Consider the following 56,924-nt stretch of genomic DNA (forward strand, 5'->3'; position numbering starts at 1 on the left):
CGCGATCGGGCCAGTGACTGCGTCATAGATCCGCCTAAGCGTCGCGCCGTAGCTTTTCACTTGTTGTTGCCTTTGCCGCTATTGCTGCCGTTTCCGTTATTGCCCTTGCCGCTGCTGTTGCCATTGCCTCCACCATTACCGTTGCTTTCATGGCCAGAGCTGCTGTCTTTACCGCCTCCGCTATTGGTCGAGCGATTGTGTTCCTTGCCGGACTTGCCCCCGCTGTCGTTGGCAGTGTTCTTGCTCGTATCCTGCGATCCCTTGCCCGATTTCTCTTTGTCTTCTGCTGAACCTTCGGTCTGGCCGGCGAAGGTGGTCGTTCCCACCGCAGGCACGACCGCGACGGACGGTGTAACGGCTATTATCGATGGGCGCGAGGCAGCACCATCGACTTTCATCCTCGTCTTTCGGTCGACAATGGCGCTCTGGCGCGGCCCGACATTGGCTTGCTGGCCGCTCGCGAAGGCGGTCACCTGCACGAGGCCTCGATCAACGGACACAGACGCTTTGGACCTTCCAACGCTCACATGGAAGATTGTGCTTTTTACAACAGCCGCTAGATAGGGCGTCTGCGCCGTCGTATGGGGCAGGCTTCGCCTTTCGATCTCCAGATCAAGCGCGCCCACCTGCTGAACGATTTCCGTTTTGCGCGGTGCAAAAAAGCCGGCTGGCTTGGTGGTGATTGCGGCCATCGTGTTAGGCTGAAAGGCGATGCTTTCCACGCCCCTTACCAGTCGCGCCTTTCCGCGAGGCCCCGTCGAGATCCAGGCGTGATTGGGAAGAATGTCGCCCGACTTTAAGTCCTTCCACGACATTTGATCCGTCGTATAACGTACCTGGCTCGTTGCCTTGTCGACTTTCCAGTCATCGCTGCCAGCGATCGCCGAGACCGGCAAGAGGAAAAGCAGGACGACAAAACGAAGAACAACGCGCATTTCCACCCCCGTGTTATCGGAGCATTTAGGCATGGCATCTTTAAGAATCGTTTTAAGTTCGCGCCGAAGCTGACCGCAAACACGCAGTATGTACGGTATCGTACGGAGCCCTCAAAGATTCGTGATCGTGCTCGAGAGCGATCGACCGACTGCCTGTACACCTGACCTTCGTGCGCCGATCCATGCATCCGTCACGCTGCCCGTTAGCCAACGCGCTAGACGAAATCCTTCGTCAAGTCGCGGTAATACCAGCTGTGCAAAGCGTGCCTTGGCGGAAGCGTTCAAAGGCAGGCACCGTCGGGATGTTGCATCGCATGTCCATATTTCCAAAGATCGGTTTAACATATGCTTCGGCGCTCATGCTGCAAGGTCCGTGCAGGACGGGCTCGGCTTGAAGCAAACAGTGCCTGGCGCACCGCATGCGATGATGATTATGCGCTTGGGTACTCTCGCCGCCGCCTTTAAGCGCCGACAGCGTGGATGCCTGGGTGTCGGGTGGCATGTGGCTAAGCTTGCACCACGTCCTCAACTGGGATCCTGATCGTACAGCGCACGCCGTCGGTCTCAAAATCGAGCGATGCGCCGCCATTGGCCGAGTATTGAAGGCTGCGTGTAATCACGGTGTTTCCAAAACCGCGTCGGGTTGGCATCGAGACGGCAGGCCCACCAATTTCCTTCCATGAAACCTCAAAATATGTGTCACGGGCAGCCACGGATACGGCGATCTTGCCGGTTTCGATTGCCAGGGCGCCATATTTTACCGCGTTGGTCGCGAGCTCATGCACGACAAGCCCAAACGCAATGGCGGCACGCGGCAGAATTTCGATGTCGTCGCCGATCATCTCAAGTCGCGAACCGAGCTCGTTAACGTAAGGTGCCAGCTCGGTGGAAAGGATATCGCGAAGAAAGATCGAGGCCCAGGAGCGGTCAGCCAGAACGTTGTGGGTTGCAGCCAGTGCGTGGATCCGGCCAGAAAATGCCTTGCGAAAACCATCGATCGTCTCCTCGGTCGAGGCTGTCCGGTTAGAAATGGATACGACCAGTGCCAGCGTGTTTTTAACGCGGTGATCGAGCTCGCCCATAAGCAGCAGCTGCTGCTTCTCAGCTGCCTTGCGGCGCGACAGATCGACGAGTGTGACGACCGTCCCAATGCTTCCCTCGCCGACCATCAGCGCGGACGCACTGACGAGAACGTCCTTTGCGCCACGGCTGCGCGGTGCTATTGCCTCGATGCCCTGAATTGGTTGGCCACTGGCGACGACGTCAAGAAAATCGCCGCCCTGCATCAAGCCGGTCGCTCCTCTAAAATCGAGTGCGAATGCCTCGTCGAACGTAGAGCCGATCGGATCGGCACCGGCAAGCGACGATGCGGAGGCGTTGGCGTGGGTGACGACACCGTTGAGGTCGCAAACCACGACGGCCTCGACGGCCGAAGCAAGGATCGCAAGAGCTGTCCGCTCAGCCTGGGCACGCTTTTCGGCGTTGATGCGCGCGGTAACATCGGTGAAGGTGACGGCAACACCGGAATTTGTGCCAAGCGTCATTTCGCCGGCTGCTATCAGCAGGTGTCTTGCGCCATCGCCGCTGCCAAGCGTGACCTCGACGGCCGACGTCGCGGGATGCGCTGCTGAAATCAAGTCTCTCAGCGCCTTTGCGCCGTTCGCTCCAAGCGCTGTGAACAACACCGGCCCGTCCAGGGCGTCGCGAGCAACATCGACAAGGTCCGTCAGGGCTCTATTGGCGTAAAGCAGATTGCCGAACCTGTCGAAAGCCGCAGCGCCGAGGTTCATCGCCTCCATGAAAGAGCGATAGGACTCTACGCCTCCTTCGAGGGTGAAGACTTCCTCGCCATTCGCTTCATTGCGGACGACCAGCGCGTCGATTTCCCCCTCGCGTATAGCGCGGATGACCTCTTCCGCCTCCTCGAGGCGCCGGCGAAGGTCGGCATTCAGGCTTTCGGCCTTTGAGACCGTAGTAGACGTCATTCGCCTTCCACCTGAAGGCTGACCAGGACCTTCTCCGTGTTCGAAAGGTCGCCGATGATCTTGCGGATAGGAACTGGTAGTTCGCGCACCAGCGTCGGAATGGCAACGATCCCATGCTCACGCGCAAGCTGCGGCGACTTTCGAAGATCAACGACTTCGATCACATACTTGCCTGGAAGGCTCTCGGCGCAGATTCGTTCGAGGTTCTGGAGCGCAGCCAGCGACTTCGGGGTCTGGCCCGCAACATAAAGCGTGAGTTTCTTCGGCGTTCCGGTAGGTTGGTCTTCCATATCTTCCATCGTCATTCCGCCACGCGGCGGCTTTTCTCCATATCAGACCTATCCGAAGCAGCTTGGTCGAGATAGACCCGCTCGGCCTCAGCATCGAAATTCAATTCGGCCTCGTCGGCGTCAAGTTCTGCCTGAAGAGCCTCAATCTGGGCAAGCGTCCTGCGGCGTTTCTGCTTCAGCCGATCGGCCCGACGGATGACGTCCGCCCGACGCTCAAGCTCCGCCTTCCGAAGCCGTGCCTCTTCTGCCTGTCTCTGGGATCCCGTCAACGCCCTTCCATCGCCGATATATGGCGCCACAAGCTGGATTCCATTGTCTGACATGACAAATTCACGGACCTGATTAGAATGGGCCGTCCCGCGGGCCTTGAGCAGATAGAGCTCGCGGTTGAATTCACCGCCGACCTCGCGATTGAGCAACAATATCCAAGCGTCCATCAGCGACGATAGGCCGGCGTCCGTCTCCGTGACCCCTTCCTGGGAATGCATGAGGTGCGTGAAGACAGCGGTCGTACCGCGCGACTTGAGGAAATCGACCATGCGCAACAGCATCGATTGGACCTCAAGCGGATCTCCGCTTCCAACAAAGGCGGAAATCGGATCGAGGACAACAAGAGAGGGATCGAACTTGTTGATCTCGCGCAGCATGATGGCAAGGTGCATTTCGAGACTATAAAAGGTCGGCCGCACAGCGATATAGTGCATTCTTCCAGCGTCAATCCATTTCGCGAGATCGGTGCCGATCGAGCGCATGTTACGGACGGTCTGGTCAACCGACTCCTCGAAGGAACAATAGAGGGCTTTCTCGCCGGCCATACAGGCGGCGTTACAAAATGCGGCCGACAATGAGCTCTTGCCCGAGCCTGCAACACCGCTAATGAGAATGCTTGTTGCCCGGTGAAACCCTCCTCCCGACAGCATTGCGTCGAGATCTGGTACGCCTGATGATATACGATCGTTCGATACCTTGTGGTTCAGGCCCAGTGTGCTAACCGGCAGGACACTGAAACCGTCTTCATCAATCAGGAAAGGGATTTCGTTGGTTCCGTGGGCGGTACCACGATATTTGACGATCCGAAGGCGGCGGGTGGATATCTGGTTATGAACGCGATGGTCTAGCAGGATGACGCAATCCGAAACATACTCCTCAAGGCCCTGCCTGGTAAGTGACCCGTCGCCGCGCTCCCCCGTAATGATCGTCGTCAAGCCTTTGTCCTTCAACCAGTCAAAGAGCCGGCGGATTTCCGCGCGCAAAATGGCGGGGTTGGTAAATGCGGAAAAAAGACTTTCAATCGTGTCGAGCACGATGCGTTTTGCGCCGACCTGGTCTATCGCTAGTTCCAAGCGCAGGAAGAGACCTTCAAGATCGTAGTCGCCGATTTCCTCAAGTTCGGATGGATCGACGACGATATGCTCGATGTAGAGCTTGTCGGCGTCGATCAAGCTCTGCACATCGAAGCCGAGCGACGCGACATTGTTAACGATATCAACCGGCCGTTCCTCGAAGGTGACGAAGACGCCAGGCTCGTCATAGTCGCGAGCTCCGTTGAGGAGAAAGGTTGAGGCAAACAAGGTTTTGCCACAGCCGGCTGTGCCGCACACGAGCGTCGGTCGCCCCGTCGGAAGGCCGCCGAGCGTCAGATCATCGAAGCCGGCGATGCCCGTAAGCGACTTTTTGATCCCGGCGATATCAGCCATGTATGCGACGTCCTGTGATGTTCTTCTGAAGCTGTCGTATCTGAATGGTTTTCCGTTAGCAAATCGTCACTCGCGCTCTTCCTGCCCCCACCATCAAACTGCCCGTATCCGCCCGCGTCAATCAACCAGAAAAACCTCTCTAATTGAATAGCATAATCCATTATCGGTCTATTTTGGAACAATTTCCGCCGCGGCTGAATCGCGCGCTTCACACGAGTGGCTGCTGATGCTTGGGAGACAGTGTGTAGGGTGAACCCGGCACCGGCCCGCGATCGCTTCAATCGCAAAGCTGCCCGGTCCGGTTAGCTTTTAGGTGCACTGCGCCGGTATCGAAGTGGCGGACTGCCTGATCGCTTCAGAGACGTTTCTGTGATGCTGACGATTTTCTGTCAAAATCAGGAACAAGCCCGATTGACGGTGGTTGAGTCCCTTTCCTTCACAAAGCTCAAGGAGAAAATCATGCTTATGAAGATCATCGCCGCATCAGTCTTGTCGCTCGGCCTTGCAACATCCGCAATGGCTCAGGCTTCGGGTGGCGCCGGCTCCGCTACTGGCGGCACCTCGGGTAGCGGTTCCATTGGCTCTGGCGCGAATAGCGGCACGGGCACCAGTGGCTCCAGCAACAACGGGACCGTCAACCCCGGCGCCAATGGCTCCAACGGGAACGCGCTCGACCCCAATGCCACCAATTCCACGACAAATTCAGGCGCATCGACGAATTCGGGGACGAATAACGGTTCGTCCGACAGCGACAATTGCGCTCACACGACAACAACGCCAAACCACGATCCGTCGACGATGACGCCGCAGGAGCAGGCAAACTGCAAGTAAGTAAAAGCCCCGCTTCGGCGGGGCGCTTTCATCTTCCGGTCGGCGGAGAACTTGAGGTCGAAATCTTCGTCTGATCCGCGGCACCGAGCTTCACGACAAAGGCGCCGATGTCATCAGCCCAACCGGACGATAAACAGGGCCGGCATCGCTAGGAATCTCGCCGCCCAAGGGTTGCTCTTGTGGTCAGCGAACTGAATGAATCCCCAGTTGAATCTCTAATGCGTCCGGTATTCGCGCCGCCCCTGTTTTATTGACGGTACTCGAAGCGCGTTGACGCGCTTGTCTTATGATTTCCTTGCTTCTTGGTGAGATAAAGAAGCGCCGGAGAGGGTCGCCGCCCTCATCCGGCGATGGGGGACGGATCGTGGACGCGCAGGCCGCCATTCTTGCGAATGCCGGGCCGAACTAAAGTACGATCGCCCCCATCTTTTCCAATCGTCCTGAACGGATACCCGAGCTTCGGGCTCGGATGACAAGCATGGGAGATCAGAAAAGATGACTGACATTACCATCGGCGCGGACATCTCGAAAGACCATATCGATCTGCACAGCCTGCCGGACGGCGAAACGCTGAAGGTTGCCAATGACCGCAAGGGATTTGCCGCCATTGTCCGGTGGATCGGCACAAAGGATGTAGAGCGGATCGTTTACGAACCAACCGGTGCCTACCATAAGGCATTCGAGCGTTTCATGATGGTGCAAGGAGTTGCTCTCTCCAAGGTCAATCCCCGGCTTGCCAGACGTTTTGCACACGTCACAGGCAGACTTGCCAAGACAGACAGGATCGATGCCGCACTGTTGGCTCGTTACGGCACGCTTCTTGAACCGCGTCTCCTGCAGGCAAGTGCGCAAATCCACAATGACCTGAAAGAGTTGCATATGGCGCGCCTTGCCCTGATCAAGGACAGGACTGCTGCAAAGAACAGGGCAAAGAATCTTTCCAACCCGCTCTTGAAGCGACACAACGGCGACAGGCTCCGGCAGGTCGAGCGGCAGATCAAGGCCGTGGACGACGCCATCATGGCCCTCATTGCCGAAGACGCGAACCTGAAGGCCAGGTTCGATATCCTCGTTTCAATTCCCGGCCTGTCGCAGGTCACGGCCTTCACACTCCTTATCGAAATGCCGGAACTCGGCGAGCTGGATGAGAAGGCCGCAGCAGCCCTTGCCGGTCTTGCCCCCATGAGCCGCCAATCCGGACGATGGACCGGACGCGCTTTCATCGCTGGCGGAAGGGCCATTGTCCGCCAGGCACTCTACATGCCGGCCCTCGCTGCCTGCCGCTTCAACCCGGATCTCAGCGTCAAATACGACCAACTCAAAACCGCAGGGAAAGCGCCAAAGGTCGCCATAACCGCGATCATGCGTAAGCTCATCGTATTGGCTAACGCACTGCTGCGAAAAAAACAGAAATGGGTCCCGAAGATGGCTTGATCAACACGGATACTTTAGTCGCGACTTGCCAACACTCTATCCGTCCTGCTGGTCCTTCGGTATTTTGACTGCGTCCCTGTCGTCCACCTTGAAGCTCGTCATGAAGCGCAATGTCGCGAAGGTCGCAATCGAGAGGACGACCGCAGTCTCATAGGCGCCCAGCCCAACTGCCGCGCCGATTGCACCCGTTGCCCACAGGCTGGCGGCTGTTGCAGTTCCCCTAATGCTGGCCTTGCCCACCAGAATTGCACCTCCGCCAATGAAACCCACGCCATTGATAATGCCCTCGACAATGCGCGCTGTCGCCTCCGCATTTTCGCGGGTGACCGTCTCAGCGGCCTGGATGAAGCCACAGGCCGCAAGTGCAACGAGAGGGAAGGTCCTAAGCCCGGCGCTTCGCTCGTTGCGTTCCCGATCCCATGCGATCGGAAGAGCTAGGGCGTATGCGACCACGAGGACACCGAGATTACGCAGAAGATCGATATGGACGCCAACACTGCCAAGCCAACTTTCCATCACTCACCCCCGTGCCTCACGCCGAAGATGGGAGCGTGGGGGCTTCCGACAAGAGGTGCCGTGACCTCGATGCCGCCCACGAACTAGCGATATCGGCACCAGCTTTGCCGACGGCATGGTGATCGAGCAGTGGATCTGCACCCTCGAAACGAACCGGACCAGAGGCGACAAGGTCTGAAGCTGCGCCGAAGGACGTGAATGGCGCGTTCCGGAAGTCCTGAGCTCTTCGGATTTTCAGGAACCGCAGTGGCTCGGAAGCTGTGGTTGCCTATTGTCTTACCTTGCCCCTACTGGCCTCAAAATCTGGGAACTAAAGGTCGGCGGCGTGCTTAGGTCAGCAGCGACGGCTATTGCTCTTCCAAGGCAGACCGCCGCTTCCCCAATCACCCAAGGGAAGACTCATGAGCAAGGAAAACGACAAGACGAGCGATGCTGAGCGAAGCGATCCCGCAGTTGCCGATCGGAACCGGGAGGAGCTTGCCAAGGAAGCGGCTCGTGGGCTGAAGAAAGCGTCCCAACAGGCATCGAAAGAAGGATCGAATGGCCCACGCTAGGATACGCCGCCCCCGTAGACGCGACATCCGGCGACATCACGATGCTGCTTCCTGGCGTCCTGGCAGCGGGCCTGAACGAAATTTCCATACGCCACGTCATTGCGGTGGCCGGTTCGCATGACCGGCCTTAGGGTCGCTAAGACCGGTCGTACCGCGCCAGCATTTGCCGGAGAAGCTGGTTCTCACGCCGAGCCTTGCGGCAAGCCTCTGCAACGGTTAGCGATGTCATCTCATGGTTGGAAGTCCCCGATGTTTCGGTTGCGGGAACTTCGACTCTCACGACCGATTCAGGCGCTGCCGCCGCGTTTCGCATCGGCGCTGTGTTTCCAGCCGAACTGGCCAAGGCGCTGTCGGCAGCGGTGGCCTCCCGCCCGAGCAGGTCCGCGATCCAGGCCACATACTTCGCACGTAACGGATCGTTGTGCGAGAGCGCACGCATTTTCGTCTCTGCCAGCCGTCTCTGATCTCGGTAAAGCGATATGGAGGATTTCAAACGCAGGCGCTCCGGAAACCCGAAACATAACGGGAACAAATACATCCTGCAACCCCTGGCCAATTTTACATGCGGCCTGATGGCCGGAAAACGAGCCCGTGGCAAGGCAGGGGCCGACCGCCGGCGGTATGTCGTCAGGCAATTAGTTTTTGAGAGGTCTATTTGACGCCGTGAAGACGGATGCGACCAGGTCAGTCTTGAAGATATTAATAACAACAATCCTCGACGCTCGGTTGCGGCTCAGCCGGGATCGGGTAACGCCTTCGAAGGGCGTTGCTCGCGGGGCTGGTATCCAGGTCAAAAAGCATCTCTGCCTTTGTTGTGGCCGAAAAGATTTCTATGGCGATGATCAGTTCTTCGCGGCCGCCGCGCTGATAAACTTCGGTCATTTTCGAAAGCTTCATGTCCGGTTCCAAAAACAGTGTGCTCACCACATCATGCTCAAAAGCGCGGCGGTGTCGCGTGACAACGGCGTGACATGGTCAAAGCATGGACTGGGTACGCGCTGTTCGAACAGCGTCGCCTCGGCGCGTCAACGCGCGGTACCGCAAGCCGCTGTTTTGATGGAACCACCCACGCTGTGCCGACATTGCTGAATGGAGGACGCTCTTTATCGTCAGCTTCCAAAAGACGGGACATTTGCATGGAAAATCATACCACAGAGGCCGTTACTTCTAATCCAACAGCGCTAGCGCAGATCGGAGCATTGCTCATTCACTACGGATTGGCTTTGGCAGGCGCAGTGGTCCTTCTGGTCGGCGGCTGGATTCTGTCCGGCTTTTTAAGCCGATGGGCCTATAAGGGTATATCTCGAATCCACGGGATTGATGAAACGCTCGCTCGTTTCTTTGAGAGCGTTCTTCACTACGGATTGCTGATCTTGGTGTTCGTCATGGTTCTCGGCCAGTTCGGGGTGCAGACAGCATCCATCGTCGCCGCTCTCGGCGCCGCAGGCTTGGCAATCGGACTGGCGCTCCAGGGTACGCTGCAAAACATTGCGGCCGGGATCATGCTGCTAGTACTACGGCCGTTCCGCGTAGGCGAATACATCGAGACGTCCAGTGTGAAGGGCCTGGTTCGAGAGATCGGCCTCTTTGCAACGGAGCTCAGAAACGCTGACGGCCTGTACCTGCTCGCTCCGAATTCGACGCTATGGAACACACCCATCATAAACCATAGCAGGGAAAAGGACAGACGCCAGGAGATGTCCGTCGCGATTGGGAATGACGCTGACGGCAACATGGTCAAGAGGCTGATTCTGGACATCATCTCGTCAGATAAGCGCGTGCGCTCCGATCCGCCACCTCGCGTTTTTGCGGACGATCTCAGTGCCGACAAGATCACTCTCAAGATCGAATACTGGGCATCCACGGGTGAATGGACGGAAACCAGGCACGCAATCATCGACGGTCTCAAGGCGGGGTTGGCCGCGAAAGGAATTGCTTTAAAGTGAAATGCTGGAGGGCGCTTGTTGCTCGAGACCTGCCAAGAATAGATCACCATTGAGGAGAGCTATCGGCCGAGCGGCCGCCTAGGCAAAGGGTGACTTGATTTCCGCCCCGCGGCAACGTCCTTCGTGAGTGGAACCTGTTCAAGGGTACATTCAGAGAGAAATTGCCGACCATCCTCATTAGCGACTTTGCGCAGGAGATAGGATGCCCAGCAACATGAGAATGTTGACCCAGGTCCGTCGCGTCGGCGTACGCGTCGGTAATGCATTTACTCTTCGTTTTGCGCACCGATTCATATGAGGAGGTCTTCGGCGAACGTTTACGACCCGGTGCCGACAGAACGCTCAAGTCAGGTTCCAACGGCCGAGATATGCTTGTTCCGGCCCCAACGAGCTGCCCATAGGATCGTACATCATCGATTTTACTACATAGTCCCTGCATGGCCAGAGCTTACCCGGAACGCGCAATCGCTGTTCCGGACCGGCCTTTTTTCCCCAAAAGGTTTCATACCTGAGCCGGCTGTTGTCGGGAGATAAGCATTTTTCGCGAGCAATTTGAGTGATACCCCTGCCGCATGCAGATGAATCGGTCTTGCCGCCAAGATCCCGCCAACGATTTCAAGAACTATGTTCATGTCGCCACGGATGCCGAAGCTAAACCGTTCCAGCGTAATCCGAAGCGTTAGGATGAGGGCGTATGGCCGGGTGACGGTGTTGCGACAGAGGCGAGAGCTACGCTTAACTCAGGGATGGCTTGCGGTTCAGACATCTGCGGTGGGCCTGGCAGGACTCGAACCTGCAACCAATCGGCTATGAGCCGACGGCACTAACCATTGAGCTACAGGCTCGCGCTCGCAGAAAGCGCGAATGGATTGGCATAGGCCCACAAATCGGCTTCCGGCAGTTGATAAAGCGGTCGGCGTCATCGCCGCACCAACGACTTGGCGATCTCGAAGATGTCGTCGCTGCAAGCGGTAGGGTTCTTTCGACTAGGCGATGCCGAGCCCGATCCTGCTGTCAGTGCACGGAGGACGGCCAGTTGCCCGCGAGCCGGTCGTAAAGGGATGGCCTGGATCTTCGGCGCTTTGCAACGGTCCAGTGCAAGCTGACGATCATCGTCATGCTGACGCATGCAAAGGCGGGTCAGCGGCATCATCGCGCCAAAGATCTGCATCATGACAGCGATGATCTTCGGGCCCACCGCTCCAATCGGTGGTAATATCAGTTTGAAATGTTGAGGGGCGTCACTATCGCGTATTTAGATACGCGATAGTGACAGTAATCTTGATCACCCGGCGGAATGGTGTAACTTTTCCGTATCTGTCATACGCGAAAGTTACATAGTGTGCCCCTGACGAAAAGCGCCGTATTGCGCTCGAGGACATGACATCCGTTCTGGGCGTTCGGGCGGAAGACAAAGCCACAGGCACCATGGAGCGGATTGCGGCAGCACTGCGTCCCCTCTCCACCGACGCCGACACCGATTTGCTGCTGGTCTTGCGTCGGACCCTATTTGCGTGGTTGATCGCGGGCGGCGATATGCACCTGAAGAACATGGCCGTCCTGAAAATTGCTGAACCAGAGGAGATTTTAGCTCGGTCCGTATGGCGCCGCTCTATGAAGCTGTAACAATGGGGGTGTTTCCGAACCTTCAGAATGACCTGAAAATCAGCGGCAAGGACGAACGGCTGAAAAGAGCGGATTTCCGGCGGTTTGCAGCGACGGCGGGTATTCCGGTGGCGGCGGCGGACACGGCCATGGATGAACTGGCGGCGACCCTTGCGCGCGGCGTGAGATGAGCTTGCTCTGCCGGACCCGCTGACAGACGGTTCAGTCGGCGCTGAACGGGCGGCGCAGATGCGGGCAATTGTCTGCCAGCGTTTGGCCGCATTTGATTAGCATGGAGCTAAATTCGACCTTGAGCGATGGGTCCCCCGGCAGGGCTCGAACCTGCAATCAATCGGTTATGAGCCGACGGCACTCACCATTGAGCTACAGGCCTGCCTTCCCTTCTTTATGCGCGTTCGCGCCAGCGATTGACGAACTCCGCAAGTTTCTCTCGCGGGCCGCTGTCAAAAGAACAGTGGGCAACTCTTGGAGGCCGCAGGTCGGCAATTCGTCCTCATCCCAGAACCGCTGCCATGCCTCTCGGACAACTCCGTATCCGATCCCAAGACGATCGGCCTCGCGCAGAAGCGCCTGTCCAAGGCCGGTTTCTTCAGAGATTGCTACGACTTGATCCATTGCAATAACTTTCATCAGGATTGAGAACGACTGCCGTCGTGTACTGCTCCCCCACTCTCTCAAATATCCGGAGAACCACGATCAGCCTCGTCCTCGGTCGATTTGACCCCGCTATCATCCGGCAAGCTGATGAGAATTAATCACGGGCGAGTTTCGTTGAATACTTGTAGCCGTCCGGAACCCCGAGCGCGAGGCCGCGTTTTTTAGCATCGGAGGACATGATGGAACATAGCCAATATAACTGGATCAGCATCAGAGCTCACGAGATATGGCAATCTGAAGGTTGTCCAAATGGGAAAGATCGCGAGCATTGGGCCAAAGCGGCCGAAGAATGGGAACACCGCAAAAGGCGGCTGGAGGTCCCCTACGAGGCGCTGCGGGAGCAAGTGAGGCGCGTTCTGGTGGTCGACGACGAGCCGCTGATACGGTTTGCTACCGTCGAGGCCCTGGAAGACGCCGGCTTCGAGGTCCTTGAGGCGGGCAACGCTGACGAGGCTCTCGTCCTTCTTCAACGGAATGATTTTGACGCTGTATTCACCGATGTGAATATGCCGGGAACGACGGATGGACTGGGGCTCACCTCCCTGGTGCGAGCCCGCTCGCCGCAGACTCGCGTCATCGTCACTTCTGGCCATGTTAGACTTGGTGCTTTTGACCTTGCGAGCGGCGTGTCATTTATTCCCAAGCCCTACACATATGACGCGATTGTCCGCATGCTGCAGGCACCAGGCTTCGGAACGCGATAGGCGACGTGAACCGGCGTCGCGACGACTGCTAGCGCGTGTTTTGACAGACAGGCAAGACCAACATTGCGACGACTTCGATCACGCCGGTTGAGTAGCAATGCATAGGGATCAAATAATCAAGGGGCAAGCCGCACCAAAAATCGACATGCTGGAGCGGGAGGCCTCAACTTTTACCAGCGGCACGTCGATGTCATCGAGTGTCACGATCGCTTTATGCGGGCAGATACCACTCCCGCGGTCGTGCGTTCCGCTTTCGACGAAAGTCCTGACCTTGCCTGCTACCCATTGCTCCCCGGCTAAACGATGCGGCGGGAGCAACGAATGCTCGCCGCCGCGGCTCTCCAAGGTCCGCCGCCTGCGCTCAGGAGCGCGGCGAACATAAAGCTATATGGCTCGGAACGGAAACTCATTTTCGCAGCTTTTTCGCGGCGTCGTCGTCCCTATCATATAGCTCTACGCACAGAAGCTCGGAGAAGCCCTTTGCCGTAGCCTTTCCAGAGGCTTGCGCTGTGGACAGGTTGTGGAGAACATGTGGAGGAACTGTGTGCAACGCCGCTTCCCGACGTTAAGGGAATGGGCATGGATCTTGCGTGGGACATCCGAATCCGCTCAGATGAAGTCCTCGGCCGATGGCTTCCGCCGCAACGTCGCCATCCCGATCAAGGGCGCTCCGACATGATGTCGAGAAGCGCCCTTTCCATTTGGAACTTTCGTAGAGAGCGAGTGCCAGGGTACCTCTACCCATTTGCGTAGCGCCGATCTTGGTCTGCAGCAGAAGCAAAAACTGCATCGGCTGAGGCAATTCTTATGGTCGTTCCCGCCGGACTACGTTTGACCTCTGTGCGGCGAGCGGGCAGCCCATCAGCAGGGCCGCCAAACCTCGTAAATCCAACTGACGCAGGACACTCCAGCGACCTGTAATGGAGTTCGATCGATCAGTATGTCACAGCAGGGGAAGACGACCGGTACGGTAGCGGACCAATCCTTGCCCTCCGGCCCGAGCGTGGTAGTGTGACTGTGCTGCCGTCGAAAAACGCTGCATCAGACCGCTCCCTTGAAGTTGCCCTACAACTGACCCAAAGGAGCGGTCTTTTAGCGCGTCTTAAGCGATCCTGTTCATCCAGTCTTATGTGTCTCGCCGTCCCTCTCTGGCTCGCGTGCTTTGCCGCAGCAGCCTTTCTCCAAAAGCGAATCTTACTCTCAGCGGGTTCCGTCATGCCGGGATTATGTCCGCGAATGCTGCCCTCGTCTCGGCTCTCCCATCTAAATCCACGAAAACAGAGGGTTGTTTCATCTTCGCGCCTCCTAAGGAACTAGGATCCTTGGCCCGGCGGCCCCGGCTTAGCTCAGACATCAGCAACAAGGATGGTTGTTCGCAACCGTACGGCATCGTTTTTATCTTTCGCGCGTTTTTAGGAACAGTCAGCGGAGAAAAGACATGACCAACCGGGTAGCAATGATCACCGGAGCCGGATCGGGAATAGGTCGGGCGGCTGCCTTGACCTTGGCACGCGACGGCTACTCTATTGGCGCCTTGGGTCACTCTCACCGCGAACTCGCTGCCGTCGTTGACGATATCGCGGCTCTGGGAGGCAATGCGATTGCGCTCGATGCCGATATTTCTGACGAGAGGCAGATGGAGACGGCGGTTTCCTCTCTTGTAGACATGTATGGCAGGCTTGATGCCGTTGTTGCCAACGCGGGAATAAATGGTGCCTGGGCGCCGATTGATAGTCTTACGCTCGACGAATGGAACAGGACGATATCTGTCAATCTCACTGGCACATTTCTAACGATTAGGCAGACGGTGCCATTTTTGAAGAAATCGGGTGGTGGCGCGATCATCGTTGTGTCCTCGATCAATGGAACCCGGACCTTCACCACCCCCGGAGCGACAGCATACACGACCACGAAAGCGGGACAGGTCGCTATGGTTCAGCAGCTATCATTGGAGCTCGCCCGTCACCACATCAGGATCAATGCCGTCTGCCCGGGCGAAATCGAAACCAACATTGGTTCCAACACAAACCTCCGGCAGAAGGATGATACAGCCATACCCGTCATCTGGCCTGAAGGACAGGTACCGCTGACTGGAGGAAAGCCCGGTCGAAGTGAAGACGTTGGCGAGGTCATCGCGTTTCTGGCATCTGACAGGTCGCGACATATCACCGGCTCTCCGATCTGGGTCGATGGAGGCCAAGGGCTACTTCGATGACAGTTGAATCAGAAATGGAGTTATTGCGAAGTCAAAGCGAGCGGCGCCTCGATCGATCCATTTGACTACACCGAAGGCCGGCTGGGGCGAGACCGAACTTAGCGCTCGCGAAGGGATGAACGGCTGCAATCTTGTGTCGCGTGTCCAGTCTTCTCACAGCTTTTGCATCCAATCAGATACGCGACAAGTCGATTGTCGCGACTTTACCCAAAACTCGCCCGAGGTCTAGCCTTGGGCCACGCCATTAACGACGCGCAGTCGCAGCCGGAGCGAAAAAGTTATCGCTCCCGGTGGAAAGCCGCCTTTCCATCGGCCCACAAGGGCTTGACATCAGGAATTGGAGTAGAGGGAAATTAAGGCATGGACGAGCCGGACGGCAATGATTGCTGCGCCCAGTGCACCGACGCATAGAAGTCCAATGCCAATTTCGCGGACGCCCATGTCTACCCCTGCAACAAGAGGCCCCGGATAGTGCTCGCTCACCACGACGATGAGAAAGATCGATATTGCGACGCAGATCAAAAAGCCAAAGCTGAGATATGTCAGAAACCTGTGCATCACTTCTCGCGTCAAATCTTGCTTAATCAACGACCGCATTATCATGCAAAGTAATGATTTGCTACAGCCTCCCACCCGTCTTGCGGAGACAGCCGCTAATGCGGGTGCCCTTGCGCTGAAGCGGTCTACCCAAGGCTAGGGTTACTCGGACGGCCGTTGTCTTCGCAGCGCGCAGTTCTCCAGATTGCCGACGGTCCCCGCTCGCTCGTCGGTCGTTTGCTGCGTCAGGTTTCAATCAACCGACTGATTTTGCCCATCAGGCTCCACCCACATTTCCAAGGAAGTTTTCGCGAGCGCTCCTCGTTCAGGCCGCTCATCATACAGGCCGGATCAACTGTCTCGACCCTCCCGAGGGATGGTCGACACAGTCGCGAAGGACATTCAGGACGGTGGAAGCCCGGGAAAACTTAAGGGGCGCGTCTGTACGCAATCGGACGCGCAATGTCTCACGGTTGAAGGTGCTGCCGAAGCTGCCCACCTATCAGGTGACCGGAAAGGATAGTCAACATGTCGGGCTATCGCGGACGGGATCCATTCGCAGTTCCAAAATTTTCCCTGACGCTGCCAGAAGCATGCGTTGAGAACACCTGCGCCGCCGGCTCCGCCTCGCGGGGCTCATTTAACAACGGAGAAACGTCTATCGCCGCCCGGTTCTTTTTCGACGTCAACATGGCGTCGCGACGTGTCCGCGATGAAGTGGGGTGCATGTTTCCGGATGTCGGCGCCGCTATTACGGCTGCGTTGGTCGATGGTCGCAAGATACTCGACGCTCTCGGTTGCCGTTGCCGTGGTTTAGACGGATTAGTGTTCGAAATCAGAGACCCGACAGGCGCGATTGTCGCGCACGTTCCCTTCGAGATATAGCTTTCTCGTTTGCTGCAGCGTCTTTTCGAGACAGCAAATTCAGGTTCCTCGCTGAGACTGCGGAGCAGCGGCGGAGCCACCGCACATTGGCTTGATCTCTGCGAGGTCGGGTTCAGATGCCAAGAACGCAGTCACTACCGTTCAACTCTGGCGAGGCCTTGAACACGTGCTCAAAGATGTCGGTTCGCGTACCCTGGACGCTATCGCGCGACATCGATCGCGGCGACGACGCTGGGGCTGAGGTAGCGCCTGTTTGACCCTCGGGGGACGCAGGTAGGAACACTGCCGGTCGATCTGCTCACGAGTTCTAGGCGTTTCCCGATATTGTCTGACATCGCAGTGATTGCGCAAGCGCCTCGCGCCTCGGGCATTTACGCGACTGTTGTCCCAGCTTGATGTAAGCGTCGGAACAAGTTGCTTTTTTCGAAGTTTCGTCCTGGCAACAACAGGAGCTTTCCATGCAAAAGATTACGACGTTTACCGCCGCCATGCTGCTGTCGGCGACGGTCGCCTTTGCCCAGAGCGAGACACCGTCGACCTCTCAGACGACCCCGGCCGTAAATACCGAGCACAATCCCGGCGCGCCTGTGGCTGGTAAGAACAGTTTCACGGAAAGTCAGGCGAAGTCACGTATCGAGGAAGCCGGCTTTTCGGACGTTATGGGACTGAAGCTCGATGATCAGGGCGTCTGGCGCGCAACAGCCAAAAAAGACGGCGCTGATGCAGCTGTCTCCCTAGATTTTCAGGGCAACGTGACACTCGCCAAGTAATGGACCGTTGAAGGAGATGATCAAATGAGAACTGTTACCGGACTGTATGACAGCTACGATGATGCCCGGTCCGCCGTCACGGCCCTGGAAGAAGCGGGTGTCCCTTCCGATCACATCAGTATTGTGACGAACAAGGCGAATGGTGTTGATGTCGAGGGCCAGGGTTCTTACGCAGGCGAAGGTGCGGGTGCCGGTGCTGGCGTCGGCGCTGTGGCCGGCGGCGCCGGTGGCCTGCTTACCGGCCTCGGCATGCTTGCCATTCCAGGTGTTGGCCCCGTCGTTGCTGCGGGATGGCTCGCAGCAACGGCTGCAGGCGCGGTTGCCGGCGCGGTGGCCGGCGGCGCGGTCGGCGGCATTGTCGGCGCGATGATCAGCGAAGGTGTCCCCGAGGATGAAGCCAACTTCTATGCTGAAGGTATCCGCCGTGGCGGCTCCGTTGTGACGGCAAAGGTCGAGGGCAGCAAAGCCGAAGTTGCGCAGTCGATCCTGTCGGCATCCCGCCCGGTCGATTATGTATCCCGTCGCACGAGCTATCAGCAACAAGGTTGGAGCCGCTTCGACGAAAGTGCCGAACCTTATACGATCGAGCAGATCGAGGCGGAGCGCCAGCGTTACCGCCGCGGCTGAAGGTTGAAACATCCGTCGAGCGGCCGATAGCGGCCGCTCGACACGTCCCACAGGTAGCCGAAGGCGAACCTTCCCTTAAACAAGTGTCGCCTGGACGGGAATGTCTTGTGTGGCCAGTCGGGCCGGACGGATTGCCTGCAGGTGGCTTGCTAAAGTGAAGCCATGACCGGTGTTCCATCTTTCAGCGTATGAACGGGCCGGCAGTGATACCACCCAGTGGAATACAACCTTGGGATTTCGGCGCTTTCCCCGGTCCGAAGTGAGAGCAGCGCTTGGCAAAGCGGCCCGGGAAAAGCCTTCTTGTTTCCTACGAACATCATGAGCGTCCAAGTGTTTGACGCGCAGCGCATCTTGACTGGCAGTGCGTCTAACGCGGAAGGCAACCAGACAAATAACCCCACCTGTCGCACATAAGCGCTGTTGCTGATCGATCAATTCTTTACCGCAGGCGCCGTTCGACGGTAGACTTGCCTGACCAACGGGGATCACACGCTGCCCCGGGCAATCGTCCTTGGAAGCTAAATTACGCTCGCCGGCGCTTGAGAAGGTAATCCAGGCCGCCGGCGCGGAACCAGCGGAAGCCATAGGGTTCGAGAACCATATGATGGCGTCGGTCGTGGTTAGCACGGCTGTCGTGCCCATCCAGTATGTCGATCAGAGGGCCGTCATTATTGTCCTGCGGAAGGCGGAAAGCAATTTCAACCGGCCTGTCGTGGAAGCTGTGTATGACTATCACAACGTTATCTCTCCATGCGTACCGAAGAATCAGCACGCCCGGATCGCCGCAGTCGACCGCACTACAGGTGCCCCACCCGATCTCAGGCGCTTCTTTGCGCATGCGGACCATACGCTCGGTCCAGTTCAGCATGGATTCGGCGTCACGACGCTGAAAGGCAACGTTGACATGTCCATAGCCGTAAGGCCCCTCGCTGATAACAGGAAGAACGGGTTTTTCACTCTTTGTGAAACCGCCTTGTGGCTCGTTTGACCATTGCATGGGGGTGCGCGCGCAATTCCGTTCTGGAAGCGTCAGATCGTCTCCCATACCAATCTCATCACCGTAACGCAGCACAGGCGTCCCTGGCAGCGAGTACATGAGGCTGTAAGCGAGTTTCAGACGACGAATGTCTCCCCCCAGCATTGGAGCCAACCTGCGGCGGATGCCGCGATCGTAGAGTTGCATGCCCTTGTCCGGTCCGAACGCATTGAACACGGTTTGCCGCTGGCTTTGGGTCAGTCGCCCGAGATCGAGTTCGTCGTGGTTGCGTAGGAAGATGCCCCACTGGCCAGTCTTGGGAAGCTTCTCCGTATCCTTGAGCGCCTTTACAAGCGGACGGGTATCTGCGCTTGCCATCGCGTAGAAGAGTGCCTGGTTGACATGGAAATTGAACATCATCTGCATTCGCTCGCCGTCATCGCCGAAATATTCGATGTTTTCCTTCGGCAAAACATTGGCCTCGGCGAGAATCACGCTGTCTCCCTTTCGCCATTGAAGAAACTCGCGGAACGTTCGAAGCATGTCGAACTGCTCCTTGGGCTGGGCAACGTCGGCGCCCTTCTCGGAGATAACAAAGGGCACCGCGTCCATGCGAAAACCCGAAACACCGAGCTGGATCCAGAAGCCCATGATCTTCAAAATCTCTGCCTGGACAAGGGGGTTCGCAGTGTTGAGATCCGGCTGGAACTCGTAAAAGCGATGGAAATAATACTCGCCGGATTGCTTGTCCCGTGTCCACGTTGACGTCTGCACTCCGGGAAACACCATCCCCTCGTCCGCGGCCGCCGGTTTCGTCTTCGACCATACATACCAATCGCGGTATCGCGACTTCTTATCGGCTCTCGCCTCCTTGAACCAGGGATGCTCGTCCGAGGTGTGATTGACGACAAGATCAATGAGAACGCGAATGCCGCGCTGTTTTGCGCCATGCGTGAATTCGACGAAATCTCCGAGCGTGCCGTAGCGTGGATCGACGTTATAATAATCGGAGACATCATAGCCATCGTCGCGCCCGGGCGACGTCTGGAATGGCATCAGCCAGATCGCGGTGACGCCCAGTCCGGCGAGGTAGTCAAGCCGGCGCTGCAGGCCCTCAAAGTCGCCGACGCCGTCACCGTTTGAATCCATGAAAGTCTCGACCGACAGACAATAGACAACGGCGTTCTTGTACCACAGATCATTGATCACGCGTTTTTCTCCCGCAGGCTCTTTTCGTCGAGACCTCCGATTTCGATCTCTCTTCTTCAACACGAGCTCGCCCGACGTCCGGTGTGGATGCCATGGCCAAGCGAGTTGCTTTAGCGAGCGGCAGCGTGGATGGCACCAGCGTCGCCGAAGATGCGGTGAAGCACTGCCGCCTGATCGCTTCTCGGATCGACCGAGACGGCGATCTCACCACGAAGGGCGGCATCCATCCTCGTCTCGTGGTTTGCCGATGCAGTGTCACCACCGCTCTGGATCTTACCGGCACTGTTGGACCGGCCGACGGCCTCGAGGAAAATGGCGGCTCGGTCCAAGCCTGCTTTTTGAACCATGTGCTGAACGGCAAGGTCGGCGGCTTCCCGCGTCTGAAAAGTTGCGACGACGGTCTTGGTGTTTTCGTCTGACATCCCGATCTCCCTTTGGCTGTCAACGTAATGGCTGTCGCGAATGTTCCAGTCACCGGGAAAGTTCGCTCGCCGTCCAGATTGAATCTGGTGCCGATCCTGGCAACAGGCAGGCTTCAACTCAACTGTCCGATTTCAGACGGAGCCTTTTCACGGCAGTCCGATTCTGTAAGCTCAACGGGCTGGTGAGTCTGGATTGCTTGTCGCAATCCTCTTCTCTGGACTGTGCCCGCTGCTTGTCCCCCAGGAAGGCAGCGGGTTTTTTCCTCGGGTCGAGCGCGTTCAGGGCGTTGCGACGGCTAGCCGTTGTGGCCGTTGCCTTTGCATGTCTATCGGGATTGCGGAAAAGAGCGCCGCTTCTTCCAACGGCGCTTAGTCTGAGGTTATCAGGCGAGGCCCTGCGGTGATGATCGAAGAGCGATCTATGAACCTTTATCAGCGAATGGTTCCCAGAGGCCTTAAGCTGATCAACGGCGGAGGTTTTTCGAAAAGAGAGAGGGCGAAACCGGTTTGGCGAGTTGCCGGCATTTTTTCGCGCCCACGCTGGTGCGCTAGGTCGAATTGCCCAGTCCTGCCACCGGCCGCAAGCTGACGTTGGGCTGCCTAGCGTGAGCAAAGGCAGGGACACCCCGCGACGTCCGTTGCAATAGCGAATGGAACGGTGCGGAAATCGCCCCGCCGTTCGAAGAAGAAAAAGCCTCACGCTGGAGTGTGAGGCTTTTTCAAAGTTGCGGAAAGCACAACTGGATACGTTGTTGAGGGTTAACGATCCATATCACTAACGCGGGCTGGATCAGGAAGTTCCGTTTGAGGGACCTCCAGGTTCGCACAAACCGGTTTTTTGAGCTCCTTATCTCTGGCGGCATCGCTTTGGCTCAACCCTATCACGCTTCCTGGCAAGACGATAATAAGTCCCGAGGGATGCGGCTTTTCGCAACGGTCGCCACGCTCGCAGCAATCTGTCTCCGGAAGAGCCCGACGACTGCGATGTTTGTACGTCCGCTGCCGACAGGTGAGATCGCCCACATGCTGCAGCCAGCGGCGGTTATTTTTTATCGCTTGGATATTGATTTGGCTTTAGCAGGCGCGACAAATGAGCGGTATTTCGGGCCAGAGCAGAAATCATCGTGTTGACTGCGCCGGGGATCTCCTCGAGGTCGACAAAGTTAGTCGAGCCCATCGCCTCGCCAACCCAATAGGCTAACGCATTGGCCGGGATGGTAAAGCCGACATCGTTTAGAGCCTGGAAGAGTTCTGCCGAAACATGATGGGCGCCGTCTTCGTTTCCGACAACGGCGACTGCGGCGACCTTTCCGTAGGAGACCATCCGGCCGTGAGCGTCTGTTTCTTCGAGGAAGGCGTCCATCCTCTCCAGTGTGCGTTTACAAATGCTGGAAGGCTGACCGAGCCATATCGGTGTGCCGATGATAAGGATATCGGCCGCGAGCACCTTGGCCCTGATATCCGGCCAGGCGTCCCCATCCCCCTCGTTAGAGGTTACGCCTGGTTTGATGTCGTAATCGGCCAAGTGGATTATCTCGGTTTCGACATCGTGCGTCTCAAACTGCGAAGAGATCAGCTCAAGAAGCCTTCCGGTCGACGACTGTTCGAAAGAGGAAGACGGTTTTAGGGTGCTGTTGAAGGCAACTGCTTTCATTGGCATAGGATATCCTCGCGATTGGGAAATTGACCGATGGCCACCTCTAGGCCTCGACCCTGTGCAACATAAAGGCCGGACCAACCAGTCGGTTCCCCGAAACGCTCCGATAATAGAAGTGGTCGTCCACCCTGCGTTTGCCGGACTTTGGACAGCAGTTTACCGCGGCCGAACGGTTGCAGCTGCGCCAGGTTACCTCCTCGCGCGATGGAACATCGCGCTCTTTCCCCGGTTTGGCAGAAGGAAATACGTCCTGGAGATTGGAAAAATGACAATGACTGTCGGCGACTTCATCGTGGAACGGCTGCACCAATGGGGCGTTCGTCGCTTGTTCGGATATCCGGGGGACGGTATCAACGGCGTCTTCGGTGCTCTTGCTCGCGCGAAGGCAAAATGGAGTTCATCCAAACCAGGCACGAGGAGATGGCCGCTTTCATGGCGTCGGCCCATGCAAAATTCACTGGCGATATCGGAGTTTGTATAGCGACATCAGGACCTGGTGCAACCCACCTCCTCACCGGCCTGTATGATGCCCGGCTTGATCATCAGCCGGTTTTGGCCATCGTCGGGCAGCAATCCCGCGCTGCAATTGGTGGCCACTATCAACAAGAAGTCGACCTCGCCTCACTCTTCAAGGACGTTGCCGGCGATTTTGTTCATCAAGCCGCTACACCAGCACAAGTGCGACATCTCATCGATAGGGCAGTCCGCATCGCCAAGGCCAACAGAACTGTCACGGCAGTTATCCTTCCCAACGACCTCCAGGACCTTCCCTATGAGGAGCCCCCTCGCAAGCACGGCACGGTCCACTCCGGTGTCGGTTTCAGGGCTGCTCGCACCGTACCACATTTGGAAGACCTGCAGGAAGCCGCCGATATCCTCAACCAAGGAGAGCGTGTAGCCATTCTCGTGGGAGCGGGCGCCCTGGCGGCGACAGACGAGGTTATCGCCGTTGCCGACCGACTGAACGCCGGTGTAGCAAAGGCCCTGCTAGGTAAGGCTGCATTGCCAGACAATTTGCCGTGGGTCACCGGATCCATTGGCCTATTGGGGACGGAGCCCTCCTGGGATTTGATGCGTGACTGCGACACGCTTTTGATGATCGGCTCCGGCTTTCCCTACTCAGAGTTCTTGCCCGAGGAGGGCAGCGTGAAAGCGGTACAGATCGATATCACCCCCAGCATGCTGTCATTGCGCTACCCGATGGACACCAATCTGCAGGGGGACGCTGCGCAAACCCTCAAAGCACTTCTACCACATCTCAGACAGAAGGAGGGAGAGTGGCGCAAGAGTATTGAGGCGAAGGTCGCGAAATGGTGGAAGACGCTTGAGGAGCGGGCACATGCAGATGCCAACCCGGTCAACCCTCAGCGTGTCACCTGGGAACTTTCACCCCGGTTGCCTGATGGCGCCATCATCACCAGCGACTCCGGATCGTGTGCCAATTGGTATGCGCGGGATTTGAAGATTCGCCGCGGCATGATGGCCTCTTTGTCGGGAGGGCTCGCATCGATGGGAGCAGCTGTGCCATATGCCCTCGCTGCGAAATTTGCACATCCCGACCGGCCCGTTATCGGGCTGGTGGGGGACGGCGCGATGCAGATGAACAACATGTCCGAACTCATCACCATTGCGAAATATTGGTCGAGCTGGGACGACCCTCGGTGTGTGATTTGCGTTTTCAACAACGAAGACCTCAATCAGGTGACGTGGGAGCAGAGGGTCATGGAGGGTGACCCTAAATTCGAAGCGTCCCAAAGCATTCCAAACGTCCCGTATCATCGCTTTGCGGAAATGATTGGACTAAAGGGGATCTATGTCGACCGCCCAGAAAATGTCGGGCCGGCCTGGGATGAGGCGCTGTCGTCTGACCGGCCGGTGCTGCTCGAGGTCAAGACGGACCCGGAGGTCCCACCGCTGCCCCCACATTTAACCTTCGAGCAAATGAAGAAGATCACTGAAACACTCGCAAAGGGTGATAGCCGGGAGGCTGGGATCGTCATGGGCACCATGCGACAACTGCTTTCTTCCTTCTGGCCCGGCAGTCTTGAGAGCTGAAGGAGGCAAATCGAACCGCTGCAGCCAGCGTCAGCGGTCGGCCCCACGCCAGCGAAGATGGCCCACGCCGCAACACGTTCACATTATCGCGCTGCGCCCCGTCGGGACCGATCGGCGCTGCATGGAACAATGGGACGGCATGAAAGTTGCACCGACATGCGACCGATCGCGATGGCAAATAAAGCTTACTACAGGAGAGTTGAGATGACGAACCTATCGACCGAAAGAACCCCCGCACTGTCGACCGACAAGTCAAAAGACACGCTCGTCGGTTTCTTCGACACCCGCGAGGACGCAGAACAGGCGGTAGAGCGCCTGAAGAAGGCCGGCCTGATGATGGAGGCAATCCGCTTCGTGCCTGGCTTCGAGGCAGACAGGGTCGATGACGCAGTGACCGGCGACAACAGCTTCTGGCGAAAGCTTGACGGCTGGAAGATCTCCGAGGACGAGCGGGTCACGTATGCAGAGGGTCTGCGACGTGGCGGTTTTCTCGTGTCAGCAGAGGTCGACGACGCGCACTATGAGACGGCGCAGGACATACTGGACGTTGAGGGTGCTGTCGACCTTGAAGAGCGCGCTGGCCAATGGCGATTGGACGGCTGGGACGGCAACCTTGCCGACGCTGCCTCGGCTTTTTCTGCTAGACAACCAGCGGAGACCAACTTGGATGACCACCGATACGGCACCTTGCTGCCGACCACCAATGATCGCGAAAGCGTCTTTCCGGTATTGGAGAGCACGAGCGAGCCCGCCAATGGAGATTTTCGCCAAACGGGCGCGCGAGGTACGGCTGCGCTGCAACGCCCCTTCGAGAGCTTGAACCAGGGCGACGGGGAAGAGGTCGCCGGCAAACCGTCCGATCTTACCTCTTCAGAAGGAACTAATGGTGATGCCCGGCGTTTTTGACAGACTGCGACATCCCTCCCGCAGTCGTTATCCTGACTTCAACCCTGGCGCCTGCCAGGGTTTTTTTGTGCACAACGCGATGCCAACGTCGACCTCCCTGCTATTGAGGCCGGCACCTGGACGCTCTTTCCTTTTTTCGAGGTCGCCAGCGATGCGGATCCGGCACAAGGTCATCGGATCGAGAACGGGAAGTATTTTGCGTTGATCGTATCGTACACGTCATTGGCCTGGATCTTGTCCAGCGCGGCATTGAGCTTCGCAAGAAGCGTGACATCGTCGGGGCGAACGGCGATGCCCGCGCCGTCGCCGAAATATTCGGCGTTTTTGACGTCCTCACCTTTGAATTCACAGCAACTGCCGGCCTTCGTATTTGCCAACCAGTCGTACACCGCCAACTTGTCCTCGAAGATGATATCCACGTTTCCCTCGGCCAGGTTCTTGTAGAGATCAGGTGACGCATGGACCACACTTGTTTCTACGCCGGGGTAGAATTTCCGCGCGTAGGACTCCTGCGATGTGGCCGCCGTCACCCCAAGTCTCAAATCTTTCAGATCATCGGGCGAAGTGCCGGTGATATCGGCGCCTTTGCGCACGATGAATACGGACGGACTATCGTAATATTTGCTGGTGAACGCAACCTGTTGACGCCGCTCCGCGCTCATGGACATTGAGGAAATGATGGCGTCATATTTCTTTGCCAACAGGTTCGGGATCATACCTGTCCATTCCTGCACGATGAACTGGCATTTCAGCGCGGCTGCCTCGCATAACGCCTTTGCGATATCGACATCGAAGCCCTGAAGATTGTTTTCCGAGTCCAGGTAATTGAACGGAGGAAATCCCCCCTCGACGGCAACTCGCACCATTTCCTGTTCGGCGGCCGAGGAAGAATGGGCGGCACCGACACTCAGCATCAGGCTCGATGCCACAGCCAGCAGTTTGAAGCGGAAAGACGTGTTCGATCTGGTCATCGTGTAATCCATCTGGTTGAGCATCAGAACTCGGACAGTCGAACACGAAACCTTTAAGAAGCTCATCATGCTGACCGGCTAAATTTGCAGTCGCTTGAAAAGCCTTTCGTAATCTATGCCCTCCAGAATTGAAAAATCTGGGAGAGGTACCTTTGTCCGCATATGATTTTCCACAACGTCTGGCCAAAAGAGCAACACGATCGTCAAGTGCGACACTGGCCTTGCTCGCAATCAGTGGGCTGGCGATCCTGGGGCTGGTTTTTGTTGCAGCCCTCTGGGCAGGAAAAGAAAGCGATGCCGCAGCGCTCGACCGTCAGCGAAAGCTGGTCGACAGCCGCTTGCAGGATCAGGTCGACCGTGTTTCGAACGACCTCAGGCTGATGGCGGCCGGATACTCCTCACTTATTTCAGCCAGTGCCTCGATGAGCAATGAGGACGATGCAGGCACGGCACAAGCGTTTGCGACCATGTCCAAGACCGTGTTCGGCTACAACGGGACGTTTTTGATAACACCCACAGGGGACCTGGCCTTCGCTTCGGACCCGGAAACGACCCGACGTTACAAATGGATCCGCCCGCTCCTCCTGCCAATGGTCAGGACCGTCTTGCATGGAAAAGAAGCAGCCGCTGCAAACGCACCGATCCGCGTCGATCTGATGCGCCTGGAAGGCCGTCCGTCGATAGCAGGCATAGCATCCATTGACGCAGCATCCCGGACGTCCCAGCCGTTGCTTCTTGCCGCGTTCCGGTTCTTGGATGGGCCCACCCTTGATACCTTGAGCCGGGAGCAAGGCCTGGCGGGTGCTCGATATGCGCGAACCGCTGATGCAGAGGCGAACGAAGTTGCTTTCCAAATCGAGGCCACGGCGACACATGAACCGATCGGCTTCATTATCTGGACGCCTGACCTGCCTGGATCCCGGGTCGTGGCGCGGCTGACCCCGCTTCTGACGTTCGCAGGCGTGCTGATCGGCGGCCTTTTCTTTGCCCTCATGGTTCGGCTCAGGAAAAGCCTCTTGGAACTTGCTCAGAGCGAGGACCATGCACGCCACTTGTCTCTCCACGATGTGCTCACCGGCTTGCCAAACAGAGCGCTATTTTCCGAACGCTTTAAACACTGCCTCGACGGTCTCCGCCACCATGGCAACCAAGCCCTTCTCGCCCTCATCGACCTCGACAGGTTCAAGGAGGTCAACGACACCTACGGGCATCCGGCAGGCGACGAATTGCTGATCAAGGCAGTCGCGCGCATGCAGGAGCTTCTGGGGAACGCAGATACGCTTGCAAGAGTGGGCGGTGACGAATTCGCACTGCTTGTGCCCGGTGTTAGCGCCGGACGCGATAATGAACTGCTGCTTCAGATCATAAAAACGCTTAGCGCGCCCTTTGAACTTCGGGCAGGCGGCGGCGTCATCGTGCGGATCGGCTGCTCGATTGGTGCCGTCGGTATCGTCGAAGGGACGGCTGAGAGAGGAGAGACCTTACGCCGAGCCGACGTCGCTCTCTATGAAGCAAAGTCGAGCGGCCGCGGAAAATATGTTACCTATGACGTGTCAATGGATAGCCGCGGCAGCGAGAGGGAAAACCTCACAAGGGAACTCCGCAAGGTTCTTACCGAAATGCCAAGTTCGGCCTGCAATGATCTGAGGCCGGAAGATGATGCTGGCAAGCTCGAGCTGTTCTTCCAGTCCGTACACCGCGCAACACGCGGCGAGCCTATATCGGGGGCGGAAGCGTTGGTCCGGTGGCGTCATCCCCGGCTTGGGCTTCTTGCTCCCGACAGGTTCATCCCGCTTGCCGAAGAAGCTGGGCTGATAGACCAGCTTGGCGAATGGGTTCTGCGCAGGGCGGCAGAAGAGGCTAGAGCATGGCCCGAGATGATGACGGTGGCGGTCAATGTTTCCCCCTCCCAACTCCGTCGTCGCGGGTTCGATTCCAAGGTCCTGTCCATCATCGAGGAAACCGGCTTCGATCCGGCGCGTCTTGAACTTGAGTTAACAGAGGCTGCGCTGTTCGAGGTTGATGCCGCCGTCCAGTCAACCTTGGGAAATCTTCGCTCTCAGGGTGTCCGAATTGCGCTCGACGATTTCGGAACCGGCTTTTCGTCCCTTAGCCACCTGCTCCAGATCAACATCGACAGGATCAAAATCGACCGCTCATTCGTGACGCTGCTCGGAAGCAAGGCGGAGGGAGCCACCATCGTTTCGTCCGTCATTGCTTTGAGCCGGAAACTGGGGAAGGCGGCAACCGCAGAAGGCGTCGAAACTGTCGGACAACAAGACTTTCTGATTGCCGCAGGCTGCACCGATCTCCAAGGTTACCTCTATTCCCGCCCCCTTCCCTGCGCCGAGTTCGCTGCGTTGATGCTGACGCCCGACGGAAGATTACGCGGACGGATCTAGGATGATCAAGACCGAGCGACCGCGATAGTCGCGACAGTGGGATCCAGCGCTACAGCCCGATCCCAGGATGCGAGGCGCGGTCAAGCGGTAAAGCACACCTGGTCTTCATCACGATCAAGTTGGATCGGCCCCCATGACAAGGCCTTCGATATCGTGCTTCTGAGTGATCGGGACGAGCTCATCGACAACCCGGCAGACAAGATGATCTCGCGCAACGTCGGGCAGTGCCTCGTACCAATCGCGTGTCACCATCATGTCATGCATCTCGGCATGACCCGCCCCTGGCGCGTCGACCCCCAACACCATGACCGGACGGGCAATGGGCGAGCCATGTTCGGTGCCGCGATGAACCGTCAGTGCCGATCTGCAAGAAATGTCGCCACGTCGTGGATATTTCCGAACGGCTCGCTCGTTGAAGCGCCCCCACAGCGATTTATCCGGAAACATCTCATGCTTCCATTCCCTGCCGTCGTCATACTGTGTGCCTGGAGCAACTTCGAACGGCCCCATGTCTTCGGTCACGTCGACCCCCGTCAGGTTGAAAGCGAGCGAGGTGATCCTCTTTTCTTCATACGTGTCGCGTGGGGATGGAAAATCCCGATGCCACGGCTGGAACTTCGCTCCCTGAAACGGTACATCGAGCCCAATTTCGACAATCTGGTAACTGGGGCCCAGAACTTCGGTGCAAAGTGCTACGACCCATGGATGGGTGATAAGATCGACAAATCCGCCGAAGGCCTGCGGATGTAGCTCGACATACCACCGTCGCGGACCTCGGCCCACCGCGCCGCCTGGACGCTGGATCGCTTCCCAAAAAGCCGTCATCATGTCTTCGCGCATACGATCGGCCCATTCTGGCGCAAATGCCCCCTTCAAGCCGACGATGCCATCCGTCCGCAGCGTCTGTGCATCGTTGAGAATTTTTGCACTGTCGTTCATCGTGTTATCCTCCTTGAACTGTAGGTACGGTAGCGGTACTAATAAGTTTCAGTCAAGCTAATAAATATTAGGTGCGCTTTTGAACGGACGACCACGAGACAAATCGCCCCGCCGAGTGACAATGGCAGATGTGGCGAAGGCCGCGGGCTGCTCGCAGGCAACGGTATCGCTGGTGCTAAACGACGTCACCGAGGTGCAGATCTCTGCCGAGCTCAAGGCTCGCGTCATCCTTGCGGCTCGCGAACTCGGCTACGGGGTGTCAGGGCCGGTCAGACGGTCGGGCCTCGACAACCTTCGTGGAAGTTCCGTCGGCTTCATCGTTGATCAGCTTGCAACGACGCCTGAAGCAATCAATGCAATCGAAGGGGCGCGGATCGTATCGTGGGATCAGGACGTGACGATACTTGTCGCCCAAAGCCTCGACCGTGAAAGGCATGAAGAACTGGCTATCGAGCGTCTGCTTGCGGCCGGTGTGGGCGGAATAGTCTTCATGTCAGTCTTCACCCGGCCGGTTGAATTGAGCCCGGCCATGCGCAGGCTCCCAGTGCCCGCGGTCCTTCTGAACTGCTACACATCGGGGGGCGAGTATCCCTCAATCATTCCCGACGAGCTCGCTGGCGGTCGGCGCGCCACTGCTACCCTACTTGACCGTGGCCACCAGCGGATCGCGACGATAACTGGGGAGATGTTTATGGAAGCGGCGGGTCTTCGTCTTGCCGGCTACCGGCTGGCGCTTTCAGAGCGACGCTTGGACGAGGTTCCTGATTATGTTGTGCGCGGAAACTGGACGCCCTCCTCAGGCTATGACGCGACGCGCCAGCTGATGTCCCTGAAGACGCCGCCAACGGCAATCTTCTGTCAGAACGATCAGATGGCACTCGGCTGCCTCAATGCGCTGCTGGACATGGGTCTGAAGGTCCCTGACGATATCTCGGTTGTCGGCTACGACGACAGCGAGATTTGTCGGCAGATAAGACCGCAGTTAACGAGCGTCGACCTTCCGCATCGGACGATGGGAGGGTGGGCTATCGCATCGCTATCATCTGCTAGGGGGGCGAAACAACAGGTTAGAAAAGCCGATTGCGCCCTGGTCAACCGGGCATCGGTGATGCGTATCGGTGGCGATGATCGCCGCACGGCTGAATGACTTCGGCTCTGCCGCCGGCGACCCCGGCACCGGCTCTCGGTTAACATTGGGGCCCGACTGCGTCGCCTCTACGCTTATCACCTCGCTGCATGTCCAGACCGGAGAATTGACTAACCTGAGACCGCTGCGTTGGGAATTGAGCCGTTCGAGGCAACGGGGGCCGATCACGTTTGGAATGACGCTTAAGCGGTTGCCTGCCTCCCTGGGAAGCCGGATCGCTCAAGGCAAGGGTTTCGAGAAGGTTTCCGCGGTAAGTTCCGCAGTAAAGCGCCAGTCGTTCGCCACAGGGACAGTTGCTTGCTGAGATCGAGGGTTTTTATGAACCGGAAGGCGTCATCGCCCTGAACCTTCCGGTATATCAGTAGAGGGATTGAAGCACTGCGCCATCTGCAACGGTTGAAGGACGGGGCATCGATTTCGGTCGGGACAACCGTCTTCGACAAAATTGGCGTAACAGCTGGACGGTTGGACAAAAGTTCTCGCAGTGGCCACTCCGTGACCGCATTCGCCCGCGCCACCTGAAACATAAAGCCGCTGACTCCAAGCCGATCAATCTTCAAAGCAGCGCATCCAGCGATTGTGTGACAGGCTGGTAATGGTCGCTGACGCGTTGGCCTTCCAGTTCGAGCCGCAGCCCGGATTCCTCATGCGGCAGGACGACTTCAGTACGGCAAATGGTGTCACGTCTTTTTGATTCACCGCCAAAGTTCCGGAAAAGCCACCTCCTTTCGCCGGCCTCCGCGCGTCAGGCGTGGGCGTGAGATCGTCTCCACTTCGCCGCTGCCTGAAGCGCGGCTTTGACAACGTCCGGAGTGGCCGGCTTTTCGATCGTCAGCAGACCATCGACCTCCTCGTTCAGTTCAGGACTGCCGGTCACAAAAACCACGCCGATATTCCAGCCGGCGACAAGCGCGCGGGCGATTGCGGGACCTGTGATGCCATCGGCAAGCCGCAAGTCGACCAGCGCAATCTCCGTTTCTGGAGCTATCTCCAGAGCTTCCTGCATGTTGGTCGCGATTCCAACCACTTCAAACCCTAAGCCTAGGGCCACATCCTCGATCGTGAGAGCCACGTCGACTTCATCTTCAACAATCAAAAGCCGCATAGCGATCCCCTTGCTCTGAAACAGCTCATCAATTTGCTGCTATTTCCTGACGCGCTGATGGCACGCAGGCGCGACGCGGCCCGTCGAAGGGCTGATAAGTGTTATCCTTGGCGCGATAAGAGCGGTAGCGTGCAGCGCACCAGGCTACGTTTGCTGTGGCCCGATCCTCGTCTGCACTCTGAGCGACCGCAGATGGCGGTGCGAAGGGCGATACGCAGGTCCGTGTTTCGCCGCTGAAGCTTCGATATGTATTTTCGGCCTCATCGTATGAGCGATATCGTTGCACGCACCAGTCGCGATGAGCTGCAGCTGTGGCCACCTTTTCCTGTACACTATCCGCCTCCAAGCTGCGTTCGACCGGGGTCTTCGTCGCAATCCTGGCACCAGCGTGATCGGTGACGTAGCTCGAATAGACGGGCTCGACCCGCTCATATTGTTGCTTTGCAACGTCTATCCGCACAGGCTCAGAGGTCCAGAGATCAGGCTCGGAGAGTGTCGTTAAATGCTGGCCTTCCGGATTGGACATCACAGCAGAAGCTGCTGAAATTCCCACAATACCGGCGCCGACTGCGCAGACGATGCCAAAGACCAATGAAGCGACTGCTTTCATAGTGCAGTTTTCCTGATGGGACATAAATGGCGGGCGCGGCAGACCCGCGCCCGCCGAACGTCAATTGATGATCTGGACAACTTTGCGCGAAGATGGTTCGACGATGACCCGTTCGTCGTTAACGATCGCGTAGGAATAGGTCGGATTGTCCGGCACGGGCGTGACGACGACTGTTTCAGGAAGCGGCTGACCTACTACGACCTTCTCCTTTACGACGACCCGCGTGGTCGGAGCCGGAGCTTCCTGGACATAGGTCACCACCTTCTGCGGCGGCGGATCGATGACTGTGCCGACCACGGCGCCTGCAACGCCACCCACGGCTGCGCCGACCGGGCCGCCGACGATCGCGCCGGTGACCGCTCCGCCAGCGGCTCCATTGACGGTCGACGACTGAGCGAATGCTGTGCCTGACAGGAGCGCTGCGGACAGGGTGGCGGCTATCGAGATTTTCGTGAGCATTTTTACCTCTCCTTGGACGCGGTCTGATCTGACCGCTGCCAAAGAACGAGCGAGGCGATTAGCTGTTCCCTACCCCCGACCTTGGTCCGAGATTAAGCCACTCGGATGCACCGCCGGACCAAAAAGTCGCCAGCTGAAGACTGGATCCTACTGGTTTAACAGCAGGGGCTACGGTCCCTGATCAGGTTGAAGCTGCTTGGGCTTTGGCCGAACAACATATCTCTGGAGTTTCCGCACGCGTCAGGGGCATCCGAGGTCGCCCCTGTCGCGGTCATCCGCTTTAACGACCGAGCTGTCCGAAGCATGGCATCGTGCCTGTCAATCGCAATCGCACTCTTTTCGGGTTCGGGCGCATGCGGCGTCTAAACGACATTAAAAGATCTGCAGCTTCGAGGCAGCACCCTCTATGGGTGTATCTGTCAGGACAAACGTGCGGCGGAACGCCCACCCCCGCGGCTGGTGTGGCGGCGTCACTGCCGCACCGCTTCACAGCCCAGACAATTCACACTGGCCAGACCACCGCGCGGCCGTTCAATCCAACGCCAGATTTGGCTCTGCAACTCAAGCCGTTTGCCGGAAATCTTCCGGCTGCAGGCGAACGCCCCTGCAGATCAGGCCCCAAGTCGGGCAATGCGATGTGGTGTGACTGAACGGGCTGGCTGGCTCGTCGGGATCCGGATCGCGGACGGGTTCGTCTGCGGGAACACGATCAGGATCCTGCGGAGGTCTGTCGATCGGTGATGGCGATTGTGGCGGGACGATAGGTTCGTTTGGAACAGACATGTTTGCTCTCCTCACGCGCCGAACGCAGCGCATGGTCCCAAGTTCCGGCGCACGGTGAAATTAGAAGGACTAGTCGTAATCAGCGTTGCTGCAGCACAAGATGTCGAGCTCGCCCAGCGGCCAGGGAATTAGGCTCGGTTTTATGCACGAGTTTCCGTTATCCGTCCTCCGCCTCAGGCATCCTTTGCTGGGCGGATCGCAGCGTGAGCCCTCTTCTCGCATCAGCTAGCGTCCAGCCGCGCGCCCTTACCGACGCTTCGCTCAGATATCCGACAATCTTCTCGCCTCAGACGAAATATTAAGGTCATTGCGCTCACCGTGAGCTAAGCCGGCAGAACACTAGCAAGTTTCTCGTCCGACAGTGCGTGTCGAGGTTCGGACGACAACCCGGTGAGCCTCATATACCGACCCGGTCTTTCCAATTTTGAAACTGCGACAAACCTGAACCACGTTGAAATTCTATCTTATACGAGCCCCCTGGACCTGATCCAAAAGCTGAGCCACGATTTCGTGACGGTGGCCTGATCGGTTTACCGCGCACCGGCTCGGACCGGTATAAGATTCAAACCCTTCCTATCGTATCGGCTGATAATACGAACGAGATGGGCATCATCTTGCAGGAGTAGGTCGCAGGTATGACGTCCAGGCCGACGTTGATCCAGCAGTGCCTGATCATTTTCCCCCCGGCGCTCAACAGCTTCCCTTGGCCGAAGCAGCCCGGGCGTTTTGATGTGCAATTAGTTTTTAGTTCTACTCCGCATCTTAGGCCGGTGGCGCTTGGGAACTGGAAGCACTCGTGCGGGTTTAAACAAAACTAGGAGGAAATTATGATCCGCACCGATAGCAATGCCACGGAACTACCGGACCAAGTTCAGGCGCAACCTTCTATAACCGACCCTGTATCTTCAACGGCGGAGGTCCGTCGGCAAAAGCGGCGGCAAGAAGTTCCCGTCTCTGTCACAGACATTGCAAATCCGGCACCCGACGGTAGTGATACGAACTTCATCAGCGATGGAAACGAAGGATAGGCGGTCCTGAGTGGCGTGCTCAAAGGCAGGTTTCACGACGGTCCGAAGGGCCGTTGTCGAAATGTCGCATCCTGCGCACTGGCGTACAGCTGGCCGCCGCGATTGTAACCTCTATTTATTGCCTGCGTCCATTCAACGCCCTTCTGTTAGCGGGCCGGCGCTCAGACCAGGCCCCGGATGCCTCCAACATGACCGTCATTGCGGCAAACGCCGGCGATCGTGATGCGAACCATGCCAAACACTTACAGTTGGATAGGGCTGGCGCCAGGCAGTCAGCGTAAAAGCGCTCGTTGACCAGGTAAAGCGTGCAAAGCAACTGGGTTGTCGCATATATTTCTGCCTACGGAGGCGATCCCTCCGATTGGCCATCAGTGGGCACTCTTCGTTTCAACAGAAATGAAGGCCAGACCGGGATCTGGCCCTGTTAACGGGAGGCCTCTATCACTTTTCTCTCTACGGCAATGTTTTCACAGGAGATTGCGCTACTCACGACGAAGTGGACAGCTTTACGCCGCTCGCCAATATCGCAGGAGTTGCCGTCCGTGCTTGTCGGACACAATGAAACGGCCGTCTCATCCTCAAATGAGTGGGTTCGCAACCCATCTTCGCAGCCAAGCGGGGGCTGGCGTCATCTCGCATTACGTTCAAAACCATATGAGCTCGGCGCGCAATCTTGGCATTGGCGAGTCCGGGCTGGAAAGCTTCTGATGCATGTCATAGCAGTCGGGGCATGAGAACCAATGGCTTTCGCTCGAACCGCGAAGGAAGACACGTTGCGCTGTCAGTGTAAGATCGCGTCCTTCATTGCAAACCAGAAGGACCATCCATTGCCATCATAACGGCCCGCGGGAGAGCCGCAGACGAGCTCGATGGCTGCCCTCGCGTCCTCGTCTTCGACGACGTGATCAATCAGGAGGTTGATAACCCGCGATTTCGGCATTTCGTCCTGAATGATGACGAGAGTGGGCGTGCTGAGGCCGAACTTGATGATTTGGGTTTCCATTCTAAAACGCTAGCAGGAAGGCGTTACGGTTTGCTTGCACTCTACCGAGACCGCTGCGGCCAGTTTCCCGGGCCGACGTGGACGACAAGTTGAAGGACGCCGCCCGTCATCCCCTGCCGTGTCGACTGTCCCAGGAATGTTCCTTATCGACACTCGCAACCCGGGAACGAGACGATTCAAGAGCCTGTCGTTTTGGCATCCCGTCGTCGAAAAATCATCGGAGATGCTTACGTGAGCTATTCTCAAATTGTCGAAACCTGCCAATGCTTTCGATGGATCAGATCAACCAATTCATTCGCATCCGAAATGCCGAATTCGAACCAGTCTACAAGTTCCTCAGCTTTTGCTCGCGCTTCGCTACCTCCCGACGCTGCCGGATTTGCAGCACACCACTGATCGAGGATCGTCACCAATATCTTACTGTCTTCGATACCGACCGTTTTCCTGGAGAGAGCATCCATATGCAATACCTCTATGCTGGGCCTTCGTAAGCGTAACGCCTGTCGGCGTATAAGCAACTACTCAATTCAGGCATTCGCAGCCGTGACCAGTCGGGAGAGGAACATTCGCGGTTACCGCCCGTTCACCATGCGCCAACTGGAACCGAACACTATGTCCCGATACCTGCACACCGACACTTCTCTGGGAACCAGCCCCTCCCCGAAGACGGATTGGAAAAGTATCCAATTCTCCAAGGGCTTCCGGCTCGCTTTTTGGACAATCGTCACGTTATTTGTCATCCTCTTGGTCGGAGCTGTCATGCTCGTTGTTGCGATGCCGTGAATGATGGCATTGGGCTTAGAACCGAGGTGATGCCATGGAGCCTGTTAGAGGACCTATCAAGGTTCTGATCGTCGAGGACGACCTTGAGATGGCTATGACCATCGAGGAGGCGGCGATGGCAGGAGGTTACGAGGTTTGCGGACATGCCCGAAATGCTATTGAGGCGGCTCGACTGGCGGAACATGTCGATGTCGCGATAGTCGACATTCATCTTGATGAGGAAGACGGAACGGCGATCGGCAAAATGCTCTCAGAGCGCTGGAATGTCACGGTGCTATTCGCGACGGCGTCACCAGAAATCGTTTCGAAGGGATTTCCCGGTGCAGTCGGTGTGGTGGCAAAGCCGCTCTCTGGTGCAGAGGTCGTGGCCGCGCTCGATTACGCTGCCGCCAGACGGAGCGGAGAGAGCCTAGTGCCGCCCCCTTCTCTCGTCGGGTTCGCGTGACGGCGCCGCTATCCGGCCAGAGCAGAGCCAGGAGTTCGTCGCCGGGCCGATCAAACCTCTCACTCTGCCGAATGTACGGAAATTGCCACCCGCCGGTTCTTTTGTCTGCCCCTAAATTTTCCATGCGGGCGCCCCAACCCCGGGCGAAATGCTCCTTCTGTTGTAGATAGTCCTTGGCCGCTGTCGCGCGCCCCGTGGAAAGCTTTAAGTTAGCTTTCGCTTCCTTTTGCTGTCGGTGAAATCCGTTACCGACAAAGCGGGCCGCCGTTGAACGCTCCCGAACGTCGTTCAACATCGCCTGAGGCGCCTTGCGTTGCTACCGCCGGTTTTACAGGGCTTCCGGTTTGGGCCGAGAGCCATCTCCATCGCCGGACAGGGGGAGTTGAACTCAATCCTCGGGGAGTTGAGCCGGTCACAGGCGATACGAATCCAATGGCGGCGAACGCGAAGAAAAGATGGAAGAAACGCCGGCTGTGGCCTCTTGCGCTGAAGATGGGTCATATGCCGGTAGCATCGTGCGCAGATGACGAGCAGACAGCGGACTGATCATTGCCCGGCACATCCATGATGGGCTAAGCCGAAACGGACAGCAAAGTGCCCTAGGTTGGCTGCCGGCGGCGAAAGCATGCCCATGCCTTTTAGGCCGCACCTGGCTAAAGTGGCGTCTCCCGAGCCTGCGAGCACGAGGAATAAATGGCAAATCAGCTAAATCGAAGTCGTGCAAGGCAGTCCGCGGCGACGGCGAGAAGCTCATTGAGTACCTTATACGAATGGCGATGCAGGCGGCAAAAAGTAAGCAGCCTCGACAATAAGAGTATTGATCGAAATGACTCGCTCATCCACCCCTTCTGCATGGCTCAGATTGGCCGCCTGAGGTGAAAAGCGAGCGAGTCAGCATGCACCCTACCACGCCATGAAACATTGCCACCGCATCTTGATGCAGCCGGCTTCCTAAGGGCGGCCGATGTGGCAGCGCTAAGCGCGGCAATGTCAGGCGTGAAAGCTATAACAGCGATCATTAACTTGATCTCTCAATACTCTCATGGATCCCAAACAACCAACTGACCGAGCCTCGGCGGCCACAGCCCCAAATCATCTCGCACCGCAATGGGCAGCGCGTCACGCTGTTTTATAAGGAGGGCGTTATGGATTGCAGCTTCAAGGGGTTCCGTTTGGCCGCGGGAAGTATGACCCATAGGAACCACTTCACCAACTATCCTTTCAACGTCGCCCCAGACGACGATGAGATGCCCCGGATAAGCTTGTGCTGTTTGACTGTCCACACGGTAAAATCGTTGCATCTTTCCCTGCCTCAGCGTCATGGACGCCGCTGATTAGTCGTTGCGCGCATGAGCGTAAGAGCCTGAAAATCCGACAAGCCAGCGTTGACGTTCTGACCTTGCGAGCTGCCGTGACTTACCATGCTGCGCATCCTGAGTTAGGAAAACGCAACGCTCATCAACCTAACCTGCATCCAACGGCGTTGTTCCGATGTTGATTGGGACGCCTAAAGCGCGGCCTCGACCCGCGCCGCTGTCGGCTGGCATAGAAAGGTCGACCCAGCTCGCTGAACTGACGTCCGAAAACGGAGATCACTCCGGGCAGTGCACGAGGATCAGCCGGTCAAGAGACCGCTGCGGCCACCGATCGGCTGAGTAAACGCCTTGCGATGCGCAAGCGTCGGCTTTTTCCAAACGGACATTTTGGCGACGACGATGAGGCAGAGCCGTGGTGTCTCGAGCGCGGGCATTAACGAACACTTAGCACTACTCTTTGCACCTTTCCTGAAACTCGCCCTAAAAAGGGACGGCAAATCTGGGCGCTTGCAGAGACTTCGCGAGCCCGCCGGATTTCCTTCGAGACCGAGGATGCAGACAGTCTCGGTCGGATCAACATCTCGAAAGCTCGCACTGCGTAGTCGTCGTCATAGTGCTGCCACAGAATTCGGTCCAATCGATGAAAAACGTTCGGTGGCTCTACATGAAATCGATGGTCGTCTTTGCCTTGTGCAGCGCGCTCTTCGCGGGAAACGCCAATGCGCAGTTTTACCCCCCTCAGCAGGATTACGGAGATTATGACGGGTATGGCTACGACGACCCGTACAGTCCGTATCCGCCGCCTCCCTACGATGAGAACGACCAGCGCTATCTTGAACCCGGGTATCGGGAACCGCGCTATCGGGCGCCAGAGCTGGAGCGTCAACGGCCGTCGATCAATATCGGCCGCGGCACCATCGAAATCTCAACACGCCGCAGAACGCTGACTTACACGACGTCGCAGGGACAGCAATTCGTCTACCCGATCGCCGTCGGACGGGAGGGAAAACAGTGGTTTGGAACGACGCGGGTGGTCGCCAAGCGCGAACATCCGGAATGGCGACCGACCGCAAGCATGCGGGAAAAAAACCCGCGGCTGCCCGCGGTCGTCGCCCCTGGCCCCCAAAACCCGCTGGGAACGCGCGCGATCTACCTTGCCGATGGTCTGTTGCGCATTCACGGGACCAACGATCCGTCCTCGATCGGCACAAAGGCTTCAAGTGGCTGCTTTCGGATGTACCGGCAGGACGTGGAGGAGCTGTACGAGCTGGTCCAGACCGGAACAAAGGTCATTGTCCGATAGCGTCCTGCCCCTCACCATCCGCCCACTTCATAGTAACTGACCCTCGGCGGTCAACAAGGCTGTGCAGCAGCACCGTTTGAAACGTTGACCCTCGCTTTTCTTGCACATTACAAACTCCAGCCAAATGGCTGCCGGGGCCCTTCACAGCATCCCCATCGCAGGAACCCTTGCCGCCGCCACCGCTAGAGCTTTTGCCGCCCGGGACGCTATGACGACCTGGACCGGCTCCCCCACCCGGCGCCCGGGCCATTTGCTTTTGCGCCTGCCCCAGACGCGCCGTCCGAACCAACTGGTACTGGTGCATTCTTTCCTGGACCGGCTGCTTTGTCCTAGCCGTCTGGCCCAAGGAGACGTTATCGCCGACTGGCGTCGCTCCGTCGGCGCGCCTTGGCCGGCCATTCCTCGCGTTCATTCGGGATCACCCGGATCTCTTCTTAACAAATGCTAAACGCTTTCACTTCAATTTGAACCACCTAGAACTGCGGGGTGAACGATGTCGATCTGGAAAGATAAGTCAGGTAATTTCGCGGTTATGACCGCAATCGTCGCCGTGCCACTGATTGGGGCCGCTGGGATGGCGACTGACTTCTCCATGGCCCTGTCACGAAAGGCCGATTTGCAAGCTGCAGCGGATGCCGCCGTCCTCGCTGCGGCATCAATGCCGTCGACGTCGGTCGACAACATGAAAATAGAAGCAACCCGTGTTTTCATTGCCAATCTGAGCGGCGATCTAGCCAAGTCTGCCAGTGTCGACGATCTCCAGGTCTCGGCGTCCAACTACATTACCCTGAACGCCAGGACCCGTGTTCCGCTGACGATCGGTCAGATCCTGTTCCAAGACAACCTCGAGGTCGCCGTTTCTGCGCAATCAGTGCGCTCCGGCTATCAGAAGATCGAGGTTTCGATGGTGCTCGACAATACCGGATCGATGTCTGGTCAAAAGCTGACAGATCTGAAGGCGGCAGCGAACTCCTTGCTTAAGGTTTTCGAGACGGCATCGAATGTGAATGCTCGCTTCTCGCTGGTGCCGTTCTCACGATACGTTAACGTCGGGACAGAAAACCGGGGGCAGCCTTGGCTTAGTGTACCTAATGATACGTCTGAGGTCAGAAATACCTGCACTACCTCGAAAAAACTCCTGTCCAAGTCGGGCTGCAAAATGGTTCCGACCACCACTACGAATGACGGCGTGACCACGACGGGGCAGAAGGAGCAATGCGACAGCTATACATATGACGAGCCCGTCACCACCTGCTCCGATAAAACTTTCAACTATACCTGGAACGGCTGCGTCGGTTCGCGGCCAAGTCCGCTCGACGTCAACGACGTTCAACCGGCGACCAAATATACTGGGCTGCAGAATACCACCTGCGGGTCGGTCGTCATGCCGCTGACCAACAACTATACTTCGTTACGCATGGCGATATCTAAGATGGCTGCTAAGGACGAGACCTATATTCCTGCGGGCATCCTGTGGGGTTGGAACACCCTGTCTTCGCAAATGCCCATGGAGGAAGCTCTTCCAAAGGGTAATGGCCTCAGCAAATTCATTGTCTTAATGACCGATGGCGCCAACACTTTGTCTCCTAACAAGTCGAACTACCTTCAGCACACAGGGACCGACGCCGCAAAGGCCAATGCGTTGATGTCCAGCGTCTGCACAAATGCGAAGGCGGCCGGCATCACGATCTTTACGGTGGCCGTCGGCGTCACGGGCCCGACAGCCGCTGGCCTCGCGTCTTGCGCCTCCGACAGTTCGAAAGCCTATGCGATGGAAGATTCCGCCAAGCTGGTGGACGTGTTCAAGACAATCGCCGGGCAGATCATCACGCCGCGGCTAACAATGTAGTGCGCCGCAGATCACGCGGCCTCGCAGCAATCTTGTCGGGCCAGGCCATTAAGCGTTCAACGGCTTCATCCGGGATGCCGTGGCATCCGTGAACGTTTGGGTGTCCAGCGGTTGAGTAGAGCGACCGATGCTTTAGCAATTGGATCACCAGAGTTCGATGACAGGAGCCGCCGCTGTCATTTCCGGCCGCATGAGGGCGAGGAGGAACGTAACGGAATAGTGCGCATCGCCATGGCCTTGCATGGCTCACCAAAGGCCGGCGCGCCAACCGTTGCGACACGTTTTGGACATTTTGAAAGCCACTGCAGGAACGAACTATCCTGGTCCGCATTTGTCGTAGCAGCTCTCGGCATGGGTTGCTGCGAAAATGCGAGAGGTTTGATGGCTGGCCATGTTATAGAAGTTTGGAGATATCCGGTATCGAGCTTGGGCGGCGAGAAGCTCACCTCGGGCGAAATGTGCCTCTCGGGCATAGCCGGGGACAGGACGCATCTTCTCGTTGACCTCGATAACGGTCAAGTCGCCTCTCCCGAAAGCGACCTTCGTTGGCGCAAGGCTTTGCTGATGGCAGCACGCATTGAAGGTACATCAGTGGTTGTCTCAGTTGGAAAGCACGAGGCCAGTCATGGAAGCGAACTCGATAGACTGGTAAGCGAGCACATGGGCTTCCGGTGCGGCATACGAGCTGCCGGAACCATGGTGTCTCTCACCAATGGGTCGACGGTCTGCCTCAAACCAAGGTACGACGTCACCCCGCTTCACCTCATAACGACATCATCCCTACGCGCTTTATCGCTCGAACTTGGTAAAAGCTTTGTCGACACACGCCGCTTCCGGCCCAATCTGGTGATCAGCACTGAAAGCAATGACCAGGGCTGGGTAGGGCAATCGTTCCACGTCGGCGTTGGGGGCGGCGGGCTGGTGAAGGAGGTTGCCAAGCGTTGCGGCATGACCATGATCGCCCAACAAGGAATTGACGAGGATGCCGAGGTGCTTCGTACCATCGTCAGAAAGCGGCATCGAGCATTCGGCGTCTATGCAACCGTATCCTCGGTGGGCGTCGTCGGTGTAGGCGATCGATTTAGCCTTTCAGTCGAAACCGGGAATGGCAGTAACTGACTAACTTTCCCGAGCGCGCTCCTGATCGATTCAGAAACGATCTCGCCCATATCGCTTGCAGATGTTATGCCCTGGACGAATGGCAGCTTGTGCAACAGGAAAGGCACCGATACGCAGTAGAGCTGGTTTGTCAAGTTCGCTTCGAACTTCGGCCGGAAGCTTTCATCGACGTCGATCCCCCCTGTGGGCCTGAGATCGCACCCGTCGCCACCCAGGCTATTGGTCGGTGTCTGAGCCTGCCGGATGACGTCCTGGCGTCGGAGGCTCTCGAACGGAATGTCCTTTGCGGAGAGAGGATGTTGCCCGGTGGCGTCAATGAAGGCCGCGAAACGGATGGGCGAGGAAGCAGCGATAGTCAGCTCGACTCCCGGCTGACCGTCGGTCTTTTCGATCGTGTAATCAGAACCCGTTGCCATCACCTCTAGCTTCCCGGCATTGTGCAACGCCAAGAGCCGCTCAATGGATTCATGTGGAACCGTCGCATAATCGTCGACGAAGACCGTTTTGAAATATTTATGGAAGCGTCCCAGGTCGCCGTTGCTGAAGTGCGGCACGGCTCGTGCAATGACCTCATGCATGCGCAGGATAGCGTAGCGCCAAGGAACCGTGTTGCGCTCGATCTTATCCCGTTTGGCCTGTGCGAGAACACGGCCGGCCCATACGAACTGGTCGCTGGCTGTCCGTTCGCGGAAGTATCGATCGGAAATATCTTCTACCGTCGCAAGGGCCAGTCCAATGCGTGCAGCAAAATCAGGATCCGCACGGGCAAGCTCCTGCTTGAAGAGATCGAACACAGCGTCCAGAAGCCTGTCCGGTTCATCGTGTACTGCCTGCTCGACCGCCATCGGTGTACATATAGCCAATGGCTCGTAAGGGATAGGGCAGTAGAAATCGGCCTCAGGAAGCAGTCCCTTCCTCGACATCATCGTGATGTGCAAGTCCTCGCGACCTTGCAAAGGCTGGTACAGCAGCGCCCCCATATCGTCCCGTAGGAACACCCCGTGCGCCGTCGCCACCGAAACCACGGCGTCAATGCCACTGAGGGACGTTCCAAGAACGCCGACCTTGACGGCCTTGATCCGCTTGATAGCAGCTGCGGGCCATGGAGAGGCAAAATAGCCCGGAGATGTTTCCGTATCCTGCGGCCAGTCATGACCTGTTGCCATCACAACATGATCGAAGCTCAACCGGCAAGGCGAATTCTCGCTGCTTGTTGCCGTGACTGTTAGATCATGCGCATTCAATGCGATGTCGGCGATCCGGCAGCTTCCCCGGACGTCAATCGTGTGACCCGCCGCATGGCCACGCCTGACCAGCTCCCAAAACTGCGCAGCAAAGTAGTCACCAAGAACGATGCGGGGATAGAACTCGCGCTCGCCGATCGCGTCGCGTGCTATGCCGAGATTCTGTAGCTCCTCGTTGGACCGCGATCTGAGCCAGCCTACGAGGCTGTCAATGATCGGCGGAATCTCGATGCTCGCTATATTCGCCAACATAGCCTTGTCGTTGACGGCTGGATGGTAAGGAGTGCCTTTACCGGGGTCCGGACTTTCCTCGAAGACGGTGATCGAAAGTCCAGCCGGGTGCGAGATGAGCCCCTTGAGAGTATAGATCCCCGTCGGTCCCGAGCCGATGATCGCGATCCTTGCCATGCTGTTCCCGTAGCTGCTTGAAGGAGGAGCCGGACGGCCCGGCCCCATGGGTTTGTTTCACGTCAAGCGTTGTAGGTCGTCAGTCCTCGACGGACCATGCGCTGCGAACATCAGCTTCGCTCTTGGAGAGGTGCACATGCTCATCGACATGATCCACCCATTCCAAGGAAACGAAATGATGTTTTCCATCGTCGGAGTCGGTCTTGGTAAGCTTGATGCGGCTGTCGCCGTCCATGTGGTCGACCGTGCCGACATGCGCTCCGTCCTGAGAGATGACTTCCATGTGCTCGGTAATCTGTTCTGCTCGTATCATCATTTGCTCCTTTGCTGGCGGCGAGGAACGTGTAGATGATGATGATGTTCCATTGTCATCAATGCGAGGGTTCACATGAGAATGGGAATATGACGGTCTCCAAATACGCTGCCTCGTCATAGGCCCGCGCGAGGTTTTCTGTATTCCTGAACTGCAGCGACCGATAAGGGAAGATCCACCGGATCGGCTTCGAGGGAGCCTCATCGGTACTGAATTTGAAATATTGGCGCCGTGCGGGGTGCCGCCGACAGCGGGGCGCTTGACAGGCGAACGTTTCGGCTGACGCCAGATCCCACGCAGGCGCGATAGCCACCCGCGTGATCCTGGCTGCGCAGCATCGCAGCCGAGACAATGCCCGCAGGCCGGAACCCATGGAGGCCGTCCAAGTTCTACTTTCATGTAAATGGTCAGATGGGGCGTGATGCGTAGAGCGATCTCATTTCTTGTCGCCTTGTTTTTGATGGTTGACGCAGTATGGATGCTATGGTGGTTGACCGGTGCTCTCAGCGTCTGGACCATTCCGATAGTCGCTATTCCGACCGTTTTCCTATTGCTAGCCGGTATCGCCTTGGCTTGGGAAAACATTTGCAGCTGGCGGGGACGGCGGGGACCGGAGAAGCGTTAGTTCGGTTGCCGCGAGGTCTCATCGAAGGTCTGAGTGGCAATACCCTACGGCAATCATCCCGCCGGCGTACCGAACAGGTCCTTGAACTGACGAGGCTGGCTGCGAAGATATTGTTCGGGCGCATCAACGGTTTCCCCGAAATGCGCGGCAGCGTGCCACGGCCAGCGCGGATCGTAGAGGATCGCTCTCGCGATCGCAATGAGATCAGCATCCCCCGTTGTCAATATGGCTTCCGCCTGTTCGAAGTCAGTAATGAGACCGACAGCGATCACAGGTATCTTGACTGCGTGTTTGACGGTGCGCGCGAAAGGTACCTGGTAGCTTGGACCGATTGAAATCTGCTGGTGAGCCGAGAGCCCGCCGGTCGAAACATGGATTGCCGAGCACCCTCTCCCCTCCAGCGCCTCGGCGAAAACGACGGTCTGAGCGTTGTCCCACCCCCCCTGTGCCCAGTCGGTCGCCGACACGCGCATCGTCACAGGCTTGTCGGAAGGGAAAGCCTCTCTGACCACATCGAAAACTTCCAGGGGAAACCGCATGCGGTTCTCAAGCGAGCCGCCGTACTCGTCGGTGCGTTTGTTTGACAGTGGTGACAGGAACTGATGCAGCAGATAGCCATGTGCGCCATGGATCTGCACAGCGTCGATCCCGAGAGCGGCAGCACGTCTTGCGGCGTCTGCAAAAGCACCTCGCACCCGCTTAAGTCCGTCTCTATCGAGTTGTTGAGGCGGATCGTATTCAGGCTTGAACGCAACAGCGCTAGGAGCGGCGGTCTTCCAGCCGTTCTTTTCGCCTGGGCTCAGCTGATGGCCACCAAGCCATGGCTTCTCAGTCGAGGCCTTGCGGCCAGCATGGCCGAGTTGGATCGCAACAGGCATGTTGGACCACCGTCTGACACTGGTCAGCACACGATCCATCGCGGCCTGACAGCCATCGGAATATAGGCCGACGTCACCGTAGGTTATCCGACCCTCTGGTAAGACTGCTGTCGCCTCGATCGTAAGAATGCCCGCGCCCGAGAGTGCGAGATGGCCAAGGTGAATGTGATGCCAGTCAGTCATTTCGCCGTCGGCAGCCGAGTACTGGCACATAGGCGCGATGACGATGCGGTTTCGCATGTTGAGCGACCCGATACGGATAGGCGAGAACAGTCTTGTCTTTGACATGTGGGCTCCTCTACGACGCACAGCTATGACGCTGGTGACAGCCGCTTGCAAGTGTATCTCATACGCAACACGCCTGACACCGTGCCATTTGAAAGGAGATCAAGAAGGGTTTTCGTCGCGGCACGTCAGGCGCGATCATCATGATTTAAAACGACACCAGAGCACCGGATGAGACAGCGTCGAGCGCCTGGCCGCCATCAAACGTTTACCCACCGGCAATACTGCTGCCTGTGATTTTTTCGATTCGAAGCACAGCGCCGTCGTTGGAAGGAACCGCTCTCAGTTGCCGAAAGTCGTCGACCGCCTCGTGTTTGCTTGCCAGGGGAGGATTATGAACGGCGCTGATCAACAGGATGTTGCCCCCAGCAGCTTCGCCAGCGTTCAGACCCGGCATCGTATCCTCAAAGATCAGGCAATCTCTTGCATTGACACCCAGCTTCTCGGCGCCGAGAAGATAGGCTTCGGGATCGGGCTTCCCATGCACGACTTCCTCAGCCGTTACGAGAAACTCAGGTACAGGAAGTTGTGCAGCCTCCAGTCGACGCAGCACAAGCTTCTTCGAAGACGATGTCACCAGTGCCCACCGTCGCGCCGGCAGACTGTTTAAGAATGTCTGAGCGCCGGGAATGGCAACCACGTCCTCGATGTCATCAGCTTCCTCGGCTTCAATTGCCGCGGCTTCCCGTTCGGGATCTACCCCCGGCAGGTTCAATCGCCGGATCGTATCAACCGACCTCGATCCGTGCATTTTCGCAAGAAGCTCATGTGGATCTAATCCGTGGCGAACGGCCCACCTGCCCCAAACCCGATCAGTTGAAGCTGCTGAGTTGATGATCGTGCCGTCCATATCGAAAAGGAAGCCGGCAAATGGCTTTGTGAAAACAGAGATCATGAATAGCTCTTCCCGCAGTTCGTGTTTCGGACTCGCGGCAGCCAACCGCGTGAAACACGTGTGGTACCGCCTTCTACAGTCAAGGATGTGACCTGACCTTTTCTGACATCCAGCCATCCACTGGTGAGATCTCACGCGCACGGCCGCTCTATCAACGGCGGCCTATTTCTGGGGCATCGCGATGATCGCACTGATCACGTTTTTGAGGGGCCTCCCGTCAATGGTTCGTGAAGATTATGGACCTGGACGCGAGGTCCACGCGGTGCTTCGGCAGCTTTGTTATCTACGATAACCGCAGACGACGGACGCGTGTCGTCCCCTCAATCAGTTCACCCGATATCTAGACCCGGGAGCATTGATGCGCTCTCGCTTCCGACCCGAGGGGTGAGCTCGTCAGAGCATTATCGGATTGTTTGGACCGGACTGGTTGCAGCGTGACCCATTCTAAAAAGAACGCATCATCGACATATCAGCCCCTTGCGAAGACGCTGCTTGCGCTACTGACCAATTCAACGTGCTGGAAAGCATAATCGCCAGCCGCCGCTCCATCCGCTCTCAGGATTGCCTGGACGATAAGATCGTGCTCTTGAAATGATCTTGCCAAACGGTCAGGCAGGCGGAACTGGGCGCTGCGAAAAGGTGCAAGTCTGGCACGAGTTGCAGTCGCTAGCTCGAAGATATGATCGTTGCGCGCTCCGCGATAGAGGCGGGTGTGGAATTCGGCGTTATGCGCGGCGTATTCATCCACGTTAAACTGATGCACCAACACCTTTGAACCCTCGTGTTGGCGCTCGAGCAATCTGCGCTCGTCAACGCTCATACGCTCGGCACAAAGCCGGGCGCATATTCGCTCGAGCTCAGCCATCGCCTCGAACATCGAATGAAGATAGTGCCCGGAAACATTTGCAACAACTGCGCTGCGGTTGGGCTCGCGGGCAACCAGCCCCATCGCCCCGAGTTCGCGCAAAGCCTCGCGCACCGGTGTGCGGGAGACGGCAAAGCGGTCGGCTAGCGAGCCCTCATCGAGCTTTTCGCCCGGTAGCAGTTCTCCCGTCACAATCAGATCGGCAACTGCCCTCACCATCTGTTCGACGGTGTTACCGGCTCTAATGACCTCTCTTTTTCGTATCCGCGGCAACGCCCTGCCTTCTCTCAGCAATCTGCATACAGATGATACAGATTTACGAGATAGTCAAATATCTAGATAATTCAGGGATTTAAAAACTCGTCCACGAATCGAAGTTCGAAAGACGTTACGCAGAAGGCGTAATTTTCACCATGGAACCTGTTTTGATTATAAAATCATCATTTTATGGAACGAAAGTGCATACACTTTTATCAGGTGCGGCTGAATGTCGATTTTCAACTCCTCTTTTCAATGACTTAGGAACTGGCACGGCCATTGCATACACTTTTTCGTAACCCTTTTTATCGGCCCAGCCGTCAAGGAGCCTGCAATGACCGACCTCCTTCCCATGAACCGCCGCAAATTTCTGACTGCTACTGCTGCCGGCGCCTTCGCCGCAACCGTTACCGGCCTCACCGCGTCACGCTCGCTCGCCCAGAATGCTCTGACCATTGGTTTCATCTATGTCGGCCCAAAGGATGACTACGGCTACAACCAGGCGCATGCCGAGGGTGCCGCCGTCGTCAAGGCGATCCCCGGCGTCACCGTCGTCGAAGAAGAAAACGTCCCCGAGACCGTAGACGTTCAGAAGACCATGGAATCGATGATCAACCTCGACGGCGCAACGCTGCTCTTCCCGACCTCCTTCGGCTATTTCGATCCGCACATGCTGGCCATGGCCGCCAAATATCCGGATATCCAGTTCCGCCATTGCGGCGGCCTCTGGCAGGAGGGCAAGCATCCGAAGAATACCGGCTCCTATTTCGGCTATATCGGCCAGGGCCAGTATCTGAACGGTATCGCCGCCGGCCATACGACGAAGAGCAAGAAGATCGGCTTCGTCGCAGCCAAACCAATCCCGCAGGTCATCCAGAACATCAATTCCTTCCTGCTCGGCGCCCGCAGCGTCGATCCGACTATCACCTGCCAAGTGATCTTCACCGGCGAGTGGTCGCTGGCGGTCAAGGAAGCGGAAGCGACCAACGCGCTGATCGATCAGGGCGCCGACGTCATCACCTGCCATGTCGATAGCCCGAAGGTCGTCGTCGAGACGGCGGCTGGCCGCAATGCCTTCGTCTGCGGCTATCACGCCAACCAGAGCCCGCTGGCTCCTGAAAAATACCTGACCGGCGCCGAATGGGCCTGGGGCAACGTCTACACCGACTTCGTCAAGAAGGCCCAGGCCGGCGAAAAGCTCGCCAACTTCGTCCGCGGCGGCCTGAAGGACGGCTTCGTCAAGATGAGCCCGCTCGGACCGGCAGTGCCGGAGGCAGGCCGCAAGGCGTTCGAAGCGACGCATGCGGAAATCATGAAGGGCGGCTTCTCGGTCTTCAAGGGCCCGATGAAAGACAACAAGGGCAACGAGGTGATCGCCGGCGGCAAGAGCTTCGCCGAGGACGCGATCGAGCTCGAGAGCATGGATTATCTGGTCGAGGGCGTCGTCGGATCCACCGCCTGATGGATTGAAGGGAGAAGTGCCATGACGGTCGAGACCCACGATCCCGCAATGACAGCCGCTCCTGCCAAGCCCGCCTCGCTGCGCCCGGCCATCGAATGGCTGGCGCGGCGCACCGAGCCCGTCGCCATCGGGCTCGTGGCCATCCTGATCGGGCTCGCGCTCTTCTCCCTCTTCATCCTCATCATCGGCAAGTCGCCGGCGATGCTCTTCCAGCTGATGTATACCGGCGGTTTCGGCAGCTGGTTTTCGATCCAGAACTGCCTGAGCCGAGCTTCCCCTCTGCTGCTGACGGCACTCTGCGTAGCACTTCCCGCCCGTCTCGGCCTCGTCATCATCGGCGGCGAAGGCGCTGTCGTGCTCGGAGGGGTCGCAGCGGCGGCGATCGCTCTGCCACTCGTCGGCTTTGCGCCGGTCTGGCCGACGCTGATCCTGATGGGCCTGGCGGCAATGGTTGCAGGCGGCTTGTGGATCGGCCTTGCCGGCTTCCTGCGCCACTATCGCGGCGTCAACGAGACGATCTCCTCGCTGCTGCTCGCCTATATCGCCATTGCCCTGATGAACCAGTTCGTCGAGGGACCGCTGCGCGATCCGGCCAGTCTCAACAAGCCATCCACCGCGCCGTTACCGGCCGAATACATGCTCGGCAAGATCCCCGGCATGGACGTCCATTGGGGTCTGGCGATCGGCATCGCCGCCTGCATCCTCTCCTGGTTGCTGATCGAGGCGACCAGCTACGGCTTTGCCGCGCGCATCGCCGGCGGCAACGTCCGCGCCGCCCAGATCCAGGGCCTGCCGGTCGGCAGGCTGATCACCGGCTTCACCGCGATCGCCGGGAGTTTTGCCGGACTGGCGGGCATGATCGAGGTGGCGGCCGTCCAGGGCGGCGCCAATGCTTCGCTTGCGGCCGGCTACGGCTATACAGGCATCCTCGTCGCCTTCCTTGCGCGGCATAATCCGCTGGCCATCATCCCCGTTGCCATCCTGCTCGGCGGCATCGATGCCTCGGGCGGTCTGATCCAGCGGCGCATGGGCCTGCCGGACGCCACGGTTCTCGTCCTCCAGGGCACGCTCTTCATCGTCATCCTGTTCTGCGAGACCTTCTACGGCCGCTTCAAGATCTTCAATCCGGACCTCTGGAAAAGGAACCAGTGATGGAAAGTTCAGGCATCGGCATCTGGGGTGTTCCGCTTGCAATCCTGGCCGGCGCGATCCGCGTCTCCACCCCCTTCATCTTCGTCAGTCTCGGCGAGACGATCACCGAACGCTCCGGCCGCATCAATCTCGGCCTCGAAGGCACGCTCGTCTTCGGCGCCATGACCGCCTATGCCATCGCCGTCATGACCGGTTCTCCCTGGCTCGGCGTACTCGCCGCGATGGGGTCGGGCGCGATCTTCGGCTTGGTGCACGGCTGGATCTGTAAATGGCCGAAGGTCAACGATATCGCCATCGGCATCGCCATGATGCAGTTCGGGCTTGGCCTCGCCTTCTTCCTCGGCAAGCCGTTCATCCAGCCGGTTGCCCCGCGCCTGCCGGCCATCCCGCTTGGCTTCTGGTCGGCGAGCCCGCAGATACAGGCCGCCCTGAACATCAATGTGCTGTTTGTCATCGGCGCCGCGTTGGCATTCCTGCTCTGGTGGGCGTTCCGGAACATGCGCGTCGGACTGATCCTGCGGGTCGTCGGCGACAGTACCGATGCGGCGCGTGCCATGGGCATCAATCCGGACCGCGTCCGTCTGCTCGCCACGGCCACCGGCGGCTCGCTGGCAGCGATCGGCGGCGCCTATCTGTCGCTCTACTATCCCGGCTCCTGGAACGAGGGGATCTCCTCCGGACAGGGCCTGATGGCCGTCGCGCTCGTCATCTTCGCGCGCTGGAACCCGATCGGCTGCTTCTTTGCGGCACTGCTCTTCGGCGGCGCCGGTGCGCTTGGTCCGGCATTGCAGTCGGTCGGCGTCACGCAGGGCTATTACCTCTTCTACGCCGCCCCCTACGTGCTGACGCTCGCCATCTTGATCGCCACCTCGTCGCCCAACCGCTCGCTGACGGGCGCGCCGGGCGCCCTGTCACTGACGAAATGAACCAGAAAGGAGCCCAGCCATGAATGGCCTAGGCGGTTTGAACAAATCGGAGCACGGTGTCGGCATCGGCCTCGTCCAGCTGCAATTGCCGGTCACCGTCACCAGGGCGGACCTTGCGCGCCAGACGCAGGTGATCGTCTATCTCGTCGGCAAGGCGAGACGCAATCAGCCGGGCATGGATCTCGTGGTCTTCCCCGAATATGCCCTGCACGGCCTGTCGATGGACATCAATCCGGATATCATGTGCAGCCTCGACGGTCCTGAAGTCGCCGCCTTCAAGCAGGCCTGCCGCGACAACGCCATCTGGGGCTGCTTCTCGATCATGGAGCTGAACCCCGGCGGCATGCCCTACAATTCCGGCATCGTCATCGACGATCAGGGCGAGCTCAAGCTCTACTATCGCAAGATGCATCCCTGGGTCCCGATCGAGCCATGGGAGCCCGGCGATCTTGGCATTCCCGTGATCGACGGCCCGAAGGGCGCGAAGCTTGCGCTGATCATCTGCCACGACGGCATGTTCCCGGAAATGGCCCGCGAATGCGCCTACAAGGGCGCCGAGATCATGATCCGCACGGCGGGCTATACCGCGCCGATCCGCGACAGCTGGAAGTTCACCAACCAGTCCAACGCCTTCTGCAATCTCATGGTCACCGCCAGTGTCTGCATGTGCGGCTCCGACGGCACCTTCGATTCCATGGGCGAAGGCATGATCTGCAATTTCGACGGCACGATCATCGCTCACGGCACATCCGGCCGCGTCAACGAGATCATCACCGCCGAGGTCCGTCCCGATCTCGTCCGAGAGGCACGTCTCGGCTGGGGTGTCGAAAACAACATCTACCAGTTCGGCCATCGCGGTTATGTCGCGGTATCGGGTGGCGCCGGTGACGCGCCCTACAGCTACATGCACGACCTGATCGCCGGCCGCTACCGCTTGCCCTGGGAAGACCAGATCAAGGTCACCGACGGCACCTCCTGCGGCTTCGACACGCCGGCACGCCGCTACGGCGAAACCCTCAAACCCGCTGCCGAATAGGACAAGACGATGGACACTCTGGTCGAGACCAAGATGCATTACATCACCGCCGACCCCTATCCCTGGCCGTATAATGGCGCGCTGCGACCCGACAATACCGCTCTCATCATCATCGACATGCAGACCGATTTCTGCGGCAAGGGCGGCTATGTCGATCACATGGGCTACGACCTGTCGCTGGTCCAGGCACCGATCGAGCCGATCAAGGCGGTGCTTACAGCCATGCGTGCCAAGGGCTATCACATCATCCATACCCGCGAGGGCCACCGGCCCGATCTCGCCGACCTGCCGGCCAACAAGCGCTGGCGTTCGCAACGCATCGGCGCCGGCATCGGCGATCCCGGCCCCTGCGGCCGCATTCTCACCCGTGGCGAACCAGGCTGGGACATCATCCCCGAACTGTACCCGGTCGCCGGCGAGACGATCATCGACAAGCCCGGCAAGGGTTCCTTCTGCGCCACCGACCTGGAGCTGATCCTCAACCAGAAGCGTATCGAAAACATCATCCTGACCGGCATCACCACTGATGTCTGCGTCTCGACCACCATGCGCGAAGCCAACGACCGCGGCTTCGAATGCCTGCTGCTCGAAGACTGCTGCGGCGCCACCGATTACGGCAATCATCTCGCCGCCATCAAGATGGTGAAGATGCAGGGCGGCGTGTTCGGCTCGGTCTCCAATTCGAACACTCTGATCGAGGCGCTGCCCTGATGTCCTCAATGCGTGCCCATGTCTATCGCGTTGCGGCAGCCGGCCCCGACGACGTCTCCGGCGTCGAGGCGCTGTTTGCCGCCGGGCTGAGGCCGGAAAGCGTCGTTGCCATCCTCGGCAAGACGGAAGGCAATGGCTGCGTCAACGACTTCACCCGCGGCTTTGCCAGCCGCAGCTTCGAAGCGCTGTTCGCGAGGCATGGCGTCACCGGCGTCTGCCTCGTCATGTCCGGCGGCACGGAGGGCGCGCTGTCGCCGCACTGGACGGTCTTTTCCCGCGAAAAGAGCGAGGCGCCGGCGGGCCGCGCGTTGGCGATCGGCACCGCACGTACGCCGGTCCTTCCCTTCCACCATCTCGGGCGCCGCCAGCAGATCCTGATGGTCGCCAACGGTGTGAAGGCGGCGATGCGCGATGCCGGCATCGATGACCCGAGGGACGTGCATTTCGTCCAGATCAAATGCCCGCTTCTGACGCTGGCCCGCGTTGGCGTCGCCGAGAACGAAGGCGAGGCGGTCGCGACCCGCGACACGCTGAAATCGATGGGCCTGTCGCGCGGTGCCTCCGCCCTCGGTGCCGCCGTCGCCCTCGGCGAGGCCGACCCAGGTTCGATTGCCGACGCCGACATCTGCACGCGCTACGCCATCTTCTCTCGCCGCGCATCCACCTCCGGCGGCGTCGAATTGCTTGACCATGAAATCGTCGTGCTCGGCATGGGCAACGGCTGGTCCGGTCCCTTCGCGATCGACCATGCCGTGATGGAGAATGCGATCGACACATCCTCCGTGCTAAAGGCACGCGATCGTCTGCCCGCCAGTGCCCGTCTCACCGCGGTGCTCGCCAAGGCTGAGCCCGACCCGTCGGGAAAGGTCGGTGGTCTGCGCCACACCATGCTCGACGATTCCGACATATCAGGCACACGCCATGCCCGCGCCTTCGTCGGCGGCGTGCTCGCCGGCGTCTTCGGCATGACCGATCTCTATGTCTCCGGCGGGGCCGAACACCAGGGTCCCTCCGGCGGCGGTCCCGTCGCCATCATCGTTGAAAAGGAGAGTTGAAGTGAGCATCGTTCGCGACACGCCCCTTCCCCAGGCCGGCAAGGCCATCGGTATCGATACCCTCGGCATGACCATGCGCTTCGGGTCGTTCACCGCACTGGACAACGTCTCGATCAGCATTCCTGCCGGCAGCTTTCACGCGCTGCTCGGAGAAAACGGCGCCGGCAAATCGACCCTCGTCAAATGCATCATGGGCTTCTACCATGCCACATCGGGCTCGCTATCGGTCGGCGGCCGCGAGGCTGCGATCGCCTCGCCCCGGGATGCGGCTGCCTATGGCCTCGGCATGGTCTACCAGCACTTCACACTGGTGCCGTCGCTAACCGGCGCCGAAAACCTGGTGATCAGCGGAGCCGAAGTGCCCGCAGTCATCAACTGGGCCAAGGAACGCCGTGATCTTGCGGCCTTCATGGAACGCATGCCGTTCAAGATCCCGCTCGAACGCCCTGTCAGCGAGCTGGCGGCCGGCGAAAAGCAGAAGCTTGAGATCGTCAAGCAGCTCTATCTCGGCCGCTCCTTCATCGTGCTTGACGAACCGACATCGGTGCTGACCCCGGCCGAAGCCGACGAGATGCTGGGGCTCGTGCGCGCTATGACAGAGCGCGGCGAGCTGACCGTACTGATGATCAGCCACAAGTTCCACGAGGTGACCAAGTTTGCCGATGCCGTCTCGATCCTGCGCCGCGGCAAGCTGGTCGGCAGCGGCAAGATCGGCGAGCTCTCGATATCCGATATGGCGGCGATGATGATCGGCGACGTCAAGCTTGCCGAGCTCGACGCCCGCACACCGGTTTCCGATAGCGCGCCGATGGTGCTTGCCGTCGAGGCCGCCAAGGCACCGGATCGCTCCGGCCTCAAGACCATCGAGATCGACAGGCTCACCGTCCGCTCGGGCGAAATCCTCGGGATCGCCGGCATATCCGGCAACGGCCAGAAGGAACTGACAGAAATTCTCGCAGGGCAGCGCCCGCTGGAAGCAGGCAGCGTCTCCGTCAAGGGCAGCCGCTACGGCGCCACCCGGCCGGAAACGCGCCAGCACAACGTCCGCTTCATCCCCGAAGAGCCGCTGCAGAACGCCTGCGCCCCGAAGATGACCGTCAGCGAGAACCTTGCCTTCCGCACCTTCGATCTCAAGGACGGCGGCGGCGATGCTATCTGGCTGAGCAAGGGACAGATGAAGAAGCGCGCCGCCGATCTGATTGCCGATTTCAAGGTGAAGACCGCCTCGTCCGCCTCGCCGATCGCGGCTCTGTCGGGCGGCAACGTGCAGCGTGCGGTGCTTGCCCGCGAGCTGACCGGCGATGTCGATCTCCTGATCGTCTCCAATCCCTGTTTCGGCCTCGACTTTTCTGCTGTCGCCGATATCCGAGCCCGCATCATGAAGGCGCGCAACGCCGGAACGGCGGTGCTGCTGCTGTCGGAAGATCTGGACGAGCTCCTGGAAATGTCCGATCGCATTATGGTCATCTCGGAAGGCAAGCTGGTTTACGAAACGCCAGCCCGCGGTGCCGACATCGGCGTGATCGGCGCCCATATGGCAGGACATCACTGATGGTCGGCATTGCGGCAGAACCATTTGCCTTCCCGGCAAGACCGGGCGAACTGGCCCTCGTCGTCATCGACATGCAGCGTGATTTCGCCGAGCCCGGCGGCTTCGGCGCCAGCCTCGGCAACGATGTCAGCCGGATCAGCAGGATCATTCCCGACGTCAAGCGCCTGATCGAAGGCTTCCGCCAGGCGGGACTGCCGGTCATTCACACGATGGAATGCCACAAGCCCGATCTTTCCGATCTGCCGCCGGCAAAGCGCGATCGCGGCAGCCCGTCGCTGAGGATCGGCGATGCCGGTCCGATGGGCCGCATCCTGATCGCAGGCGAGCCGGGAACAGCAATTCTCCCTGAGCTTGCACCCGTCGATGGCGAGATCGTTATCGAGAAGCCCGGCAAGGGCGCATTCTATGCAACGCCGCTCGGCGACATCCTGAAAGAGGAAGGCATCAGCCAGCTGGTCTTTGCCGGCGTCACCACCGAGGTCTGTGTGCAGACGACGATGCGCGAAGCCAATGACCGCGGCTACGAGTGCCTGCTCGCCGAGGAGGCGACCGAAAGCTATTTC

Annotated in this window: 51 protein-coding genes, 2 tRNA genes and 1 pseudogene (2 of these 54 cut by a window edge); 29 read left to right on the forward strand and 25 right to left on the reverse strand. The window is 58.3% G+C overall.

The genetic code is table 11. The features are described from left to right. The 5 genes from ACQZ5H_RS21510 to kaiC all read right to left on the reverse strand — a co-directional run. Positions 1–60, reverse strand: partial view of an EAL domain-containing protein gene (locus ACQZ5H_RS21510; RefSeq protein WP_246777752.1) — the start only. 2,694 nt of this gene lie to the left of the window's left edge; 60 of the gene's 2,754 nt are visible here — the first part of the coding sequence; the start codon lies at positions 58–60; its stop codon lies off the left edge, out of view. Further along, on the reverse strand, positions 57–935 hold the full coding sequence (locus ACQZ5H_RS21515; protein ID WP_203431576.1) for a FecR family protein: 879 nt from the start codon (positions 933–935) through the stop codon (positions 57–59). The genes ACQZ5H_RS21510 and ACQZ5H_RS21515 overlap by 4 nt, the downstream gene beginning before the upstream one ends. 506 nt (positions 936–1,441) lie before the next feature. Next, positions 1,442–2,920, reverse strand: coding sequence for a sensor histidine kinase (locus tag ACQZ5H_RS21520; protein WP_203431577.1), 1,479 nt, complete (start codon positions 2,918–2,920; stop codon positions 1,442–1,444). After that, positions 2,917–3,210 (reverse strand): circadian clock KaiB family protein, encoded by a 294-nt coding sequence (locus ACQZ5H_RS21525; RefSeq protein ID WP_246777753.1) that lies wholly within the window; start codon positions 3,208–3,210, stop codon positions 2,917–2,919. Before ACQZ5H_RS21525 ends, ACQZ5H_RS21520 begins: the two co-directional genes overlap by 4 nt. 11 nt (positions 3,211–3,221) lie before the next feature. After that, complete coding sequence (kaiC, locus tag ACQZ5H_RS21530) at positions 3,222–4,907, reverse strand: circadian clock protein KaiC (protein ID WP_203431579.1); 1,686 nt, start codon at positions 4,905–4,907, stop codon at positions 3,222–3,224. Positions 4,908–5,279: 372 nt separating this feature from the next. On the opposite strand from kaiC, the gene ACQZ5H_RS21535 reads away from it, so the two are divergent. Further along, complete coding sequence (locus tag ACQZ5H_RS21535) at positions 5,280–5,738, forward strand: hypothetical protein (RefSeq protein WP_203431580.1); 459 nt, start codon at positions 5,280–5,282, stop codon at positions 5,736–5,738. A gap of 495 nt (positions 5,739–6,233) precedes the next feature. Next, positions 6,234–7,172 carry an IS110 family transposase gene (locus tag ACQZ5H_RS21540; RefSeq protein WP_449098992.1) on the forward strand — a complete coding sequence of 313 codons (939 nt, stop codon included), beginning with the start codon at positions 6,234–6,236 and terminating at the stop codon, positions 7,170–7,172. A gap of 36 nt (positions 7,173–7,208) precedes the next feature. On the opposite strand, the gene ACQZ5H_RS21545 is transcribed toward ACQZ5H_RS21540, so the two are convergent. Then, positions 7,209–7,688 carry an MgtC/SapB family protein gene (locus ACQZ5H_RS21545; RefSeq protein WP_199629682.1) on the reverse strand — a complete coding sequence of 160 codons (480 nt, stop codon included), beginning with the start codon at positions 7,686–7,688 and terminating at the stop codon, positions 7,209–7,211. Positions 7,689–8,089: 401 nt separating this feature from the next. On the opposite strand from ACQZ5H_RS21545, the gene ACQZ5H_RS21550 reads away from it, so the two are divergent. After that, entirely contained in the window at positions 8,090–8,242 is a 153-nt protein-coding gene (locus ACQZ5H_RS21550) for a hypothetical protein (protein ID WP_199629683.1), read from the forward strand. A gap of 699 nt (positions 8,243–8,941) precedes the next feature. Here ACQZ5H_RS21550 and ACQZ5H_RS21555 read toward each other — a convergent pair. After that, on the reverse strand, positions 8,942–9,139 hold the full coding sequence (locus ACQZ5H_RS21555; RefSeq protein WP_199629684.1) for a hypothetical protein: 198 nt from the start codon (positions 9,137–9,139) through the stop codon (positions 8,942–8,944). Between the two features lie 239 nt (positions 9,140–9,378). On the opposite strand from ACQZ5H_RS21555, the gene ACQZ5H_RS21560 reads away from it, so the two are divergent. Then, a complete protein-coding gene (locus ACQZ5H_RS21560) occupies positions 9,379–10,188 on the forward strand; it encodes a mechanosensitive ion channel family protein (protein WP_203431582.1) in 810 nt (269 codons plus the stop codon). 772 nt (positions 10,189–10,960) lie between these two features. Here the strand turns inward: ACQZ5H_RS21560 and ACQZ5H_RS21565 are convergent. Beyond that, positions 10,961–11,033 (reverse strand) — tRNA-Ile (locus ACQZ5H_RS21565). A 74-nt stretch (positions 11,034–11,107) separates the two neighbouring features. After that, positions 11,108–11,362 (reverse strand): hypothetical protein, encoded by a 255-nt coding sequence (locus ACQZ5H_RS21570; RefSeq protein WP_203431584.1) that lies wholly within the window; start codon positions 11,360–11,362, stop codon positions 11,108–11,110. Between the two features lie 191 nt (positions 11,363–11,553). Between ACQZ5H_RS21570 and ACQZ5H_RS21575 the strand changes: the two genes are divergently transcribed. Continuing rightward, on the forward strand, positions 11,554–11,814 hold the full coding sequence (locus tag ACQZ5H_RS21575; RefSeq protein ID WP_449099019.1) for a HipA domain-containing protein: 261 nt from the start codon (positions 11,554–11,556) through the stop codon (positions 11,812–11,814). Between the two features lie 2 nt (positions 11,815–11,816). Then, positions 11,817–11,984 (forward strand): hypothetical protein, encoded by a 168-nt coding sequence (locus ACQZ5H_RS21580; protein ID WP_449098993.1) that lies wholly within the window; start codon positions 11,817–11,819, stop codon positions 11,982–11,984. A 127-nt stretch (positions 11,985–12,111) separates the two neighbouring features. Here the strand turns inward: ACQZ5H_RS21580 and ACQZ5H_RS21585 are convergent. Next, positions 12,112–12,185, reverse strand: a tRNA-Ile gene (locus ACQZ5H_RS21585). 462 nt (positions 12,186–12,647) lie between these two features. Here ACQZ5H_RS21585 and ACQZ5H_RS21590 point away from each other — a divergent pair. Continuing rightward, positions 12,648–13,175, forward strand: coding sequence for a response regulator (locus ACQZ5H_RS21590; RefSeq protein WP_246777754.1), 528 nt, complete (start codon positions 12,648–12,650; stop codon positions 13,173–13,175). 108 nt (positions 13,176–13,283) lie between these two features. On the opposite strand, the gene ACQZ5H_RS21595 is transcribed toward ACQZ5H_RS21590, so the two are convergent. Then, the gene (locus ACQZ5H_RS21595; protein ID WP_130279523.1) at positions 13,284–13,520 is read right to left on the reverse strand and encodes a hypothetical protein; all 237 of its coding nucleotides are present in this window, start codon (positions 13,518–13,520) and stop codon (positions 13,284–13,286) included. 1,093 nt (positions 13,521–14,613) lie between these two features. Between ACQZ5H_RS21595 and ACQZ5H_RS21600 the strand changes: the two genes are divergently transcribed. From ACQZ5H_RS21600 to ACQZ5H_RS21615, 4 genes are all read left to right on the forward strand, one after another. Next, entirely contained in the window at positions 14,614–15,390 is a 777-nt protein-coding gene (locus tag ACQZ5H_RS21600) for an SDR family oxidoreductase (protein ID WP_449098994.1), read from the forward strand. Between the two features lie 1,065 nt (positions 15,391–16,455). Continuing rightward, the gene (locus ACQZ5H_RS21605) at positions 16,456–16,812 is read left to right on the forward strand and encodes a DUF6894 family protein (protein WP_203431586.1); all 357 of its coding nucleotides are present in this window, start codon (positions 16,456–16,458) and stop codon (positions 16,810–16,812) included. A 458-nt stretch (positions 16,813–17,270) separates the two neighbouring features. After that, positions 17,271–17,582: a PepSY domain-containing protein gene (locus tag ACQZ5H_RS21610; protein WP_112716013.1), complete on the forward strand. Its 312-nt coding sequence runs from the start codon at positions 17,271–17,273 to the stop codon at positions 17,580–17,582. A 24-nt stretch (positions 17,583–17,606) separates the two neighbouring features. Next, the gene (locus ACQZ5H_RS21615) at positions 17,607–18,209 is read left to right on the forward strand and encodes a general stress protein (protein ID WP_203431587.1); all 603 of its coding nucleotides are present in this window, start codon (positions 17,607–17,609) and stop codon (positions 18,207–18,209) included. 523 nt (positions 18,210–18,732) lie between these two features. Here ACQZ5H_RS21615 and ACQZ5H_RS21620 read toward each other — a convergent pair. Then, the gene (locus ACQZ5H_RS21620) at positions 18,733–20,394 is read right to left on the reverse strand and encodes an alpha-amylase family protein (protein WP_449098995.1); all 1,662 of its coding nucleotides are present in this window, start codon (positions 20,392–20,394) and stop codon (positions 18,733–18,735) included. Between the two features lie 92 nt (positions 20,395–20,486). Between ACQZ5H_RS21620 and ACQZ5H_RS21625 the strand changes: the two genes are divergently transcribed. Beyond that, a complete protein-coding gene (locus ACQZ5H_RS21625) occupies positions 20,487–20,813 on the forward strand; it encodes a hypothetical protein (protein WP_162708671.1) in 327 nt (108 codons plus the stop codon). A gap of 1,045 nt (positions 20,814–21,858) precedes the next feature. On the opposite strand, the gene ACQZ5H_RS21630 is transcribed toward ACQZ5H_RS21625, so the two are convergent. After that, positions 21,859–22,476: a flavodoxin family protein gene (locus ACQZ5H_RS21630; RefSeq protein WP_203431590.1), complete on the reverse strand. Its 618-nt coding sequence runs from the start codon at positions 22,474–22,476 to the stop codon at positions 21,859–21,861. Positions 22,477–22,738: 262 nt separating this feature from the next. Here ACQZ5H_RS21630 and ACQZ5H_RS21635 point away from each other — a divergent pair. Beyond that, a pseudogene (locus tag ACQZ5H_RS21635) lies at positions 22,739–24,528 on the forward strand (thiamine pyrophosphate-requiring protein). A 204-nt stretch (positions 24,529–24,732) separates the two neighbouring features. Then, positions 24,733–25,434 carry a hypothetical protein gene (locus ACQZ5H_RS21640; protein WP_199629689.1) on the forward strand — a complete coding sequence of 234 codons (702 nt, stop codon included), beginning with the start codon at positions 24,733–24,735 and terminating at the stop codon, positions 25,432–25,434. A 170-nt stretch (positions 25,435–25,604) separates the two neighbouring features. Here the strand turns inward: ACQZ5H_RS21640 and ACQZ5H_RS21645 are convergent, their stop codons facing one another. Continuing rightward, a complete protein-coding gene (locus ACQZ5H_RS21645) occupies positions 25,605–26,405 on the reverse strand; it encodes a transporter substrate-binding domain-containing protein (RefSeq protein ID WP_203431591.1) in 801 nt (266 codons plus the stop codon). A gap of 152 nt (positions 26,406–26,557) precedes the next feature. Between ACQZ5H_RS21645 and ACQZ5H_RS21650 the strand changes: the two genes are divergently transcribed. Then, entirely contained in the window at positions 26,558–28,807 is a 2,250-nt protein-coding gene (locus ACQZ5H_RS21650; protein ID WP_203431592.1) for a putative bifunctional diguanylate cyclase/phosphodiesterase, read from the forward strand. A 114-nt stretch (positions 28,808–28,921) separates the two neighbouring features. Here the strand turns inward: ACQZ5H_RS21650 and ACQZ5H_RS21655 are convergent, their stop codons facing one another. After that, positions 28,922–29,746, reverse strand: coding sequence for a phytanoyl-CoA dioxygenase family protein (locus ACQZ5H_RS21655; RefSeq protein WP_112715997.1), 825 nt, complete (start codon positions 29,744–29,746; stop codon positions 28,922–28,924). A 121-nt stretch (positions 29,747–29,867) separates the two neighbouring features. On the opposite strand from ACQZ5H_RS21655, the gene ACQZ5H_RS21660 reads away from it, so the two are divergent. Further along, positions 29,868–30,893: a LacI family DNA-binding transcriptional regulator gene (locus tag ACQZ5H_RS21660; protein WP_112715995.1), complete on the forward strand. Its 1,026-nt coding sequence runs from the start codon at positions 29,868–29,870 to the stop codon at positions 30,891–30,893. Positions 30,894–31,638: 745 nt separating this feature from the next. Here the strand turns inward: ACQZ5H_RS21660 and ACQZ5H_RS21665 are convergent. From ACQZ5H_RS21665 to ACQZ5H_RS21675, 3 genes are read right to left on the reverse strand one after another with little or no spacing between them, the layout of a single operon-like run. Beyond that, positions 31,639–31,998 (reverse strand): response regulator, encoded by a 360-nt coding sequence (locus ACQZ5H_RS21665; RefSeq protein WP_112715993.1) that lies wholly within the window; start codon positions 31,996–31,998, stop codon positions 31,639–31,641. Positions 31,999–32,026: 28 nt separating this feature from the next. Continuing rightward, complete coding sequence (locus ACQZ5H_RS21670; RefSeq protein WP_148195172.1) at positions 32,027–32,608, reverse strand: BA14K family protein; 582 nt, start codon at positions 32,606–32,608, stop codon at positions 32,027–32,029. 60 nt (positions 32,609–32,668) lie between these two features. Continuing rightward, positions 32,669–33,067, reverse strand: coding sequence for a DUF1236 domain-containing protein (locus ACQZ5H_RS21675; RefSeq protein WP_112715989.1), 399 nt, complete (start codon positions 33,065–33,067; stop codon positions 32,669–32,671). A gap of 1,610 nt (positions 33,068–34,677) precedes the next feature. Between ACQZ5H_RS21675 and ACQZ5H_RS21680 the strand changes: the two genes are divergently transcribed. Beyond that, positions 34,678–34,878, forward strand: coding sequence for a hypothetical protein (locus tag ACQZ5H_RS21680; protein WP_413708907.1), 201 nt, complete (start codon positions 34,678–34,680; stop codon positions 34,876–34,878). Positions 34,879–35,659: 781 nt separating this feature from the next. On the opposite strand, the gene ACQZ5H_RS21685 is transcribed toward ACQZ5H_RS21680, so the two are convergent. Continuing rightward, the gene (locus ACQZ5H_RS21685; protein ID WP_449098996.1) at positions 35,660–35,881 is read right to left on the reverse strand and encodes a hypothetical protein; all 222 of its coding nucleotides are present in this window, start codon (positions 35,879–35,881) and stop codon (positions 35,660–35,662) included. A 242-nt stretch (positions 35,882–36,123) separates the two neighbouring features. Beyond that, the gene (locus ACQZ5H_RS21690) at positions 36,124–36,342 is read right to left on the reverse strand and encodes a hypothetical protein (RefSeq protein ID WP_112715985.1); all 219 of its coding nucleotides are present in this window, start codon (positions 36,340–36,342) and stop codon (positions 36,124–36,126) included. 356 nt (positions 36,343–36,698) lie between these two features. Here ACQZ5H_RS21690 and ACQZ5H_RS21695 point away from each other — a divergent pair, with 356 nt between their 5' ends. The 4 genes from ACQZ5H_RS21695 (at position 36,699) to ACQZ5H_RS21710 (ending at position 42,696) form a co-directional block, all read left to right on the forward strand. Beyond that, complete coding sequence (locus tag ACQZ5H_RS21695; protein WP_112715981.1) at positions 36,699–37,109, forward strand: response regulator; 411 nt, start codon at positions 36,699–36,701, stop codon at positions 37,107–37,109. 1,980 nt (positions 37,110–39,089) lie between these two features. Further along, positions 39,090–39,728 carry a L,D-transpeptidase gene (locus ACQZ5H_RS21700; protein WP_148195175.1) on the forward strand — a complete coding sequence of 213 codons (639 nt, stop codon included), beginning with the start codon at positions 39,090–39,092 and terminating at the stop codon, positions 39,726–39,728. Positions 39,729–40,221: 493 nt separating this feature from the next. After that, complete coding sequence (locus ACQZ5H_RS21705; protein ID WP_112715979.1) at positions 40,222–41,577, forward strand: pilus assembly protein TadG-related protein; 1,356 nt, start codon at positions 40,222–40,224, stop codon at positions 41,575–41,577. A gap of 219 nt (positions 41,578–41,796) precedes the next feature. After that, positions 41,797–42,696, forward strand: a complete 900-nt coding sequence (locus tag ACQZ5H_RS21710) for an MOSC domain-containing protein (protein ID WP_449098997.1) — start codon at positions 41,797–41,799, stop codon at positions 42,694–42,696. Here ACQZ5H_RS21710 and ACQZ5H_RS21715 read toward each other — a convergent pair. The 5 genes from ACQZ5H_RS21715 to ACQZ5H_RS21735 all read right to left on the reverse strand — a co-directional run bounded on the left by ACQZ5H_RS21715 (position 42,612) and on the right by ACQZ5H_RS21735 (position 48,428). Continuing rightward, positions 42,612–44,348, reverse strand: a complete 1,737-nt coding sequence (locus ACQZ5H_RS21715; RefSeq protein ID WP_130279534.1) for an FAD/NAD(P)-binding protein — start codon at positions 44,346–44,348, stop codon at positions 42,612–42,614. The two genes, ACQZ5H_RS21710 and ACQZ5H_RS21715, sit on opposite strands and share 85 nt — an antisense overlap. 79 nt (positions 44,349–44,427) lie before the next feature. Further along, positions 44,428–44,661, reverse strand: coding sequence for a DUF2171 domain-containing protein (locus tag ACQZ5H_RS21720; RefSeq protein WP_112716171.1), 234 nt, complete (start codon positions 44,659–44,661; stop codon positions 44,428–44,430). A 678-nt stretch (positions 44,662–45,339) separates the two neighbouring features. Continuing rightward, on the reverse strand, positions 45,340–46,452 hold the full coding sequence (locus ACQZ5H_RS21725) for an NADH:flavin oxidoreductase/NADH oxidase (RefSeq protein WP_130279535.1): 1,113 nt from the start codon (positions 46,450–46,452) through the stop codon (positions 45,340–45,342). Positions 46,453–46,657: 205 nt separating this feature from the next. Continuing rightward, positions 46,658–47,344, reverse strand: a complete 687-nt coding sequence (locus tag ACQZ5H_RS21730; RefSeq protein WP_130279536.1) for an HAD-IA family hydrolase — start codon at positions 47,342–47,344, stop codon at positions 46,658–46,660. Between the two features lie 469 nt (positions 47,345–47,813). Continuing rightward, positions 47,814–48,428, reverse strand: coding sequence for a GntR family transcriptional regulator (locus tag ACQZ5H_RS21735; protein ID WP_413709012.1), 615 nt, complete (start codon positions 48,426–48,428; stop codon positions 47,814–47,816). A 373-nt stretch (positions 48,429–48,801) separates the two neighbouring features. Here ACQZ5H_RS21735 and ACQZ5H_RS21740 point away from each other — a divergent pair, with 373 nt between their 5' ends. The 8 genes in view from ACQZ5H_RS21740 to ACQZ5H_RS21775 are tightly spaced (at most 21 nt apart) and all read left to right on the forward strand, a layout consistent with a single transcriptional unit that may run on beyond the window. Beyond that, a complete protein-coding gene (locus tag ACQZ5H_RS21740) occupies positions 48,802–49,929 on the forward strand; it encodes a BMP family ABC transporter substrate-binding protein (RefSeq protein WP_112715965.1) in 1,128 nt (375 codons plus the stop codon). A gap of 21 nt (positions 49,930–49,950) precedes the next feature. Beyond that, on the forward strand, positions 49,951–51,081 hold the full coding sequence (locus tag ACQZ5H_RS21745; RefSeq protein WP_130279538.1) for an ABC transporter permease: 1,131 nt from the start codon (positions 49,951–49,953) through the stop codon (positions 51,079–51,081). After that, complete coding sequence (locus tag ACQZ5H_RS21750; protein WP_112715961.1) at positions 51,081–52,007, forward strand: ABC transporter permease; 927 nt, start codon at positions 51,081–51,083, stop codon at positions 52,005–52,007. The genes ACQZ5H_RS21745 and ACQZ5H_RS21750 overlap by 1 nt, the downstream gene beginning before the upstream one ends. A gap of 19 nt (positions 52,008–52,026) precedes the next feature. Then, positions 52,027–53,043 (forward strand): formamidase, encoded by a 1,017-nt coding sequence (locus ACQZ5H_RS21755; protein ID WP_130279539.1) that lies wholly within the window; start codon positions 52,027–52,029, stop codon positions 53,041–53,043. A gap of 9 nt (positions 53,044–53,052) precedes the next feature. Next, complete coding sequence (gene biuH, locus ACQZ5H_RS21760) at positions 53,053–53,754, forward strand: biuret amidohydrolase (protein WP_203431202.1); 702 nt, start codon at positions 53,053–53,055, stop codon at positions 53,752–53,754. After that, entirely contained in the window at positions 53,754–54,809 is a 1,056-nt protein-coding gene (gene atzD / locus ACQZ5H_RS21765; protein ID WP_130279540.1) for a cyanuric acid amidohydrolase, read from the forward strand. Before biuH ends, atzD begins: the two co-directional genes overlap by 1 nt. 1 nt (position 54,810) lies before the next feature. Then, entirely contained in the window at positions 54,811–56,361 is a 1,551-nt protein-coding gene (locus tag ACQZ5H_RS21770) for an ABC transporter ATP-binding protein (protein ID WP_112715953.1), read from the forward strand. Then, a protein-coding gene (locus ACQZ5H_RS21775) for a cysteine hydrolase family protein (protein ID WP_203431203.1) crosses the window boundary here: on the forward strand, positions 56,361–56,924 show its 5' portion. Its footprint extends 105 nt past the window's final position; 564 of the gene's 669 nt are visible here — the first part of the coding sequence; the start codon lies at positions 56,361–56,363; its stop codon lies beyond the right edge, outside the window. The genes ACQZ5H_RS21770 and ACQZ5H_RS21775 overlap by 1 nt, the downstream gene beginning before the upstream one ends.

The organism is Rhizobium sp. 21-4511-3d (assembly GCF_053522545.1).

What these genes read in the sequence shown, in the direction of transcription:
- ACQZ5H_RS21515 (WP_203431576.1), bottom strand. Translation starts at nt 935, where the DNA reads ATGCGCGTTGTTCTTCGTTTTGTCGTCCTGCTTTTCCTCTTGCCGGTC.
- ACQZ5H_RS21520 (WP_203431577.1), bottom strand. Translation starts at nt 2,920, where the DNA reads ATGACGTCTACTACGGTCTCAAAGGCCGAAAGCCTGAATGCCGACCTT.
- ACQZ5H_RS21525 (WP_246777753.1), bottom strand. Translation starts at nt 3,210, where the DNA reads ATGGAAGACCAACCTACCGGAACGCCGAAGAAACTCACGCTTTATGTT.
- kaiC (WP_203431579.1), bottom strand. Translation starts at nt 4,907, where the DNA reads ATGGCTGATATCGCCGGGATCAAAAAGTCGCTTACGGGCATCGCCGGC.
- ACQZ5H_RS21535 (WP_203431580.1), top strand. Translation starts at nt 5,280, where the DNA reads ATGCTGACGATTTTCTGTCAAAATCAGGAACAAGCCCGATTGACGGTG.
- ACQZ5H_RS21540 (WP_449098992.1), top strand. Translation starts at nt 6,234, where the DNA reads ATGACTGACATTACCATCGGCGCGGACATCTCGAAAGACCATATCGAT.
- ACQZ5H_RS21545 (WP_199629682.1), bottom strand. Translation starts at nt 7,688, where the DNA reads ATGGAAAGTTGGCTTGGCAGTGTTGGCGTCCATATCGATCTTCTGCGT.
- ACQZ5H_RS21550 (WP_199629683.1), top strand. Translation starts at nt 8,090, where the DNA reads ATGAGCAAGGAAAACGACAAGACGAGCGATGCTGAGCGAAGCGATCCC.
- ACQZ5H_RS21555 (WP_199629684.1), bottom strand. Translation starts at nt 9,139, where the DNA reads ATGAAGCTTTCGAAAATGACCGAAGTTTATCAGCGCGGCGGCCGCGAA.
- ACQZ5H_RS21560 (WP_203431582.1), top strand. Translation starts at nt 9,379, where the DNA reads ATGGAAAATCATACCACAGAGGCCGTTACTTCTAATCCAACAGCGCTA.
- ACQZ5H_RS21570 (WP_203431584.1), bottom strand. Translation starts at nt 11,362, where the DNA reads ATGATGCAGATCTTTGGCGCGATGATGCCGCTGACCCGCCTTTGCATG.
- ACQZ5H_RS21580 (WP_449098993.1), top strand. Translation starts at nt 11,817, where the DNA reads ATGGGGGTGTTTCCGAACCTTCAGAATGACCTGAAAATCAGCGGCAAG.
- ACQZ5H_RS21590 (WP_246777754.1), top strand. Translation starts at nt 12,648, where the DNA reads ATGATGGAACATAGCCAATATAACTGGATCAGCATCAGAGCTCACGAG.
- ACQZ5H_RS21600 (WP_449098994.1), top strand. Translation starts at nt 14,614, where the DNA reads ATGACCAACCGGGTAGCAATGATCACCGGAGCCGGATCGGGAATAGGT.
- ACQZ5H_RS21605 (WP_203431586.1), top strand. Translation starts at nt 16,456, where the DNA reads ATGTCGGGCTATCGCGGACGGGATCCATTCGCAGTTCCAAAATTTTCC.
- ACQZ5H_RS21610 (WP_112716013.1), top strand. Translation starts at nt 17,271, where the DNA reads ATGCAAAAGATTACGACGTTTACCGCCGCCATGCTGCTGTCGGCGACG.
- ACQZ5H_RS21615 (WP_203431587.1), top strand. Translation starts at nt 17,607, where the DNA reads ATGAGAACTGTTACCGGACTGTATGACAGCTACGATGATGCCCGGTCC.
- ACQZ5H_RS21625 (WP_162708671.1), top strand. Translation starts at nt 20,487, where the DNA reads ATGGCCAAGCGAGTTGCTTTAGCGAGCGGCAGCGTGGATGGCACCAGC.
- ACQZ5H_RS21630 (WP_203431590.1), bottom strand. Translation starts at nt 22,476, where the DNA reads ATGCCAATGAAAGCAGTTGCCTTCAACAGCACCCTAAAACCGTCTTCC.
- ACQZ5H_RS21640 (WP_199629689.1), top strand. Translation starts at nt 24,733, where the DNA reads ATGACGAACCTATCGACCGAAAGAACCCCCGCACTGTCGACCGACAAG.
- ACQZ5H_RS21645 (WP_203431591.1), bottom strand. Translation starts at nt 26,405, where the DNA reads ATGACCAGATCGAACACGTCTTTCCGCTTCAAACTGCTGGCTGTGGCA.
- ACQZ5H_RS21655 (WP_112715997.1), bottom strand. Translation starts at nt 29,746, where the DNA reads ATGAACGACAGTGCAAAAATTCTCAACGATGCACAGACGCTGCGGACG.
- ACQZ5H_RS21660 (WP_112715995.1), top strand. Translation starts at nt 29,868, where the DNA reads ATGGCAGATGTGGCGAAGGCCGCGGGCTGCTCGCAGGCAACGGTATCG.
- ACQZ5H_RS21665 (WP_112715993.1), bottom strand. Translation starts at nt 31,998, where the DNA reads ATGCGGCTTTTGATTGTTGAAGATGAAGTCGACGTGGCTCTCACGATC.
- ACQZ5H_RS21670 (WP_148195172.1), bottom strand. Translation starts at nt 32,608, where the DNA reads ATGAAAGCAGTCGCTTCATTGGTCTTTGGCATCGTCTGCGCAGTCGGC.
- ACQZ5H_RS21675 (WP_112715989.1), bottom strand. Translation starts at nt 33,067, where the DNA reads ATGCTCACGAAAATCTCGATAGCCGCCACCCTGTCCGCAGCGCTCCTG.
- ACQZ5H_RS21680 (WP_413708907.1), top strand. Translation starts at nt 34,678, where the DNA reads ATGATCCGCACCGATAGCAATGCCACGGAACTACCGGACCAAGTTCAG.
- ACQZ5H_RS21685 (WP_449098996.1), bottom strand. Translation starts at nt 35,881, where the DNA reads ATGGAAACCCAAATCATCAAGTTCGGCCTCAGCACGCCCACTCTCGTC.
- ACQZ5H_RS21690 (WP_112715985.1), bottom strand. Translation starts at nt 36,342, where the DNA reads ATGGATGCTCTCTCCAGGAAAACGGTCGGTATCGAAGACAGTAAGATA.
- ACQZ5H_RS21695 (WP_112715981.1), top strand. Translation starts at nt 36,699, where the DNA reads ATGGAGCCTGTTAGAGGACCTATCAAGGTTCTGATCGTCGAGGACGAC.
- ACQZ5H_RS21700 (WP_148195175.1), top strand. Translation starts at nt 39,090, where the DNA reads ATGAAATCGATGGTCGTCTTTGCCTTGTGCAGCGCGCTCTTCGCGGGA.
- ACQZ5H_RS21705 (WP_112715979.1), top strand. Translation starts at nt 40,222, where the DNA reads ATGTCGATCTGGAAAGATAAGTCAGGTAATTTCGCGGTTATGACCGCA.
- ACQZ5H_RS21715 (WP_130279534.1), bottom strand. Translation starts at nt 44,348, where the DNA reads ATGGCAAGGATCGCGATCATCGGCTCGGGACCGACGGGGATCTATACT.
- ACQZ5H_RS21720 (WP_112716171.1), bottom strand. Translation starts at nt 44,661, where the DNA reads ATGATACGAGCAGAACAGATTACCGAGCACATGGAAGTCATCTCTCAG.
- ACQZ5H_RS21725 (WP_130279535.1), bottom strand. Translation starts at nt 46,452, where the DNA reads ATGTCAAAGACAAGACTGTTCTCGCCTATCCGTATCGGGTCGCTCAAC.
- ACQZ5H_RS21730 (WP_130279536.1), bottom strand. Translation starts at nt 47,344, where the DNA reads ATGATCTCTGTTTTCACAAAGCCATTTGCCGGCTTCCTTTTCGATATG.
- ACQZ5H_RS21735 (WP_413709012.1), bottom strand. Translation starts at nt 48,428, where the DNA reads ATGGTGAGGGCAGTTGCCGATCTGATTGTGACGGGAGAACTGCTACCG.
- ACQZ5H_RS21740 (WP_112715965.1), top strand. Translation starts at nt 48,802, where the DNA reads ATGACCGACCTCCTTCCCATGAACCGCCGCAAATTTCTGACTGCTACT.
- ACQZ5H_RS21745 (WP_130279538.1), top strand. Translation starts at nt 49,951, where the DNA reads ATGACGGTCGAGACCCACGATCCCGCAATGACAGCCGCTCCTGCCAAG.
- ACQZ5H_RS21750 (WP_112715961.1), top strand. Translation starts at nt 51,081, where the DNA reads ATGGAAAGTTCAGGCATCGGCATCTGGGGTGTTCCGCTTGCAATCCTG.
- ACQZ5H_RS21755 (WP_130279539.1), top strand. Translation starts at nt 52,027, where the DNA reads ATGAATGGCCTAGGCGGTTTGAACAAATCGGAGCACGGTGTCGGCATC.
- biuH (WP_203431202.1), top strand. Translation starts at nt 53,053, where the DNA reads ATGGACACTCTGGTCGAGACCAAGATGCATTACATCACCGCCGACCCC.
- atzD (WP_130279540.1), top strand. Translation starts at nt 53,754, where the DNA reads ATGTCCTCAATGCGTGCCCATGTCTATCGCGTTGCGGCAGCCGGCCCC.